The sequence below is a fragment of the Pseudomonas sp. PDM30 genome (genome assembly GCF_019218985.1).
Classification (GTDB): Bacteria; Pseudomonadota; Gammaproteobacteria; order Pseudomonadales; family Pseudomonadaceae; genus Aquipseudomonas; species Aquipseudomonas jessenii.
Genome location: NZ_JAHUWM010000005.1, coordinates 170,670 through 228,340, shown reverse-complemented (window position 1 = coordinate 228,340; position 57,671 = coordinate 170,670). Strand labels below are relative to the sequence as shown.

Genomic DNA, 57,671 nt, shown 5'->3' with positions numbered 1-57,671 from the left:
CGCCGTGCTGAACATATCGGAAGGCACCGTGAAGGTTCACAAGCACAATATTTACCAGCGCCTCGATATTTCCACGAACGCCGAGCTTTTTCGGCGGTTCATCAACTATCTGACGGGGCCACTCTGAAAAAACAGTGGTTGCTTCCCGATTGCGGACAAGGAGCTTTCAATGTGCATCCTGTACATGGCAGACCCGGCCGATGCGCAGAAGTGGCGTGATTGCCTGTCATCGATGGCGCCTGAACTGGAGTTCCGCGCATGGCCTGATGCAGGTAACCCGGCAGAGGTGCGTTACCTCCTGGCCTGGGAGCCTCTCCCCAAATTTGCTGATCAGTTTTGCAATCTTCGAGTCCTTTACGCTGCGGGGGCTGGCGTCGATCAGTTCGATCTGACCGGTTTGGCGGCAGGGGTCTCGCTCGTCCGACTGGTTGATGACTCGATGGCCGGCATCATGGCCGAGTATGTTTTGTTTGCCGTCCTTGCCCTGCATCGAGACATCCTCGCGTATCAGCAGGATCAACGCGAAGGACGCTGGCAACCCAGGCCAATCGTGCTTGCTTCGCAGCGGCGAGTTGGCGTCATGGGGCTTGGTAATCTGGGGCGAGCTGCGCTTGTTTGTCTTCAACCATTGGGATTTCAACTCAGTGGCTGGAATCGCTCCTTGAAGGATGTTCCTGGAGGGCGTTGTTATGTCGGACCTGGGCAACTGGGTGAGTTTTTAGCTTAGTGCGACATCGTTGTGAACATGTTGCCGCTGACCCCCGAAACAAAGGGCATGCTCAATGCTGCAACGCTAGCTCGACTGCCTCAGGGAGCGGGGCTGATCAACGTGGGGCGTGGTGCCCACCTGGTTGAGCAAGATCTGCTTGCAGCGCTCAATGAAGGTCGCGTGGGAGGCGCAGTGCTGGACGTCCTGGCACAGGAACCTGCGTCCCCGGGCAACCCTTTTTGGAAACACCCTCGAGTACTGTTGACCCCGCACATCGCGAGTGATGTGCAGATTGAAGGGGGTGTGGCAGTGATCGTCGAGAACCTTCAGAGAGAGCGAGAGGGTAGACCATTCTTGAATGAGGTTGATCGTTTCAAGGGTTATTAGAGTCCCGTTTTTCAAGGACAAACGCTACGGTTGGCCTGTTGCAATCGCTCCATATCTGCACGAAAACATTCACCCGAAGTCTCAAGCCCCCTGGTTCTTTTGAACCTGGGGGCTTTGTTATTCATCGGTCATGGATGATCGGGAGTTGCTTCGCCGCGGACCTAACGGATACCGGCACCCGCCATGGATTCTGGCACCCACTGCGCCGTCGATAGCGGCTCGATGTAGCGGATGCCGCCATGGGGGCCCACCACGCCATTGATGTTGTAGGTGCCTTTGGACAGGTCGTAAGTCATGAAAGGGGTGGCGTCCGGGACCTGCTGGTCGTAGCTCTGGCTGAAGAACGCGAAGGAGCCTCGGTATAGCTGGCCACTGGTGTCGTACTGATCGGAGGCCACCGCGGCCCAGGTGTCTTCATCCAGGTAGAAGCGGCGCTTCTGGTAGATGTGCTTCGCCCCCGGCTTGAGGTTGCCCTCCACGACGTAGACACGGTGCTTTTCCCAGCGTACGAAGTCCGGGGAAATGAAGTCAGGCGTGGTCAGCGACTTGGCAGCGCGAGCGTAGGTGAGTTTGTAAGTGTTGTAGGGCACGATCATTTCCTGCTTGCCCACCAGCGTCCAGTCGTACAGCTCGAGTGCACGAGCGGTACCGGGGTTGGGGGTGTCGTAGGCCAGGATCGAGATCTGTTTGACGCGGCGCTGGGCAGGCATGTACTGCCAGGCGCGGCCAGGGAACTCCGCCGGGTTGGTCGCGTTCTTGAGCATGATCGATTCGCCGGCTCGGCGCGCAGGTCCGGTATAGGACAGCTTCAACTGATAGTAGATGTCGGAGCTGTTGAACGGTTTCGACAGGTTCTCGTAGATCGGGAAGGAGACGAATGCCTCGCCGGTGACCGCCAGGCTCGGTACACCCGCCGTGTCGACGCTCCAGGAGTCGTACTTGGAGTGGATGTTGACGCCCTGGTAGCGCAGCAGGAAATTCCACATCGCTTCGGCGCCGGATTGCGGAATCGGGAAAGGCACCCCGGGCATCACATTGTCGATGGCGATCCCGCCGTTGAGGGACCTGGCGTTGGTGGCATTTCTGCGGCTGTTGTCCAGTACCGCCTGTGGGAGCGATGCCGTGCGGTGGGTCGGATAGACGTCGACGCGAAAGGCGGGGTAGCGCTTGGCCAACGCTACAGTGGTGGCGGTCAGCATGCCTTTGTAAGCGTCGACGTTCTTGCCGTTGATCACCAGCAACGGTCTTTCGCCCGCGAAGGGGTCCGGGCGCATACTGTCGCCGGTCTTGAAACCGGGCGGCGCAGTGGTCAGGCCACCGTTGTAGGGCGGAATGGAACCGTCGGCATTACCGGCCTTTTCGGCTCCCACCCACGTCAGGCTGGTGCCCAGCCGGGCGGCTTCCTGGCTCGATACATAGGCGTGGGCATCGATCGCCAGCGCCATGAGGGGTACGGCAGCCAGAAGACTTTTCACGAATTTCATATTGTTATTCTCCTGCCTGGCGTACCAGGCAACTCGTGACTCAGGCGCAGCAGTCGCTTACGTCGACTCATCACCAGAGACTTTTTCAGTACTGCCATTAGATAGCCCCCTTATCAGGGGCGCTTTTCATTCGACGACAGCCCCTTGGCTATTGATGACAGGCCCGGGCTGTCTCGGCGGGCATTCGATGGGACAGTGACTGTCACTTGTTTGTATTTTTCAGCGGAATCATTGGGTTACCGAATGGTCATAGCTATGTCTGAACACTGCCCGGACGAAGGTTTCGAGCAGCCATGACCCTTCCATACTTCCGACGTTTAGGACGTTCATATGAATCGCGCAGTAATCTTGATCGTGGCCATTTCCAGCGCCGTCTTGTTGGGAGGGTGCGGCCCGCACTGGGATGACGGAGAGCGGTACGGGCGATATCACGATCATGACCATCGACGTGGTTACGAGCAGAGAGGGGGACGATGATCGAGGTTATGACCGTGACTATGATCGTCGTGACTATGATCGCAGTGACTATGATCGCAGTGACTATGATCGCGATCACCGTCGCTACCGTGATCGCGATGACAACGACGACTGATAGGTTCAACGTCATTGAAATGCAGGGGGGCTAGTGGGGAGCTGCTGTGAATCCTGGCCCACCGCAGAGTTTGTGCCTGAGGCTGGAGAACAGAACATCGAACATCTCTTTCTTGCAGGCATCAAGCGGAATCGCTTCGAGTGATAGAAGCCAGAGATCCGATCCTTGCCCTGTCCCCGTCATGAATCCCGGAAGTTGAACAAGCCCTGGGTCAGATTCGGCAAATGCTTGCCACATAAGCGCGACACTTTGACCCGCTTGAGTCGCCGCCTTGAGCGCAGCCCAGGAGTCTACCCAGCTACCGGTCCGGGCGTCCTCCTTGAGATTACGGGTCATCCAGCTTGCCAGCATGCAGCCGTTCATGTCTTCAGACCACCCAACCCAGGTTGAGTGCTCCGGGTCCACACTGGGCCGAGGGGGGCTCGCGGCGCCATAAACCGCGAGTGACAATCTACCCAGGCAAAGCCCTGTCAAATACTCAGGCCTTGCCCTCAAAACGCCCAGGGCAATGTCAGCTTTACGTTGGGTCAGAGCGATTCCCGGGTCACGCACGCTCGAGACTTCAACGGTGACTTCGGCATGGGTCTGTTGAAAGCGCATGATTTCGGGGAGCAAGTCGCTGCCTAGTTCTGCTGCGACGGCAACACGAACATGCCCTTCCAGTGCGCCTTGATGCTTGACGAGTGTCGTTGACAACTGCGTGACATGTTTTTCGAGTTGCTTAGCACACTTCAAGACTTTAATGCCTACTTCAGTCGGATGATAACCGGATGCCGATTGTTTGAAGAGTGGACTGCCGATGCGTTTTTCCAGTGCTTCGACACGACGACCTACGGTTGTTCGATTAACCCCCAAAGCTTTTGCGCCTCCCAAATAGGAGCCAGCTTCAACGGCGGCGAGGAAATAACGTAGATCGTCCCAGTCCAGCATTCTCGATGCTCCTTTTTGTTCTAATAGTGTTGGATCGTGCAACCCGATCATCCCCCCTCAAATACGGTTTTTACTTGTACCTGATCAATATCAAGTTGAAGGGGTGGCAAGGCTGTGCATAAAAGCACATATGAGTGCAGCGATCAACCATCTGGAAAAACCCGTAACTCAAAGTGGCCTCATGGCGCGCGCGGCGTATACCTGTATTAAAGCAACTTGGCTGCGGAGTGCGAGAATGCACTGTTGCGTGCAAATTTGATCCTTTACACCGAGTTCTCGCACTACTAGTTTTCTTCATATTCATCTGTGTAGCAGCTGGCCTTGGATGTGAACTTCAATAGGGGAAGGAAGATGGTTGATTTTGCACGGATAATCTCGAAGTTGCCCGATCGGTATGCACGTGGCTGGCATTGTTTTGGGCTCGAAAGAAATATCAAGCGGGGCGAAATAACTTCTCTTGAGGCCTTTGGGACAGAACTGGTGGCGTTCCGTGGTGAGGACGGACAGATTCGGGTTTTCGATGCTTACTGCCCGCATATGGGGGCGAATCTGGCAAACGGAACCGTCAAGGGAAATACCTTGGAATGTCCCTTTCACTCATGGCAGTGGGGTGATGGCGGTTACTGCGAAAAGATTCCTTACTGCGAAAAAATCCCGCCTAAAGCGAGAATTCGGCAGTGGGAAAGCATGGTCGAAAACGAGCTTCTGTTTATCTGGCACGATCACGAAGGTCAGGGACCGATTGTTGAACAGAAAATTCCGGCACACAGATGTTGTATTGAAGATGGCTGGTCGGACTGGGCCGTTATCAGCAAGCCCGCGAATACCAACTGCCGGGAACTGATCGACAACCTTGCCGACGTGTATCACTTTGAACCTGTCCACGGCTCACCCGTTAGTAGCTACCTTAATGTTTCGCAAGGACATACATACTGCCAGATGCTGACGGGCGGAAATCAGTTGATTGGTACGGGCGACTCACTCCGTAGTATTGCCTATTATTATGGGCCATCCTATGTAATAGCGGACATGGAAGCCGAGATGTGGGGTTATAAGCTCGAATGCATCATGATGATCGGTAACGTCCCCATTAATCATGATCGCTTCATGATGCACTTCGGGATGAAAGTGAGGGCGCTGGAATGCTTGTCTTTTTCGGAGAATCAAAAGCTCATTGCTGAATACATTGCCAACGGGCAGGAAACTTTCTTTCAGGATCTACGTATCTGGGATAACAAAAAACGCGTGGACAATCCAATTCTCTGCGGCGGTGACGGGCCGGTATATCAGTTGCGCGAATGGTATGACCAGTTTTATCTGGACCGCGAGCAAGTACCTCACAAGTCCGTCGAGAAAAGAGTGTTTGTTTCTCGCGAAAGAGAGGATACGGCGCAATGGCTTTTGGATGTTCATGGTGTCGGGCTCGATGGCCAGGCAGTGAGCCAAAGGGAGGGGGTGCTGTCTGGTTCTGACGCATAGGGTGATGCGCAAAAAAAACAATAAAAGCCTGGAGATACAACCGTGAAAAAAGACTTTTTTTCAGAACGTTTTCCCAAAGGATGGTTTGGCGTGCTCTTTTCAAGTGAGCTTGCCGCAGGGGAAATAAAATCGTTCAAGTACTTCAATCGAGATTACGTGGCTTTTCGGGGTGAGAACGAGGAAGTAGCGATACTCGATGCGCATTGCCCTCACCTTGGAGCCCACCTTGGAGGCGGCAGTTGCGTAGGAAATACCATTCGCTGTCCCTTCCACGGGTGGCAGTTCGATCAGGAGGGAAAGTGCACTTCCATACCCTACTCGGAGCGTATTCCACCCAAGGCAAGGGAAGGCGCTCTGAAATGGCATCATGTACGCGAGCTCAACCAGATGATTCACCTCTGGTTCGATCCTGAAGGTGGCGAGCCCGAGTGGGAGGTTCCACGGTCAGCCGAAATGAGCGGGGAGGAGGGCTGGACACGTTGGTACTTCAAGCGCTGGAGGATCAAGACCCAGGGTAAGGAAATCATAGAAAACCTGGTAGATACTCCGCACTTCGCCATCGTTCACCAGTCGCCCATCGACAAGATCACCGTTGAGTACGACAAGCACATCGCGCGGCAGATCTCCTTGATTGGCCATCACCCCACACTAGGCAGTCAACTGGAGACGATGGCCACCTACTTTGGACCCGGCGTGATGCACGTTGAAATGCAGGGTACCCACGAAAGCCGCCAGGTTAACTTCCATACGCCGGTCGATCACGAGAGTCTGGACCTTTGCTACGGATTGAAGCTGCGCCATGATCGTGCGATTGAGGATATTGACGCCATTGCCGAGGAATACGCCGGGTTTGCCCATAAGGCGTTCTACGAGGACGTCGAAATCTGGGAGAACAAGGTTTATCGCGAGTCTCCGCTGTTGTGTCAGGCGGACGGACAACTGTTCGAATTGAGAAAGTGGTATCGACAGTTTTTTGTTGATGCGCCACCTCAAGCCAACATTGCCTGATGGCTGGGCCCATCCATAGACAGCAATACAAGAACGCCACTCGATAGAGTGGCGTTACTTTGTCTGGGCCGGTTGCTGCACCCCATAGGGAACCCGGATACTGTCGGCATGGCCTGCGTCGGCAACGACGATTGCCAAGCCGACATGGCAATAAGGGGCCAGTAAAAGGACAGCCCCCTTTTCCAGTACCAACCCACTAACCGGCAAATACGGATGAAGCATTTTTCAAGGGAGATACTCATGGCATCAGGGCAATGTCTTTGCGGGGCGGTACGTTTTTCCCTGGCGGTTGAACCCCGATTTTTCTATCGCTGCCATTGCACCCTGTGCCGCAAGCAAACCGGGGTTGGCCATAATCTTGCCACGCTGGTCAACGCTCGCGACTTCCGGTGGGAGGAAGGGCAAGGGACGATCACGGGGTGGCGCAAACCCAGCGGGTACAGAAATGACTTTTGCTCACGATGTGGCTCGACCGTGCCTAATGTTCTTCGCGAAACGCCTTACTACTGGATTCCGCTTGGACTTCTCGATGGCGAGTTGAGCATGGAGTGTGTTGGAGATTTCTGCACCGATGATGCTATGTCGTGGGATGAACAACGCTCGGCAAAAAGTCATTGCGCAGCCCCGGATTCACTGGGGTTTCTTCTGCATGAGTTGCAGGTCAATGCTTGACTCAGGCGCATGGTCGGCTTTGGGACCCGTTGACAGTTGGAAGGTGAACAACCACAGCACCAGGGCCGTCACACTGATCGAAGCGCCCAGCAAGCTGACGGCAACCCACCCCCATAGCGCATAAACCTGCGTCGCGGCGGCGGCACCCAGCGCGCTGCCCACCGAGTAAAAGCACATGTAGGCGCCGACCATGCGGCTATGGGCGTCGGGCCGTGCCGCGAAAATCAGGCTCTGGTTGGTGACGTGTACGGCCTGCACAGCGAAGTCGAGCAAGACCACTCCACAAACCAGCGCGATCAGTGACGACTGTGCAAAGGCGATGGGCAGCCAGGACAGCGTCAGGATCGCCAGCGAAATGCCGGTGACGCGTTGCCCCAAACCCTGGTCGGCCCAGCGCCCGGATCTTCTGGCCGCAAGGGCGCCGGCGACGCCCGCCAGGCCAAACAGGCCGATGACCGTGTGCGAAAGCGACAGTGGTGGGGCGCTCAACGGCAGCACCATGGATGTCCAAAGCACGGAAAAAGCGGCGAAGATCAACAAGGCCAGCAGGCCCCTGATGCGCAACACCGGTTCGGTCATGAACAGCGTGAAGAGCGAGCGGATGAGTGTCGGATAGGTGTATCGACTGCGTGGCGTCACTGCCGCAGGCAACACTTTCCAGAACACCGCTGCGAGGGTCAGCATCAATCCCGAGGAAACGAAATACACGGCGCGCCAGCCCGCCAGATCGGCGATCAGCCCGGAGGTGAAGCGCGCCAGAAGAATGCCCAGGACAATGCCACTGGTGACGGTTCCCACGGCCTGGCCACGTTGTGACGGCGTTGCCAGCGCGGCGGTGCAGGCCACCAGCACTTGAACCATCACGGCCAGCAAACCCACGGCGATCATGGCCCCCAACAGGGTCAGCCATTGCTGTGCGGCGCCGACTCCCGCCAGCGCAATCGCAGACAGCAGCATTTGCGTCAGAATCTGCCCTTTTCGGTTTAACAAGTCGCCCAGAGGGACGATGAACAGCAACCCCAGCGCGTAACCGACTTGAGTCGCCGTCACCACAAACCCGACCATTGATGGGGCAACATCAAGGCTGCGGGCCATTGAATCGAGTAAAGGTTGTGCGAAGTAGACGTTGGCGACGGCAAGCGCGCAGGTGACAGAAAATAGAAACGTGAGTTGCGCAGACAGCCCCGAAGCCTGCGCGAGGAAAGGATGGGTGGCTGAATCGGTATCTGCTTTCACGTGAGCCTCCGTGGCGCTAAACTGGTTTCAATTAGCAACTGGATTCATTGTTGTCGAATCAGGTTTCATATTGCAACCACATTGCTCAAGACCGGTCGACGGACTTGGCAGTCGTTATCCAAAAAGGTAAACACGATGGTCGTAGACCCTTCATCGCCAAGCAGCGAATGCCCGGTAGCACGAACACTGGAAGCTATCGGGGATCGGTGGTCATTCATGATCATTCGCGACGCGTTTGACGACATTCGCCGATTCAGCGAATTTCAAAAAAGCCTGGGGGTGGCCAGGAACATTCTGGCATCGCGCCTGAAGACGTTGGTTGAGGTCGGTGTATTCGACGTTCAACCGGCGTCGGATGGAAGTGCCTACAAGGAATACGTCCTGACGGAGAAAGGGCGTGAGATCTTTCCTGTGGTGGTCAGTATGAGGCAGTGGGGCGAACGGTTTCTGTTCACGGGGGACGAGACGCGTTCAGTGCTGTTGGACAATGAGTACGGCCAGTCCCTGATGCCGATTGAAGTTCGCTCCTCGAGCGGCCAAAAACTCGGACCGTCCGACTGCCACAGAGTGAGGGTGGTTGCCGGCGAGTCGTGAATCGAACGGTTGAGGGCGACTCAGTCGAGCAGCGATACCAGTCGCGGTTCGATTGACTGGTCAACCACTTCAAGCAACGCCAGGGTGACAGGCAACTTGAAGCGTCGGCGCCCGGCACTGCCGGGATTCAGGAATAGCCGTTCACCGCGCCAGTCGATGCACGGTTTGTGCGAATGACCGGTGATCACCAGCTTGATGCGGCTATCAAGATCGGCCGCCACGTCGGCGATGTCATGCACCAGCAGCACCGTCCAGCCGTTGAACTCCAGGTGCAGACAATCGGGCAACCCCCGCGCCCAGGATGCGTCCAGGTCAGTGTTGCCCCGCACCGCATCCACCGGCGCGATCGCGGCCAATTGGTCGAGGATCGCCTCGCTACCGATGTCACCCGCGTGAAGGATGCGATCACAGCCTTGCAGGGCGGCAATGGCTTCGGGGCGGAGCAAACCGTGGGTGTCGGAGATGACGCCGATTTTCATCGCGGGCGGCTCGAGATGCATTCTGCTTCCAGGCTCAAGCGGATGTCTCCTGTGCTGAGCATTGTTGAGCGAAGCAGTCAATTCAACCACATCGAAGCCGGGCCCGGGCGGTAAATGACATCGAAGGCGTAAACTCCGCTTTGGCGGCTGCTCATTGAAACCAGAGCGAGCACAGCCGCCACTTGCGATCAACTAACGTTCTTGTGGCTGGTCAGCAGCTCGCCTTACCTGGTTCAACAGGTGATCGACATCCTCGGCGGTGGTCGCGAACGAGGTGACAAAGCGAACGACATTCGGTCCCCAGCGGTCATGGTAGAACCCGAAGCCGGCCTTCAGCAGCGCATCGATCATTGCCGAGTCCAGCCGGCAGAACAGGATATTCGCCTCGGTACCGCCGAGCACCTCGACGCCACCCAGGCCATCAAGCCCTTGCGCCAGGCGCTGGGCGGCAGCGTTGGCCTTGCGCGCATTGCGCAGCCAGAGGTCGTCTGTCAGGTACGCATCGATCTGCGCCGACAGAAAACGCATCTTGGAAGAGAGATGGCCTGCACGCTTGCGGCGGTAATTCATCTCGGTGGCAAGGGAGGTGTTGAACAGGACGATGGCTTCCGCCGCCAGCACGCCGTTCTTGGTGGCACCGAACGACAGGGCATCCACGCCGGCCTTCCACGTCATCTCGGCCGGGGAGCAGCCAAGCGACACCAGGGCGTTGGCAAAGCGCGATCCATCCATATGCAATCCCAGGGAAGAGGACTTGCAGACGTCACCAATGGCTGCGATTTCATCCAGGGTGTAGATGCTGCCGACCTCAGTGGCCTGAGTGATGCTGACGCAGGCGGGCTGGGTTGTGTGTACGTCGCCGACTTTTTCGCGAGTGCGCTCGCGCAATCGGACGATATCCAGCTTGGCCGCCGGGCCGTCGACGGTCATCAGCTTCGCGCCGTTGGAAAAGAACTCGGGCGCGCCGCATTCATCGTTGTTGATATGGCTGGCCGGGTGGCAGTAGATGTTGCCCCAGGGTGGTGTCATCGCACTCAGGCACAGGGCGTTGGCGGCGGTGCCGGTGGGCACGAGAAAGACCTCCAAGTCGCGCTCGAAGATCTCGCAGAACTTGCGCTTGAGCTGTGCCGTCAACTCGTCGGTGCCATAGGGACCCGCCTGGCCCGAACTGTGTTTGACGAGGGCTTGTGCCACCTCCGGCGATGCACCGGCGATGTTGTCACTTGAAAAACCCAGCGCGGGCGGTCTGCTTGTTTCACCGTTCATCATCCAGTTCTCGGCTGCGCAGGCGAAGGTGTTTCGCCCGGATTGGCGCATCCTATGGAGGGGGACGGTTGTTGCGCTTGTAAAAAATTGACGCTCGCCGATGGTCGACGGCCTAAGTCCTGTAGCGCGATGGCGCGACGCCGAATGCCTGCCGAAAGGCGCGGTTGAAATGGCTTTGATCGTAGAAGCCGACGGCGTGGGCGACATCGATGATCGGTTGCGCGCTGCCAGACAGCAGGCCACACGCCCGTTCGAGACGCAGGCGAAGCAGCCATGCGTGGGGCGTCATGCCGATGGTCCGCTTGAACTGCTTGAGAAACGGGAAACGCCCCAGCCCACATAGTCCGGCGAGATCATCGAGGGTGATTCGCTCATCGATGTGGCTGAAACAATAGTCCCTGACGCGAGACCATTGCAGGGGTGATAGCGAGCCGGTAATCGTTTCGGGCTTGATTGCCCGTGACTGGCTCAACAGCTGTTCAAGGAGGGTGAACCATTGCGTCTGCACCGCGAGGCTGCCGGGGCCAACGGCCTGCTGCATCGCTTCGTGCAAACCGCGCAGGTTGCCGGCAAGCCCCGTGTCTTCGAGCAACACACCGGCCAATTCAAGCTCTTTCGGTTGACCGCTGATCTCCTCGGCCAGGCTCGCGACCAGCGCCTGGGATAGACGGAATGTCTTGAGCGTATAAGCGCCGCCGTCTTCGGATACACCGTCGTGGATTTCACCCGGCGGCATCAGGGCAACACTTCCCGGCCCCAAAAGAAACGACTCGCCTTTCGCTCGATGACGCTGGATGCCTTCGGTGACAAAACCAATGTGGAAATCGAGGTGGTAATGGCGATCGAAGCCGACATCCGCAAAACGTGCGGACCCCAGCACCAGGCCTGGTACTTCGGACACGTGATGGTACTTGGCTTGCTCAGTCATGAAACCCGTTCAACAATCGGCGAGGAGGGCGATAGACTCAAAGTTTAAGTGCGCAAGAGGTATAGATCCATGGGTTGCCAGCAATTGGCCTGAGGTCGTGCATGAGTCATTGAGTGTCAACCCAACTCGCTCGCCATGAGGATGTTGCGCAGCAAGTGACGACGGCTCATTTGTCCGCTGCGCAACGCCCGGTAGCCGTCCTAGCTTTGTGGTACCACTCGCGCTTCGTTTCCGGCACCCTCGACGTACACGTTCATGCCTTTTCTCAGCGTCGGGTTGATCGGCTGCGTTACCGAAACCAGTACGCCGCTCTGGGTGCGAACGATGATCTGCTGTGCGTCCACAGGCTGATCATATTTTTTCTTTTCGACGTAGTTGCCGCCTGCCGCCCCCGCGAGGGCACCGGCGACCATCGCCACATCCCGGCCGGTACCCTGGCCGATCAGGCTACCCAGGCCGAGACCGCCAATACCGCCCAAGATGGCACCGACGCCGCTATCGTGATTGGTCTGCATCTGGGTCTGTGTGATCTGCTCGATTTTCCCCGAGCGGATCTCCATCTCGCCAGCGCCTCCGCTCCCGGCTCCCACCGCGGCACAGCCGCCAAGCAACAGACCAAAAAGCGAAATCGTCAACCAGGAAGCGATTGTTTTCATCGTCGAACTCCATTTTCAGAGGAAGTGGATCATGCAAACGCATCCAATGACGTTAGACGAAAAAGTCCGGTTCATGCGCTTGTCTGGCTGTGCAAGGCGTTTGAGGTCGAGAAAGCGCGCCAGCGCACGACCAGGATGGCCACTGATCCGCCCATGCTCACGAAAAAGGCGGCAGGTGTACTGGTTGACTCCAGTCGCTCAGGACTCTTGCGCCAAACCTGCTACGGCCTGCAGGAGCCTGGGCATGTTTTCCAGGGCCTTTTTCCTGGCTTCAGTAAATCGGTTCAACACGGCAAGCTTTTCAGGATCCCCCTCCTGCAGGCTTCTCAGCACTGTCGGCAAAAGGTGCAGATGGCACTGCGCAAGCCAGTTGGACAACCCCGCGTGGCTCTTCCATTGCCGCTGATTGCCCAGATAAGCGGCCCACATCCTGACCCAGTCCACCGGTGAGCGTGGCAGCGGGACAAACCCACATAGTTGATTCATCTGCATCTGATCGTCGAGGTGGCTTTCCACGTATGCGATGACTGCGGCGCTGAACAGAATCTGATAACTGCTGACTGTCACCAGGTTGATGCGATTGCCATCAAACGCTTTCACGCTTCCCTCAGGAATAATCGGGACAGCGCTTGCGCTGCAGTCGATGTAAAGGGCGTCGGGATCTCCAGCGATGCTGCCCCTTTCGAGGGAGATACGGCTGGCTTCTATCGCGCACACCCGCCCCAGGCGCACTACATTGGTTATGCGCCGTAGCGCACGCAACTCAGCCTGTGAAATGGTCGCAGCACGGAAGGCGGTGGGTTCGACGGCTTGATCGATGCGCAGCAGTTCGCCGACACTTTCGAGCCTGAGGAACAGGTCCGGGATCGAATCTGCCGCACCTATTGCTTCGAACTGGTTCGCGAGGCTACCGATCGTTCGTACAACATTCTCCTGGCCGGGTTGAAAGTTGGCGCGATCCAACAGCCAGGGGGCGTTTGGAACGATCCATTGAATCCTGCCTGGTGCCACGCCATTCTGCAGCAGCCACAGACAGGCATCGATGCCGGTCTTTCCTCCCCCCACCACCACGTAACGCAAGTAAGGCTGTCCGATCTTTGGCAAGTCGTTGAGCGGTACGCACCGTATACCGGGCTCTATCCGGTAATGCGGAGGATGGGTCGAAGGAACGGCTGCCTGTGCAATAGTCGCATCCACCAGCTTCCTTCGGACCTGGACAGCATTACGTTCGCCGGTGAGCAGGGAAGTGATGCAATGACTATCGGTGCGATCACCTTCGTAGTTGTGCATCGGAAAATATCGCACCCGACCTGACGGCAAGAATCGATGATGCATAAGCTGATCGAAGTAACTGACAATCTCGGCGCCTGAGGCCAATTCATACAAGCCACCGCCCCATTCGGATTCGTCCTTCTGGCCGGAGCCCAACTCGCAGGAGTTAACGCCATAGAAGGCTGACGGCTGGTGCAAGCGGACGAACGAGTAGGCATCGTTCCAGTGTCCACCAGGTTGAGCGTGTCGATCCACCATCAGCACACTCGCATCCGACTGATCGAGCAATGTATCGACGAAGGCCATGGCTGTTGCCCCCGCGCCGATGACCAGATAATCCGTTGCCATGGTGGATGTGTTCATAGGTGCGCCCTGATGAAAGTTGAAAATACTCCTCCATCGAATCAGGCTAGTTGTTTTCGCTTGTCGCAAAAGAACAGTTGTTCCTTGCCGACATAGCCAACAGATTTAAAGACTCTCTAAATACCATGTCGACACTGGAAAGCGGTCAGCTGGTCACTGTGCTGGACGATTACATTGACCGCCAGGTCGTCCTCTGGATGCTGTGGCCAGCCAGCCGTTATGCCTCGCCCAAGTTGCGCGTGTTCATTGACTGCATGAGTGCGCACTAGCGCATCTGATCGTTTACGCCTGCAGGTTCAGTATCACCCTTGTCTGACCGGCATCAGGGCGAACCCGCTCCCGCAGGGTGTGGGCTTAACCCAAGGCTGTGAAATCGCTGGCGTGCAGCTCCTGGACGCCCACCAGTTGGATTTCGAACTCGGGGGTGGCGTCGGCGTTGACACTGCCCTGGAGAATGCCATTGGCAAAGCGCAGTTGACCGGTGGCGTTGGCAGGGTCAAAGGCATTGCTGCCGATGAAGGTGAAGGTGTCGACAGCGGTGGTCAGCGGGTTGGCGTCCAGGCCGGTGAAATCCAGAAGATCGCCCTCGGTGCTCTTGAAACCGTTGATCACATCGCGCAAAGCCCCGACGCCCATGTCCGACAGCGCACTGAACGCGAAGGTATCCGCGCCAGTGCCACCGATGAGGTTGTCGGTGCCTGTACCGCCGATCAGCCGGTCATCGCCCGAACCACCCACCAGCGAATCGTTGCCCGCACCACCGTTCAGAACGTTCGCGGCGCTGTTGCCCGAGAGACTGTCGGCGTAGGCGCTTCCCGTCAGGTTTTCGCAGAATTTCAAGGTATCGAGCCCGGAACCCGTGGTGTTTTGTTGCGCTGACGTCGAGAGGTTTACGGTAACGCCGGACAGGGCGCGCTCAAAAGACACCGTGTCATTGCCATCGCGTCCGTCCAGCACGTTGTTGCCGGCTCCGGCGAACAGCGTGTTGTCCAGCGCGTTGCCCGTGCCATTGGCGGCGCCAGTGCTATCGACATACAGATGTTCAACGTTATTGCTGAGGGTAAAGGCCGCCAGGCTGCTGTGCACACTGTCGACTCCTCCAGGCGCCGCACTGCTGTTGGTCTCGATCACGGTGTCATCGGCGTTGTCGACATGATAGGTGTCGTTGCCATCGCCGCCGCTCATGCTGTCGGCCCCTGCGGCACCGTCGAGTACGTTATTGGCGGCATTGCCGGTGATGAAATTGTGCCGCTCATTGCCGGTGCCGTTGATGTCCGACACGCCGGTGAGCACCAGGTTCTCGAGATTGGCGCCCAGGGTCCAACTGACCGAGGTCTGCACCGTATCGATCTGTGAGGTCGAGGTGCTGGTTTCCACCACGCGATCGAACGCGTTATCGACCACATAGACGTCGTTGCCATTGCCACCGGTCATGGTGTCGGCGCCCAGGCCGCCATCCAGCGTGTCGTTGCCCGAGCTGCCCGCCAGGGTATCCGCCTGGTCGGTACCGGAAATCATGTTCCGGGCGTTGTCGAAAATGTCCTGCACGCTGTTGTTGTCGTTGGGGTTGCCCTGGAAGCCAAGGTCATTGGCAATGTAGTCGGCCAGGCGCTGGCCGACGATCTCCGCCGACTCCTCGTGCAGGTGCCAGACGTCGTCGGGATACGCCAGCGGATCGACTTCGTGGCGCAAGGGGAGGTCGGTGTAGTCCACCGCCAGCTTGACGTCGGCGCGCTCGGCGGCGATGGCTTCCTGGGCTGCGCGTACATAACCACCCCCCTCGACGATGGAGGCAATTTTCTCCTCCGAATAACCACGGGCACGCGCTGCGTCCTGTTCGTAGTGACCGGTTTCCATCATGTACACGCTGAAGTTGCCGAACTGGGCATGCAGGTAATCAAACACCTTCAGGGTCGCGGCCTTGTACGCCGCTGCTGCCGCTGCTTTGTCCGTGGCTCTGGCGATCTCCTGGGCTGCTTCCTCGCCCTGGCCCCAAATGATGCCCATGGTGACGTTACTGATCGATTGCAGTTCGCTGAGCTGACCCCGCAGCAGCGTCACGGCGCGCAACAACGCGGCCCCGGGCTGGTTGGTGTCGGTCAGCCACCAGCACAACTCGAGTTCCCCGGCGCTCAGCGTCGACAGGCCGGTGACCGTGCTGCCGCCCACCGCGATGTCGATACCGTTGCCATCGGCATCGGTGAACTGGCTACGCACGTCATAGGGGGAGTAGCGGTCCAGGTCGTTGACCAGCATCGAGGTGCCGGACTGACCGTCGTCCTCCGTCATGCGCAGCAGGCGCGCATTGGATTGGCCGAGGGTGGGCAGATAGAGGATGTCCTGCCGGGTGCTCTCGCCGAACACGAAGTCGCTGGCGGTCAGGGTGTTGAGGTAGTTGCCGAAGAGCGCGATTTCAAAACGATTGCCATCGGCATCCGTTTCGGCGGACTTGATGTAGGTCTTGTCGCCGGCCGCGTTGAGGGTGATGTACAACGTGCCATTGCTGCCATCGCCGAGGCCGAGAAAGCCCAGGCCCGAAACATCGATCTTGTCGACGCCGGCGGTGAAGTCATAAATCGTGTCGGTGGCCGTGACACCGCCGCTGTCGTAGTCGCGGTAGCTGTCGAGCACGTTGGTGTAGCGGAAGGTGTCGGCACCGTCGCCGCCGTACAGTGAGTCGCGTCCGGCGCCGCCGTCGACGGTGTCGGCGCCAGTGCCGGCCTTGATCGTGTCGTTGCCACCGAGGCCAAGGATCAGGTCGGCACCCGCCGTGCCGTTGAGGGTTTCGGCATTGTTGGTGCCGGTGACGGTGTTGGCGGGCGCATCGGCCACCGCCAGGGCGAAGCTATCGCTGACCGATGCACCGGCCGGGTCCGTGGCTCTGACCAGCACGTTGTAATTACCGGACGCGGTGCTGGTCGGCGTGCCGGTGAAGGTCAGGTTGCTGGCATTGAAGCTCAGCCACGCGGGCAGGGCGCTGCCATCGGCCAGGGTGGCGGTGTAGCTGAGGCTGTCATTGTCCGGATCGGTGAAGCTGGTGGCCGGCACCACGTAGCTGAACACGGTGTTTTCGGTGGCGTTCTGATCCAGCAGCGGCGTGGTCAGCACCGGCGCCTGGTTGGTCGGTGACGATGTGGCGAAGATGAAATTGGCGTTGGTCAGCTTGTTGAGGTAGTTGCCGTCCAGTGCCACTTCGAAGCGGTTGCCATTGGCGTCGGCGGTCAGGGACTTGATGTAAGTCTTGGTGCCGGCACTGTTGAGCACCACGTACACGGTGTTGTTCTTGCCATCCCCCAGGCCGGTGAAACCCATGGCCGAGAGGTCGATCTTGTCGGCGGTGACATCGAAATCGGTGATCAGGTCACCAAGGTTGGCACCGCCGGTGTTGTAGTTACGGTAACTGTCCAGGCGACTGGAAAACACGAACGTGTCCGCCCCGGCACCGCCGGTGAGGGTGTCCATGCCGGCGCCGCCGTCGAGTTTGTCGTCGCCCGCGCCGCCACTGAGGCTGTCGTTGCCCGCCAGACCGAGCAGGGTGTCGGCCGAATCGCTGCCCAACAGCGAGTCGCTGCCGCTGGTGCCGGTGATCACCCGATTAAAGATGAAGTTATTGGCCGTCAGGGTGCTGGTCAGGTTGCCCGAGAGGATCAGCTCGAAACGATTGCCACTGGCGTCGGCGTCGTAGTCCTTGATGTAGGTGCGGTCGCTGCTGGCGCTGTAGCTGACCTGCAGGGTGCCACCACGGCCATTGCCCAGGCCTGTGAAGCCGAGGCCGGCGAGGTCGATCTTGTCCTGGGTGACGTCGAAGTCGGTGATGGTGTCATCAAAGCTTGTGGTCGCGTTGCGGTAACTGTCGGACTGAGCGGCGAAACGGAACGTATCGGCGCCGGTACCGCCGGTGAGTTTGTCGATGCCTGCTCCACCCACCAGAATGTCGCCACCGGCCCCGCCATTGAGGGTGTCGTTGCCGGCAACACCGTAGAAAATCTCGCTGGCGGCGCTGCCCAGCAGGGTGTCATTGCCAGCCGTACCTTGCACGGTGGTCATCGGCACCGTGGCGCTGACGTAGCTGCCGTCGCCATAGACCAGCGTGGCACCGTTGCTGGTGTGGCTGATGGTGTTGCCGATGATGGCGTTGCGATCAGTGCCGTCTTCATTGCGCTCTGCAACGCCATAGGTCGACAGGTTGCTGCCGGTGATGAGGTTGCCCTGGATGGTGTTATCGCTGCCGTTGAAGTACTTGCCGGATACGCCCAGGGTGTCGTCGTAGGACTGGATGATGATCTCCGGTACGGGGCTGCCCAGGGAATTGTTGTTGAGCGTGTTGTCGATGATCTTGACGTGGTTGCTGCCGTAGATGCGGACCCCGGCGCTGGCGTTGTCGTGGATGTCGACGCCACTGACGGTCACCTCGCTGGACAGTTTGATCAGCACCCCTTCGGCGCCGTTGCCGTACACCTCGCCACCGGTGATGGTGATGTTGCTGGGGGAGGGGATATCCTCGCTGCCGCGCTGCACCACGATGCCAGTGCCGCCGTTGTTGTAGGCAACGTTATTGGTGAGTGTGAAGTCGTGGGTGCTGGTAACGATGTTGAAACCGTGCCGGTCGTTGTCGTAGGCGACGTTGTTTTCGAAGGTGCTGTCGCTGAGGAAGTCGGCAACGAAACCGTCCAGGCCGTTGCCGTGGGACACGCTGTTGCTGATGACCATGTTCACGGTCTGCTCGTGGGGGTCGAAACCGTACCCGGAGCAATCCTTGATCTCGACGCTGTCGAGGGTGACGTTGGAGTCGTAGCCCGCTTCGCCTGGAATGTAGCCGTTGAACCAACCGTCGATCTTGCCCGTGGTGTTGTCACGGTTGCCGTCGATGGTGAGGTTGCTGACGCCAAAGTCGTGGGTTTGCTCGCCATAGGCGGAGCGGATGACTCCGGTGATCTTGGTGTCGGAGCCGTCAGCCACCTTGACGGTGGTTGCGCCCATGCCGTCGCCGTACAGGTAGACGTTGCTCTTGAGCATCAGGCAGCCGTCGGAGGGTTCCTCACCTCCCGAAACGATGTAAGTTCCGGTCGGCATGTACACCTGCCCCCCGCCTGCAGCGGCCGCCGCGTCAATTGCATTTTGTATCGCCGCCGTATCGTCAGTGATGCCATCTCCCTTGGCGCCAAAATTTTGTACATTAAAAATCATGAGTTTATCTCCGTATCAGGCGAAAACCTCGGCAGATGCCAATATTCCATCGGCAGCTACCGTGTTATGACCCAACGGAGCGCAAAAGTTGTGACCGCATATCGGGGAAGCGTCAAAAAACAGATCAAACTGATTAGCGGTTATGAAATGTTTCGGGGAAATAACGGTTTGTTGACGACCGCTCAGGTAGCGAGTCCGCAGTGGACCGGGTGGCTCGCGCAGCGGATGGCGCTGAAAAAAAGCTTAAAAGACCGAGACCTTGTATAGGGTTCCGCCTGGCAGCCGAAGGGGCCGCCAGGTGAACGCTTTGGAGAGTCGAGTGGAGTCAGGCCCGAAGCCTTACATCGTCAGCTGCTGAAGGCTGCAGCAACGAGAACAGGTTCTTGGGATCTTGCAGCTCCGGCACCAGTTGGATGTCGCTGCCAATGTTGAGCGTTCTTGCAACATCCAGCACATAGCGCAAGGCGGAGTAGTCTTCGATGGCGAAGCCGACCGAGTCGAACAAGGTGACTTCCTCGGCATGCTGGCGACCTTGGGTCTGACCATTGATGACTTTCCAGAATTCGATCACCGGTGAGTCGGCGGGCATCTGCTGAATTTCGCCTTCAATGCGGCTTTGTGGTTCGTACTCAACCATGACTCGCGCACGCTCCACGATGTCTCGGTGCAGTTCGGTCTTGCCGGGGCAGTCGCCGCCCACTGCGTTGAGGTGCATCCCGGGCTCGATCATCTCAGGGGTTAGAATCGTTGCGTAGGCCTTGTCGGCCGTGACCGTGGTCACGATATCGGCCCCACGTACGGCTTCCGCGACGGTTTTGGCAACGGTCACCTGTATGGCGGGGTAGGCCCGCAGGTTGGCTACCAGCTTCGCCGTCGCGGCAGGATCGATGTCGTAGAGACTGATTTCAGTAATGCCGAGCAATGTATGAAATGCCAGGGCCTGGAATTCGCTCTGTGAGCCGTTGCCAATAAGTGCCATTCGGCGACTGTCCGGTCGGGCGAGGTAACGGGCGGCGAGTGCAGAAGTGGCAGCGGTGCGAATGGCGGTAGTCAGCGTCATTTCACTCAGCAAAACAGGCTTGCCGGTATCGACGTCTCCCAGCGCACCAAACGCCATGACCGTCAGCATGCCATTGTGCGTGTTCTTCGGATGCCCGTTGACATACTTGAAGGCATAGAGCGAGGCATCAGACACCGGCATAAGCTCGATGACGCCCTCGGGTGAGTGGTTCGCCAGGCGCGCGCACTTTTCGAAATCCGGCCAGCGTACGTAGTCTTGACGGATGTACTCGGCCATTTCGATCAGGCAACGAGGCAAGCCTTTTTCCTGGACGAGACGGCTCAGATCATTGACGTCAATGTAACGGGTCATATTGGGTTCCTTTGGGCGTTTTATGGTGTGCCGGTCTGGACTGCCTATCGCTTCGGCGGCTGAGACTCAGGAGGCGGTCCATGTGTTTGCAACGGACCTATTGTCGAGGCAATGGAGAGAAGATTTCGGCCAATACTGACCCTGGACACAGCGAGAGAAGTCGAAAAACACAGAGCGCACAGCGGAATCGGCCGGGTGACAGTGACCACTCGCATCTCGCTCTCACGACTCAAGCGCGATGTACTTCACGAAGCATCGTCATGCAGGTAAAGAAGGCCTCAAAGACAAGCACATGTCTTGTGGCGCTCCCTTTTATGTGGGGACACAGCGGACGACAGAATCGGCTGTGAAAGCCCTTCGTTCAGCACAGGCACGCTGTTTGAACGTGGGGTTACGACACCAGCACCCTCCCGGCAATTGGCATTCTGACGGTCCATTTCAAGCGCTTGTTGATCGCTGTCCGAGATGGAGTGCAACTCCGACGACTGGCACCTTCCAGTCGAAAACAACAACAAAAACGGCTGCGGTGAAGACCGCATCGACTCTCTGCCCCTGTCAAAAAAGTGTGGTCCGACGCAAGCGCCGGATCGCTATAAATCCAAATAATCCGGGACTCTAGAAAATGAACATCAAATGGCTGACTTTGCCGGCACTCGCGTTGCTTTGCTGCACCACGGGCGCCAGTGCCAAGGAGTGGAAGGAGCTGCGATTTGGCGTCAACCCAAGCTACCCACCCTTTGAATCCACCACGGCCGATGGCGGGGTTCAGGGCTTCGGCGTGGACCTGGGCAATGCGATATGTGCCGAGCTGAAGCTGACCTGCGTGTGGGTCAGCAATGATTTCGACGGGCTGATTCCGGGGCTCAAGGCCGGTAAGTTCGATGCCATCGAATCTTCGATGACCGTTACCGACGCGCGCAAAAAACAGATCGACTTTACCGATCTCCTGTACGCAGGACCGACCGCCATCGTCACCCGCAAAGACTCCGGACTGCTGCCTACCGCCGAATCGCTGCGCGGAAAAACCATCGGTTACATGCAGGGCACGATTCAGGAAACCTACGCCAAGGCCAAACTGGGGCCGGGCGGGGTGAAGCTGCGGGCCTATCAGAATCAGGATCAGGTCTATGCCGACCTGGTATTTGGCCGTCTCGATGCGTCGATCCAGGACAAGCTGCAAGCGCAGATGAGTTTCCTGACCTCGCCACAAGGGGCGGACTTCCAAAACAGCGAAGGCATCAGCGACCCGTTGGTGCCGTCGGAAATCGCCATTGGTGTGCGCAAGGACAACGAAGAACTCAAAGGCATGCTCAACGCCGCCATCAAGGCCCTGCACGACAAGGGCATCTACGCGCAGATCCAGCAGAAACACTTCGGTGATCTGGACCTCTACAACAACTGATCCTCGTGCCCCGGTCGTTGTATCGCAGCGACTGGGGCGCATCAAGACAGGTGACTGGCGTGAACTCCTTCCTGAATATTCTGGGGCTCGATCTTTCGGCCCTGCAAGGCTATGGCCCTTTGTTGCTGCACGGCACCTGGGTCACCCTCAAATTGTCGGCACTCGCGCTTCTGGTGAGCATGGCGCTGGGGCTGCTCGGCGCGGCGGCCAAACTGTCGCCGCTGAAGCTGTTGAATCTCCCGGCGACCTTTTACACGACACTGATCCGTGGCGTGCCCGACCTGGTGTTGATGCTGCTGATTTTCTACAGCCTGCAAGGCTGGCTCAGCGCCCTGACCGAGGCCATGGGCTGGCCCTACATGGAAATCGACCCATTCGTGGCCGGCATCATCACCCTCGGTTTTATCTACGGGGCGTATTTCACCGAGACCTTTCGCGGGGCGATTCTGAGTGTGCCGCGCGGTCAACAGGAAGCCGCGGCGTGCTTTGGCCTGAGCCGTTGGCAGCGCTTTCGTTTCGTGGTGTTCCCGCAAATGATGCGTTTTGCCTTGCCGAGCCTTGGCAACAATTGGCTGGTGCTGCTCAAGGCCACGGCTCTGGTATCGATCATCGGTTTGTCGGACCTGGTCAAAGTCGCGCAGGAGGCCGGTAAAAGTACGTTCAATATGCTTGATTTCCTGCTGCTGGCCGCCGCGCTTTACCTGCTGATCACCAGCGCTTCGAACTACGTTTTGCGTGTGCTGGAACGGCGCTACAACCAGGGTGTACGGGGGATGGCGCGATGATCGAGTTGATTGCCGAATACTGGAAACCCTTTCTGTTCAGCGATGGCGAGACCCTCACCGGGTTGGCGATGACCCTGTGGCTGCTGGTGGCGAGTATTGCCATGGGGTTTTTCCTGTCATTGCCCCTGGCGATCTTGCGCGTCTCGCGCTGGGGTGTCTTGCGTTGGCCGGTTCAGCTGTTTACCTACATCTTTCGCGGCACGCCGTTGTATATCCAGTTGCTGATTTGCTACAGCGGGATCTACGGCATTGCGGTGGTTCGTTCGCAGCCATTGCTCGAAGCGTTTTTCCGCGACGCCATGAATTGCACCTTGCTGGCGTTTACGCTCAACACCTGCGCCTACACTGTGGAAATTTTCGCCGGAGCGATCCGCAGCATTCCCTACGGTGAAATCGAAGCGGCCCATGCCTATGGCCTCAGTGGCTGGCGCCTGTATCTGCAATTGATCCTGCCTTCGGCGCTGCGCCGCGCGCTGCCGTACTACAGCAACGAAGTGATCCTGATGCTGCACGCGACTTCGGTGGCGTTCACCGCAACCATCCCGGACATCCTGAAAATCGCCCGGGACGCCAACGCCGCGACTTTCATGACGTTTCAGGCTTTCGGTATCGCCGGCCTGCTGTACCTCATGCTGTCGTTCGGGCTGGTCGGTGCGTTCCGCCTGGCTGAGAAACGCTGGCTGAGCTTTCTAGGCCCGACCCACTGACTTCCATTCTTTATCCAGAGCGGCGCCGATAAGTGTGCCGCTTCAGGAGTATTCGCATGTACAAACTCACGGTTGAAAATCTGTATAAACGTTTTGGTGACAACGAAGTACTCAAGGGCGTCTCGTTAAACGCGAGGGCAGGGGACGTGGTGAGCATGATCGGCGCCAGCGGTTCGGGCAAAAGCACCATGCTGCGCTGCATCAACTTTCTGGAGCGGGCGGACGAAGGCGCCATTGCTCTGGATGGCGAGCGAGTCCTCACCCGCCAGGGCGTCGGCGGCATGCGCGTTGCCAATCCGAAGCAGTTGCAGCGCTTGCGCACGCGACTGGCGATGGTGTTCCAGCATTTCAACCTGTGGAGCCACCTGACCGTGCTGGAGAACATCGTGCTGGCGCCGTGTCGAGTCCTGGGCATGAATCGCAAGGCCGCCGAAGAGAGCGCTCGGGCGTATCTGGACAAAGTCGGCCTGCCGCAACGGGTGGCCGATCAGTACCCGGCGTTTCTGTCCGGCGGGCAGCAACAGCGGGTGGCGATTGCCCGTGCCCTGGCGGTGGAACCGGAAATCCTGTTGTTCGACGAGCCAACCTCGGCGCTCGACCCGGAACTGGTGGGTGAAGTCCTGAAGGTCATTCAGGCACTGGCCGAAGAGGGCCGGACCATGTTGATGGTGACCCACGAAATGGGCTTTGCCCGGCAGGTCTCCAGCCAGGTGTTGTTCCTGCATCAGGGGCGGGTCGAAGAGCAGGGTGATGCTACGATACTCGACCGGCCAACCAGCGAACGTTTGCAGCAATTTCTATCGGGTCGTTTGAAGTGAGGCAAGGCGTACATGGCGGATATCCGCGATCTGTCGATCGTGCTTGATCGTATCGATCAGGCAATCATTGAAGTGTTGCGCCACGAAGGGCGCATCACCTATCAAAAGCTGTCCGAGCGCGTACACCTGACCCCCAGGCCGTGTCTGGAACGGGTGCGCAAGCTGGAACAGCTCGGGGTCATTCGCGGTTATGGTGCGATTCTCGATGAGAAGAAACTGACGCCGGGCTTGTCGTTGCTGGTGCTGGTGGCGTTGTCGAACCAGAGCGGACGCGCGGCGCAAAAGGCCTTCGAGGCCAAGGTCCGTGCTTGTCCTCAGGTGCTGGAATGTCGCCTGATCAGTGGCGCGTTCGACTACAGCCTGCGCATGCGCTGCCGTGATATGGAGCATTACCGGGTGTTGACCGAAGTCTGGTTTGACGACCCGGATTTGCACATCGACAAACTGGTCAGCCACCCGGAACTGGCGATGGTCAAGACCACGATGGAGTAAGCGTCAAACGGATAAAAACGGTGGGAGCGGGCTTGCTCGCGAAGGCGGTGTGTCAGTCGACATTGATGTTGGATGACCCTGCGCCTTCGCGAGCAAGCCCGCTCCCACATTTGCTTTGTGTTGTTCACCGAATCGGCTGAAGGGGTCAGAATCTTCAGCCGTTTTCATCAGCGCAACAGCTGTTATCAACCGGGTTTTTCCCACCTCGAAACAGACAATGAGCCTCTCTCGACCCTCATTGAGTCTGTGCCCATGCAAACCACCAATACGGTTTTAATGATTCGCCCGACACGTTTCTCCTTCAATCAGGACACGGCGGCGAACAACCGCTTCCAGCGTCCGGCAACCGTTGCTGAAGACGTTCAACTCAAGGCCCTTGCCGAGTTCGATGGCTATGTCGCCGCGTTGCGTCGGCACGGCGTTGAAGTCCTGGTGCATAACGATCGCGAAGCGCCCCATACCCCGGACTCGATCTTCCCCAACAACTGGTGGAGCAGCCACCCGGATGGCACCTTGGTGCTGTATCCGATGCAGGGCCACAACCGACGACTGGAGCGGGACAAAGGTGTACTCGACGGGCTGCTGGGCGAATACCGGGTCGAGCAGTTGCTAGACCTGTCCAGCCTCGAAGAGCAGGAGGTTTTCCTGGAGGGCACCGGCAGCATGGTCCTGGATCGGCAACAGCGGATTTGCTACGCCGGGTATTCCACACGCACCCACGCCCAGGCCCTGGATCAGTTGGTCACCCATTTGGGCTATGAACTCTGTGCGTTCAACGCGGTGGATCGCCAGGGCGTGGCGATTTATCACACCAACGTCATGATGAGTGTCGGCACCCGCCTGGCGGTGGCTTGCCTGGCGTCCTTGCCCCATTCGGGCGAACGTGCGGCGCTGCGCGAACGGCTCGAAACCAGCGGCAAACAGGTCATCGCCTTGAACTGGGAGCAATTGGAGTCCTTTGCCGGCAACATGCTGGAAGTGCACAACGCAGAGGGCGAGCCGCTGCTGGTGATGTCGCGCACAGCCTGGCAATCACTGGACGCCAATCAGCGTCGCTTGATCGAAGCTCACACCACGCCGTTGCCGGTGAACATCGACACCATCGAGCGCATCGGTGGCGGCAGCGCGCGCTGCATGTTGGCCGAGGTATTCCTGCCCAGGCAGGGTGGCAGTGCCTGCCTTGCAACCATCAGCGGCTTGGATCGCTAACCGAAAACGGTGTCGAACCACGTCATGTTCCTGCATCAGGGCCGGATGGAGGAGCTGGGGGCGCCGAGCGCTGTGCTGGAACAGCCCCGTAGCGAGCGGTTGAAACAGTTTTTGTCGGGTAGTCTGAAGTAACCTGTCGCGCCCAGTGTGCGGGAAGTGTTTTTTGGGGATGTCGGGGCCGCGGTCCGACGAAGAAACCGCGGCGGCCGATCAATCAGGCGGCGGGGAGCAGGCCTTTCTGTTTGGCGACATGAGTCGCCAGTGCGTCCATCAAGTCCGGGGACAGGCAGTCATAGGGCTCCAGGCCGATCGAGCGCAGGCGCTCACGGATGGCCTTCATTTGCGCTGGCGGTGTGCCGGTTTCGATGATGGACGACACGAACGCCGCGAAGCTCGGCGCAGCCCATCCACGTTGGGGAGAGAGCTCGGTGTGGACGAAGTCCAGACCATAAAATGCATGGTCTTTGTTCTCGATGCGCCCGAAGAGATGGGCGTGGCACTGCTTGCAGGCGTGCCGCTGAATGGTGGCGGTTTCGTCGACAATTGCCAGTTTTTCACCGTGGGCAGTGACGCTGACCTTATCCCGAGGTACTACGGCAATGACAGCGAATATCGCGTTTTGCGGTTTCCAGCATTTGCTGCAGCCGCACGCGTGGTTATGCAGGGTTTGTGCGTCGATCTTGACCTCGACCTTGTCGGTCGCACACAGGCATTGCAGGGTGCCTCCTGTGAAATTCGCAGCGGCAGGCTGGATACCATTGTCCAGTGCAGGGTGAAGTTTCAAGGTGTTCACGTTGGCTTCTCCGTTTCAGGGTGTCAGACGAAAGTGCCTGGGGTCGTGCACCTCATCGCATCCTGGAACATCTTCGGCAACAGGGTGCGACCCTCGACGCCTTTGGATTTATCGACCCGAAGATCGCCTGGGCCAAGCGACCACGGGGAGAAAGAGTGGCTGTCGCCTCCGGTATCCCAGAGAAAATCATAGTTCAAAGACGCCCTGGAAACCGGGTAGCAAGCGGTTTCTTATTGCTCGTGGATTCCCACTGATCCAGCGTCGATATTGCTTCAGACACATCGCAGGGTGAGCACGAAAACTTAATGTCTGAAGCATCGATGGCAAATCTACAAATCAGTTCGCGAGAATTCAAAGAGTTGGTTCAGAGAGCTAGAGCTGTGGGACTCAGAACTGAGGCGGGGATCTGCTTTAATACAGCATTTAACATAATATACATTACACGTAATACGATATGGCCAGATTGGCCCAGACTCACACAGATCTTGAAGCAAGGAACCACCTCATCCTCGCGTCAGCCTTTCGATCAACGCCCAATGCTCAGGAAACTGCTGACCGAGCTTTTGCCGGTCACCCATTTCCATATCTGCGAATTCAAAGCCTGGCGTAACCGCTTCACTGATCAAGCCGAATCCTGCTGCGCCGTGCATCACCTGCGAAGCTTTCCAGATGCCACCGGGCACATGCAGTTGCAAGCATTGTCCGGCGAGAACGTCGTGACCCATCACAATGGTTTTCAATGTGCCGTCCGGAAAAATCAGCGTGTACTGAATCGGATCGCCCAGATGATAGTAATGAACGATGTCTGACCGGTTCAGATGGAAATGACCTATTGGAGCGTCCTGGGTCAGCAGATAGAAAATCGACGTCATGCAATGCCGTTGGCCAGCAGACGTCAGAATCGTGTTCTGGTCGTCCGACTGGTAGGTTCTGCGAAAGAAACCACCTTCGATATGGGGCTCAAGGTCCAGGGATTTGATCAGCTCTGCAATTTTCGTGGTGCTTGGATTCATTTTGTCTCCCTGCCTTTAAATCGCAACTTTATTGGCATAATCGAAGCATTTGCCAACATAACTCGACTAAATAGTGCTTTAGTCGAGTTAGTCTTCATACTGATCCTGCCCCCCTCCAGTGTCTGACCTGTTGTGTATCACAGTGTATCGGCGTGACACCTCGATACACAGACTTTCATCCGGACTGCAATTGGACACAGGCCAGATACGTTGTCGCGCTTGAATGCTCGTAAGGTTTGAAGGGGTTCGGACGGAACCCCTGACCCACGGCTGGTAATGGAGACATCCCATGAAGATGGCACTGCGCAACAGCAAATCCGGCAAGACTCGCCGCCACCTGGTCGGTCCTTCGATCCTCGCGCTGACGCTGTTCGGTGTGCTCGGTGCGGCCCACGCGCAAACGGCCGCCACCGCGCAGCCAGCCGTGGCCCCTGCCGGTACCACCCAGGTGGCGCCCTCGCCCTTCGGCCCGCTCAAGCATGTCAACGCCGGGCTGCTGGACGTGGCGTACGCAGAAACAGGCCCGGCCAACGGGCCGGTAGTGATCCTGCTGCATGGCTGGCCGTACGACATTCATAGCTATGATGAGGTTGCGCCGTTGCTGGCCGCCAAGGGTTATCGGGTGCTGATGCCCTATGCCCGGGGTTATGGTGATACGCATTTCCTGTCCGACAAAACCCTGCGCAATGGCCAACCGGCTGCACTGGCCAGTGATGTCATCGACTTCATGGATGCCCTGAAGATCAAGCAAGCGGTGCTCGGTGGTTACGACTGGGGTGCGCGTTCGGCCGGCATTGTCTCGGCACTGTGGCCGGAACGGGTCAAGGCGCTGGTTTCGGTCAGCGGTTATCTGATCGGCAACCAGGCGGCCGGCAAGAACCCGCTGCCGCCCAAGGCGGAATTGCAGTGGTGGTATCAGTTCTACTTCGCCACTGACCGTGGTCGCGCCGGTTACGAGAAGAACACCCATGACTTCGCCAAGCTGATCTGGCAACTGGCCTCGCCGAAATGGGCGTTCGATGACGCCACCTTCGACCGCAGTGCCAAGGCGCTGGATAACCCCGACCATGTCGACATCACTGTGTTCAACTACCGCTGGCGCCTGGGCCTGGTCCAGGGCGAAAGTCGGTACGAAGCGTTGGAGCAGAAACTGGCCACGGCGCCGTCCATCAGCGTGCCGACCATCACCCTTGAAGGCGATGCCAACGGCGCACCGCACCCGGCGCCTGAAGACTATGCCAAGCGCTTCACCGGCAAATACGAGTTCCGGTTGATCAATGGTGGCATCGGCCACAATCTGCCGCAGGAAGATCCGCAGGCGTTCGCCAAGGCGGTGATTGATGCCGATCATCTTTGAGGTCGATCTGAGGCCCTCGCGCCTGTGCTGAACAGCACTGGGGTAAAGGATGAGCTATCTTGAGAGCGAATCACCTGCATTCGGTGACTGCTGACAAGTAAGGACGCTTCATGAATCGTTTACCCCGGTGCCATGCCCTCCTCGCCTTGACTTTCGCCAGTACGGTCACAGCCGCAGCCCTGTTGAGTGCACCGGGTTACGCAGCGCAAGCCACTGTTGCCGCTCCGGTCACCAGCCCTGTCTCAGGCCCTGTCGCCGGCACCAAAGTAACCGAACCGTATGTGCGCATGATGGCGCGCGAGGCGTATTTCTGGGCTTGGCCGATGGCCAACATCTTCAATCGTCGCCAGGCCTTCAAGAACTTGCCGGAACCCGGCTTGATGGGCGGCATCGTACCCGTGGCCCCGATCAATCGGCTGTCGATGCTCAGCGACTACATCGACCCGGCCGAGCGGCTGGTGGCCTGTCCGAACCAGGACGTGGTGTACGGCGCCGGCAGCATCGCCCTGGACATTGAGCCGGTGGTGCTGCAAGTGCCGGACTTCGACGGCCGTTTCTGGGTGTATCAGGTGGTGGACCTGCGTTCGGACAGCTTCGCCGAAATGGGCAAAATGTATAACACCCAACCGGGTTTCTACCTGTTGGTCGGCCCGGACTGGAACGGCAAGGTGCCGCCCGGCATCAAGCGGGTGTACCGGGCGCGCACGAACACCGGGTTCGTGATCCCTCGGGTATTCCAGGACGACACCGCCGCCGACCGCCAGGCCGTGCAGCCGGCTTTGTCGGGCATCGACATGTACCCGCTGTCGCAATACGACGGCAAAATGAAGAAGCGCAACTGGGCCAGGCTGCCGAAATTCCCGGCCCAGGCTTCTGAAGGCAATGCCGAAACCAGGTGGGTGGTGCCGGAGAAGTTCTTCGATGAGCTGCCGGCCCTGCTCAAGGACGCCAAGCCATTGCCGGGGGAAGAAGCCCGCTACGCGCAAATGGCCACCCTTGCGGCCATCGCCAAGGCCGACCCGCAACTTCGCGCTGCGATGATCGACGAGGCGAAAAAGGCCGACAGCGAAGTGATCGACCCGCTGTTGCAGTTCCGCAACTACGGTCTGCAATTGCCCAATCACTGGAGCACCGTGAGCAACGGTGCAGCGTTCGGCACCGACTATTTCACCCGTACCGCCGTCGCGCGTTCGAACATATTCGTGAACCAGCAGAAAGAGACCAAATACTTCTACCAGGACCTGGATGAGAACGGCCTGCGCCTCAACGGCCGGTACGGCTACAGCGTCACGTTCGCCAAAGGCAAGCTGCCGCCAGTCAGGGGGTTCTGGTCGCTGACGCTGTACAACGAACAGCACTTCTTCTCGCCTAATGAGCTCAAGCGTTACTCCATCGGCACCAAGAACAAATCCCTGCAAACCAATCCTGACGGCTCGCTGACCATTTACGTGCAAAGTGAATCACCGGGCAAGGACAAGGAAAGCAACTGGCTGCCCTCGCCCAAAGGTGCCGAATTCTCGCTGTACATCCGCGCCTACTGGCCGCAAGCCGATGTCCTCGACGGCGACTGGACCCCACCGGCGGTGGTGAAAACCAAATGAACAGGACCTGAAAAAATGAGCGCCCGGGTGGCGCTCATTTCATTTTGGCGGCATGGAAACCCCCTAAACCCTGTTGGAGCGAGCCTGCTCGCGATGGCGGAGTGTCAGCCGATATCAATGTTGGACGTGCCGGCTTCATCGCGAGCAAGCTCGCTCCCACAGGTTTCAGTGACGCCCGCAAATGCTTGTCACACCACAAAACAAGGTGGGAGCGAGCTTGCTCGCGATGGTGGAGTGTCAGCCGGTATCAATGCTGGACGTGCCGACCTTATCGCGATCAAGCTCGCTCCCACAGGTTTCAGTGGCGCCCACAAATGCTTGTCACACCACAAAACAAGGGTGGGAGCGAGCTTGCTCGCGATGGCGGAGTGTCAGCCGGCATCAATGCTGGATGTGCCGACCTTATCGCGAGCAAGCTCGCTCCCACAGGTTTCAGTGGCGCCCACAAATGCTTGTCACACCACAAAACAAGGGTGGGAGCGAGCTTGCTCGCGATGGCGGAGTGTCAGCCGATATCAATGCTGGATGTGCCGGTCTCATCGCGAGCAAGCTCGCTCCCACAGGACGCGACGGCTAGCTTCGCGCTCCGCCCGTTTACGCCAAGACACGACTTTTGCTACGAGTAATGGATTTCACTCAAGTCGATCGACACCAGCAACGCCTCCTTGTTGACCTGCCCATCGATTTTGCGTCGATAGGCTAGCCGCTTGCCCGGCATGCGCAATCCGTCGGCCTCAACGTAGTCACCAACCAGTTGGGCAGCGGGCATGCCGCCGCTCACATCGACGTTGTAGTCGTGGCGGCGCAGCAGAAAGTCATCGCCGAAATAGAAGTCCTGGATGGTGCTGTGGGTTGCGATGCTGTCGGGAAAGTGCACCCGCAAATGCCGCCAGAGTTCGGCCCCCTCTTGCAGGGGTTCGATTTCCTCGCAGGTTACTCCCGGCAAGGTGAACAGGAAGGGCATGGTCAGGTAGGACCACATCGCATAGCCGTTGAAGTAGGCCCGGTGCAACGGGTCCCACGCCGTGTGTTCCCCATGGCCCTTGAAGGATGCCCGGGGCGCATGGCGCTCGGCAATCACCTTGCCCGCGGTGTTTTCGATGGCGATTCGGTTCGGCGTATAGGCCGTGAATTGCTCCGGTGCGCCGAAGGGTTTCACCGAGGCTCTTTGTTCATGCAGCCACGCGGTCATCTGGCGTGGCGCGCTGTCCTGGGTCAACCCTTTCATGCCCCAGAGCGAGCCGCCGGTGACGATCGTGGCGCAGACCTTATTGAAACTGTTCCAGCGCACCAGGCCGCCATGGGCGGCAAGCACCTGGTCCAGCAGTTCTCGATCCTGTGCAGACATGATTGCGTCCCCTCCTCGGCCGGCAGCGCTTGCCTCATTACCAGAATAATCGATAGCCGGCCGCTTGCAGGGCCGTGCCGATGGACAGCCCAATTGGGGTTCTAGCGCACTTTGCGCACCAGGCATCAAAGACAGCACACCGATTCAATATTCCCGACCCGATCTACGTAACCATGACCACCTCACTCCCCCCCGTAAGGACAGTGTCATGGCCATTGCAAAGGCAGAACCTGGCATAACCCTGCCCCTTTGGTGACCCATTGATGATCCTTTCCCTGCAAGACTTCAGGGCGCCTGTTGCCCTGTTTTTCTGCCTGCTGGCCAACCACGCACCGGCCGAGGAATCGGTGCAAGGCGCAGAAGGATTTTTCGAGGGCTCGACCCTTGGCGTGCTCAGTCGAAACTTTTATCTGAACAGCGACTATCGATCCCCCTCACCGACCGGGAAAAACTACAAAGCCGAATGGGCTCAAGGTTTTATCAGCGCTTTTGAATCCGGTTTCACACCGGGCACAGTTGGTTTCGGTCTCGATGCCCATGCCTTTGTTGGATTGAAACTCGACGGTGGCAAAGGCCATTCCGGAACCGGTCTGCTGCCCGTGGGCAGTGACGGTCGTAGCGAAAGCAATTACTCCAGCGGTGGCGGCGCGATCAAGCTCAAGGCATCGAACACCACCCTGGCGTTTGGCGAAATGGAGGTCGAATCCCCGGTGTTCGATACCGCGGACAAACGCCTGCAGCCGGAGTACGCCACAGGTTTTCTGCTCAACAGCCGCGAAATCGACGGCATGAACCTGCAAGCCGGTCACTTCACGGCATTCAAGAATCAGGACAGTGCTTCAGGCAAGGGCAACTTTTTCGGTTATGGCGCCAATACCGAGGCCGGCGGCATTTCATTTGTCGGCGCTGATCTGTTTACCCAAAGCCCGGTTGGCGGCGCCCTGTATGCCTCGGATCTGACCGACACCTGGCATCAGTACTACGGCAACCTGCACTTCAAGCAGTCCGGGGTGTTCCTCGACGCCAACCTCTATCACACCAGGGACACTGGTCAGGCGCTGGCCGGCGCCATCGACAACACGGCGTACAGCCTGTCCGGTAAATACGCGCTGGGCGCCCATGGTTTCACCCTGGCGTATCAGAAAGTCGACGGTGATACGCCATTCGATTTCGTCGGTGGCGATTCCATCTACCTGGCCAACTCGATCAAGTACGCCGACTTCAACGGCGCCCACGAACGCTCCTGGCAGGTTCGTTACGACCTGGACCTGACTGCCTTCGGGATACCCGGCCTGAAGTTCATGACCCGCTACGTCACCGGTGACCAGATCGACGGCACCCATGCACCACAAGGCGGGGCCTACAACCCGTTCGACCCGGTGACCGGCGCCTACGTGCCGCAACAAGGTGCCGGGGGCAGACACTGGGAGCGCGACATCGACCTGCACTACGTCGTGCAGGCCGGGACGGCCAAGGGTTTGTCGCTGCAACTGTCCCATGTGTCGCACCGGGCGAACGCGGCCCAGGCCGGCGATGACATCGACCGGGTGTACGTGGTCATCCAGTACCCGTTGAACTTCGGACCGTTCTGAGCGGAAAGTGGCGGAAGGCAGCCGGAGTCGAACCTGCCCGGGAACGGATGCCGTCCCCAACCGGGTTTGAAGCCCGGCCGCGCCACCGGGCGCGATTGCCTTCCTTGAATGATTGCCTTTGAATCAAAGCTCATTTCGCTGGGCCAGCGCACTGTCCAGGCGAATCTGCCGACGATCACCAAAGCGCCGGGTCAGGCCGACACGGTCAAAATACTCCAGTATCTGAATGCTGCGCTTGCGCCCCAGGCCCACCGCATCACGAAACGCCGTCACCTGAATCACCGGGTTGGCGTCCGCCAGTTGCAACAGCATAGCCGCCAATCGGCGAATCATGCTGTCGGTGTAAAACAGGTCGCGTACCACCTGGTGCATCAAGCCCAGGCGCGCCATTTTGCGTAGCAATGCACGGACGGTTGCTTCGTCATGTCCCAGGTTGCGCACCCAGGGCGGGTCGAATCCGGCCTGTTCGAATTGCGGCTGCAATTGTAGCCACAGGGTTTCGTCCTCTTCGCTCAAGCGCACCTGATGTTCGGGCAGGTGCAACCACGGGCCGCTGCTGGCGATGTCGCCGCTGGTCAACAACTCGTCGAGCAGGCTGATAAACGTTGGGCGTTCCAGTGTGCTGCCGATGAATCGACGCAAGCGATCCCGGTCCGGCCCCATTTGATCCGGTTCGAGTTGATGGAAATGCGCGAGCTGATCCACTAAGGGCGCTTTCAACGATTCCCAGCGACTTGCACTGAACAGCAATGGGCCTTGACGGGTATCGATCAGGCGCACATCAGCGGGCAACACCCAACTGCTGCGCGGTCGGTTGAACTGCCGCTCCAGGCGCTGCGGATCGAGTCCGGTGTCGCTGTGGGCCAGCAACGCCGGCAAAACATCTTCCAACCCGGCACTGTTCGCCAGCGCACTCAGTTGCGCCAGACGTTCGGGGCTGCGGCGTTGCCGATCAGGGGCAAACGGATCGAGCACCCGACCGCCACCCAGGGTTCGTTGGGCACTCTGGTCACGCAGGATCAGCGGATCACCCTTCACTGCATGCACCGCTGTGTTGAGCAGCAGTTGCGCAAACATCCGTCCACCGGGCGCCAGGCTGGTGCCTTCCAGCAAGGCGACGTGCCCGGTCACGTCCTGGGTGCCGAGGTGCACGTGCACCGGTTGAAAGTGTTCGAAAGCCCGGGGTTCGCCGGCCAGCAGTTGCATGTCGATGTCCAGGCGCCGGGTAGGCGCGTACAAGCTCTCGGCCAGCAACCAGTGGCCGCGATGGATGTGTTCCAGAGCCAGCCGTTCGGCACTCAGGTTCAAGGCCACGCGCTGGCCGGCGAAAGCGTGGTCGGCAGCCTGGTTTTGCGCGTGCAGGCCGCGAATGCGCACCGGTTTGCCCTGTGGTCCCAACAGCAGGGTATCGCCCACCGCAACCTGGCCGGACAGCGCCGTGCCGGTCACCACGATACCGGCCCCGGCCACGCTGAAAGCCCGATCGATCGCCAGGCGAAAACCGCCTTCGGTGCTGCGCTGCTGTACTTCACGCTGGGCTTGCAGCAATTGTTGGCGCAGGGTTTCGATGCCCTCGCCGGTCACGCTCGACAGCGCAATCAGCGGCGCATCGGCATACGCTCCGGGCGCCAGCAAGGTACGGACCTGCTCACGCACGATCTGCACCCGGGCGCTGTCGACCCGGTCGCACTTACTGATCGCCACCAGTGCCCGAGGGATGCCCAGCAACTGGACAATCGCCAGGTGCTCGCAGGTCTGCGGCATCACCCCGTCATCGGCGGCCACCACCAGCAACACCAGATCGATGCCCTGCGCTCCGGCCAGCATGTTGTGGGTGAAGCGCTCATGGCCGGGAACGTCGATGAACCCGGTCAGCTGCGCATCCGCCTCCAGCTCGGCATACAGGTAGCCAAGGTCGATGGTCATGCCGCGCTCACGCTCTTCGCGGCGCCGGTCACCCGCCTGACCGGTCAGCGCCTGGAGCAGCGCTGTCTTGCCATGGTCGATATGCCCTGCGGTGCCGACAATCACCCTGCCCGGCCCTCCACGTGTAACTGTTCGAGTTGCGCCAGCCATGCCGGCTCGTCGTCCAGTTGCCGCAGGTCCAGCCACAGGGCGTCATCGTCGATGCGCCCCAGGACCGCAATCGGCAAGTCGCGAAAGGCTTCTTCCAGCGTCAACAGCGAGCGCCCGCGCAAGCGCTTGGACGTCAGTGGGCGCAGACACAGCGCTGCGCTGGCCAGCCTCGCCACCGGTTGGCTGCCGCTGCCGATCATGCCCAGTGCCGGCATGGCACTGACGCTCCAGCCGTCACCCAGCACTTGGGCAAGCGCCGGCCGCAAACGCTCGGCCTGGGCGAGAATCTCGGCCTGTGGCCGGGTCAACAGGCGCAGGCTCGGCAAACGCTCGGCCAGTCGGTCCGGGTTTCGGTACAAACCCAGCACCGCTTCCAGGGCCGCCAGGGTCATTTTGTCGACCCGCAGTGCCCGCTTGAGCGGGTTTTTCTTGATCCTGGCGATCAATTCCTTGCGGCCGACAATCAACCCGGCCTGTGGTCCGCCGAGCAGTTTGTCGCCACTGAAGGTGACGATGTCCGCGCCATCGAGCAGGGCCTCGCGCACCGTCGGCTCTGCCGGCAAACCCCAGCGGGTCAAGTCCAGCAGACTGCCGCTGCCGAGATCTTCGAGCAATGGCAGTCCATGTTGGTGGGCAATTTGCGCCAGTTCAGCCGTCGCCACACTCGTGGTGAAGCCTTGAATGCTGTAGTTGCTTGCATGCACGCGCATGATCAAGCCGCTGCGCGGGCCGATGGCAGTCTCGTAGTCGCGGGCATGGGTGCGGTTGGTAGTGCCGACCTCAACCAGCTTCACCCCGGCGCGGGCCATGATGTCGGGAATGCGGAAGGCACCGCCGATTTCAATGAGTTCGCCCCGGGAAATAATCCCTTCCTTGCGTGCACCCAGGCTGTTGAGGGTCAAGAGCACCGCTGCGGCATTGTTGTTGACCACGGTCACCGCTTCGGCGCCGGTCAATTCGCGGATCAAGCCTTCGATCAGGTCGTCGCGATCTCCGCGCTTGCCGCTGCGCAGGTCGAACTCGAGGTTGAGTGGATAGCGCGCGGCCATTTGCACCGCTTCAATCGCTTCCTTGGGCAACAACGCCCGGCCGAGATTGGTGTGCAAGACCGTGCCGGTGAGGTTGAACACCCGACGCACATGGCTGCGATGCTCGGTTGCCAATCGCTCGCCGACCCTGCCCGCCAGCACGTCGGCGCTGACTTCCACAGGTTCGAGCAAACCCTGCCGTACGCCTTCGCGCAGTTCCTCCAGCAATAGCCGCAAGGCACCCAGCAAGGCGTCGCGTCCATAGCGCTCGGCCAACGGCCGGCACGCGGGGTGACGCAACAAACTGTCGATGGAAGGTAGACGCAGGGGTTGGCTGGCACTGCGTGCAGACATCTGGCGCTCCTGAAAACGAATGGCCCTCGCGCCAGAGTGTAGACGCTGCGGTCATTCGTCTCCCGGCGCCAGCAACAGATTGGGTGCCAGACGCTGATAACCGTCCTGGGTCAGGCGCATGTCGAGCATCAGGCTGGACAGGTCTGCCGACAACGCTTCGGCGTCCGCATCGTTCTCCAGATAGAGCAACTTCAGATAACTGTTGCAACCGGGACAGACTTCGGCGCGCAACGGCGCCTGGTTGGCGGCATGGCGATCATCTTCAAGGCTGAGGTATTCCAGGCCCTTGCTCTGTTCGCAATACACGCATTTGACCCGCACCACATGCCACTCGCAGGCACACAGCGAGCAGACCAGATAACGCAAGCCGTTGTGCTTGCCGCGATGACGGATAACCCCGGCCATGGCCGGCGAGCCACAGGCCGGGCACTGGCTGAGGCTGTCGCCGGGAGTTAGCGCGAGGTTCGGCGTACTCAACAGCCAGTGGCTCCAGGCTGTTTGAAGCGCCGCACCGAGAAACGGCACCAGCGCCGCCGGCACCAGCGAATACTGGCCACTGACCAGCGCCACCGCCCAGGCGCGACGTTGCCCGGCACCGACCAGGCGCAAGGTGTCCACGGCATCGGCCACGGCGGATTGTGACGGTGCGCTATAGCACTGCAGCAAGGCATCGAGGTAAGGCTGCCAATCGTCTTCGCGCGCCAGGCTGTCGGCCGCGAACGGCGGCAAGCCGTGTTGCTGGCACAACTCGATGCGTTGTCGGTCAAGGGGGTCGCTTGGCGGCGGGTCGTCCAGCACCTGTTGCTGCACCCGGCACAACCCGGCGATCAGGCGCAGGTAATCGGCCATCGGGTGCCCTTCGGCCAGCGTTTCCAGGCGCTGGCCACGCAGGCTGAACAGGTTATGCGGTGGCATGTACAGAAACGGCGGCGAACTGGCCGCCGCTTCGATTTCTCCGGGTTCAAGGATGGTTGGCAAATGTCAGCCCTTTTTGGTGATCGGTCGTTTGGGCGCTTCGTCGCGGGTCTCATCTTGAGTCACTTGGCGATACCAGAGTTCGTGGTGTTTCCTGGCCCAGCCGCGGCTGACCCTGCCGTGCAACATGGCGCTGACCGAGCCCTTGATCCAGATGCCGGCATAGATATGCACGATGATGCTCAGGATCAGCACGAAACCGGCCAGCGCATGCAGCAACATCGCCCAGCGTATCGTGGTGATGCCGAAATACTCGCTGAAGTACGCACGCCAGATCACCAGCCCGCTGAACAACAGCACCAGCATGCACAGCAGTAAAGTCCAGAACAGCAGCTTCTGCCCGGGGTTGTATTTGCCGATGGGCGGGACGCCCTCCTCTTCATTTTTCATCACCCGGTCGATGCACCTTAGCCACAGGCGATCATTGGCGATGAAGTAGTTGGCGCGCCAGAAGCGAAACACCAGGCCGAGGAACAGCACGAACATCAGCACGCCCATGAACGGGTGCAGGATGCGCGTCCATGGTCCGCCGCCGAACAGGTTGCTCAGCCAGAACAGCGCCGGGTGGAACAGCGCCAGCCCGGACAATCCGGCCATGAGGAACAGAATCGCCACCAGCCAGTGATTGGTGCGCTGGTTGCTGGTGTAGCGCAGGATCGTCTTGTCGCTCATGGCCTGCCCTCCCCTCGAGGATCGAAGGTGTGCACCGATGGATCGACTTCGTGCACGGCGTTGTCCGGCGGCTCCGGATGTTCATCCTCTTCGACGATTTGCGGACCGACGCGCACGTAGTGGAAGAACCCGGCCAGCACCGCCGCGCCCATGGCCAACAGTGCCAGGGGTTTGCTGATGCCCTTCCACAGCCCTACCAACGGACTGATCGCCGGGTGATCGGGCAAGCCGGCGTACAGTCTTGGCGTATCGGCGTGGTGCAACACGTACATCACGTGGGTACCGCCAACGCCCTCGGGGTCGTACAGGCCGGCGTTTTCAAAACCCCGGCTCTTGAGGTCGACGATACGCTCGGCCGCATGTTCCTTCATGTCGTCCTTGGAGCCGAACACGATGGCACCGGTCGGGCAGGTTTTCACGCAGGCCGGCTCCAGCCCTACCGCCACCCGGTCCGAGCACAAGGTGCATTTGTAGGCCTTGTGATCCTTTTGCGAGATCCGTGGAATGTTGAACGGACACCCGGTGATGCAATAGCCGCAACCGATGCAATGATCCTGATCGAAATCGACGATGCCATTGGCGTGCTTGATGATCGCCCCCGGGCTGGGGCATGCCGCCAGGCAACCGGGCTCGGCGCAGTGCATGCAGCCATCCTTGCGGATCAGCCATTCCAGGTTACCGGCGTCGGTCTCGTGCTCGGTGAAGCGCATCAATGTCCAGGTTTCTGCGGTGAGATCCTGAGGATTGTCGTAGGTGCCATGGTTATGGCCGACCTCGTCACGCAATTCGTTCCATTCCGAGCAGGCGACCTGACAGGCCTTGCAGCCGATGCATTTGGTGGTGTCGATCAGCTTGGCGACTTCCTCCATGCCGCGCACCGAGGGCGCAGGTGTGGTGGTGGCCGAGCGGGCAATGATGTCTTGGCTGGCCATTTAGACTTTCTCCACGTTGACCAGGAATGACTTGGATTCCGGGGTCTGGGTGTTGGTCAGGTAACCGTGGCGCGTAAGGCCGGTGAACCCCCAGTGCAACGGAATGCCGATCTGGTGCACCACCTGATTGTTGACCTGCAGCGGACGAATCCGCTTGGTCACCACCGCCACCGCTTCGATGAAGCCACGCTTGCTGCTGACCCGCACCCGGTCGCCGGCGACGATGCCTTTTTCCTTGGCCAGCACTTCGCCGATTTCCACGAACTGCTCCGGTTGGGTAATCGAGTTGAGCTTGCAATGCTTGCTCCAGAAGTGGAAATGCTCGGTCAGCCGGTAACTGGTCGCGGCGTACGGGTAATCCTTGGCCACGCCGAGGGAATCCCACACCGAATCGAAGATCCGCGCCGCCGGGTTGCTGGTGGCTTTCTTGTTTTGCGGGTGCAGCGGATTGATGCCGATCGGCGTCTCGAACGGCTCGTAGTGCTCGGGGAACGGGCCTTCGTTCATCTTGTCGACGGCGAAGAATCGCGCCACGCCCTCGGGGTTCATGATGAACGGATTCATCCCCGCTTCCGGCGGCACGTCGGCCTTGTAGTCCGGCACATCGGTGCCGGCCCAGGTTTTGCCATTCCACCACACCAGGCGTTTTTTCGGATCCCACGGCTTGCCTTGCAGGTCCGCCGAGGCGCGGTTGTAAAGGATCCGCCGGTTGGCCGGCCAGGCCCAGGCCCAGCCTTGATGCTGGTGCATGCCGAACGGATCGTTGTTGTCGCGCCGCGCCATCTGGTTGCCCAGTTCAGTCCAGCTGCCACAGAAAATCCAGCAACCGGACGCCGTGCTGCCATCGTCCTTGAGCTGGCCGAACCCGGCCAGTTGCGCATTGGCCTTGATCGCCGCGCCCGTCGCGTCGGTGAAGTCCGTGGTGGCGGAGCCGTTGATTTCCTTGGCCAGTTCTTCCGGCGAAGGTTCCTCGGGGATCTTGTACGGCCACGACAGTTTGAGCATCGGGTCGGGGTATTTGCCGCCATTGGCCTGATAACGCTGACGCAGACGTATGAACAGCTCGCTCATGATGCGGATATCGGTCTGCGCTTCACCCGGTCCGTCGGCGCCCTTCCAGTGCCATTGCAGCCAGCGACTGCTGTTGACCAGCGAACCGTCCTCTTCGGCAAAGCAGGTGGTGGGCAGGCGAATGACTTCGGTCTGGATGTCGGCGCTGTTCACGTCGTTGTACGGCCCGACCTTTTGCCAGAACTCCGAGGTCTCGGTGGCCAGCGGATCCATCACCACCAGCCATTTCAGCTTGGCCAGCGCCGCCATCACCCGGTTCTTGTCGGGCAATGCGGCAATGGGGTTGAAACCCTGGCACATGTAGCCGTTGACCTTGCCCTGCCCCATCAGGTCGAACACCTTGAGGATGTCGTATTGGGGAATGTCCAGTTTCGGCAGGTAGTCGTAGGCCCAGTTGTTCTCGGCCGTGGCGTTGGCGCCGTACCAGGCTTTCATCAGGCTGACGTGGAATTTGCCGTAGTTCTGCCAGTAGGACAGTTGCCCCGGACGCAACGGCTTTTGCGTGCGCTTGACGATGTAGGCGTTGTAGTCCTGTTCGGCATCGCCGGGTAGCGTGAGGTAGCCCGGCAGTGAGTTGGACAACAGGCCCAGATCGGTCAGCCCCTGGATGTTGGAGTGCCCGCGCAAGGCGTTCACGCCGCCGCCCGGCATGCCGACGTTGCCCAGCAGCAGTTGCACCATCGCCGCGCTGCGAATCATCTGCGCGCCAATCGAGTGCTGGGTCCAGCCCAGCGCATAGAGGATGGTCATGGTCTTGCCCGGTGTCGAGCAAGTGGCGATTTCCTCCCAGATTTTTTGCATGGCATCGACGGGCATGCCACAGATCTGGCTCGCCAGTTCTTTGCTGTAGCGGCTGTAATGCTGCTTCATCAACTGATAGACGCAGCGTGGGTCCTGCAGGGTCGGGTCGACCTTGGCAAAACCGTCTTCACCGAGTTCATAGCCCCAGCCGGACTTGTCGGTGTAAAGGCGCTTGGCCGCGTCGTAGCCGCTGAAGATCCCGTCTTCGAAGCCATACCCGGCTTTGACGATGAACGACACGTCGGTGTAGTTGCGCACGTATTCGTGCTGGATCTTGTCTTCGGTCAGCAGGTAATTGATCAGCCCGCCCATGAAGGCAATGTCGGTGCCGGTGCGGATCGGCGCGTAATAGTCGGCCACCGAGGCGGTCCGGGTAAAACGCGGGTCGACCACGATCAGCCGCGCCTTGTTGTGAGCCTTGGCTTCGGTCACCCATTTGAAGCCGCACGGATGCGCTTCTGCTGCGTTGCCGCCCATCACCAGGACCAGATTCGCGTTGGCGATATCGGTCCAGGTATTGGTCATGGCACCACGGCCGTACGTCGGGGCAAGACTTGCCACCGTCGGGCCGTGTCAGACACGCGCCTGGTTATCGAACCCCAGCATGCCGAGACTGCGCACCACCTTGTGGGTGATATAGCCGGCTTCGTTGGACGCCGCCGATGCCGCGAGGAAACCGGTAGTCAGCCAGCGGTTCACCGTTTGACCCTCGGCGTTCTTCTCGATGAAATTGGCGTCGCGGTCGGCCTTCATCAGGTCAGCGACGCGATCGAGCGCTTCATCCCAGGAGACGCGGGTCCATTCGGTGCTGCCGGGTTTGCGCACCTGCGGGTATTGCAGGCGGCCGGGGCTGTGAATGAAGTCCAGCAGGCCTGCGCCTTTAGGGCAAAGGGTGCCGCGGTTGACCGGGTGGTCGGCGTCACCTTCGATGTGGATGATGTTTTGCGCGACATTCTTCGCCGTATCGCCTTGGCTGTACATGATCAAGCCGCAACCGACCGAGCAATACGGGCAGGTGTTGCGGGTTTCATGGGTGTGGGCGAGCTTGAAGTGACGCACCTGTTCGGCAAAGGCAAGCGTCGGGGCCATGCCCAACGCACCCAGGCTAGAGCCTGCAAGGCCGATGCCGGCGACCTTGAAGAACTGACGACGGCTGAGATCCATCGTGCACTCCTGATCAGGTGGAACCCGGTACATGGCCGGGCTTTTTCGAACAACCACGGTCGCGGCAGTCTGGCTGCCGACACTACAAACTGTAGTCAATGCTGTCGAATTCACCATGACAGCCGACCGTCGGCCCTCCAGACACTACCCACTGTAGGAGCGAGCTTGCTCGCGATGGTGTATCAGCTGAGTGAGTGTCGACTGACACTCCATCGCGAGCAAGCTCGCTCCTACAGGGGGTTGGCGCTTATCATGGCGCCATAACCAACCTGCCGTTACGAGACCCCGCATGACTTTCGATTTTGATCAGGTGTTCGACCGCCACAACACCGGCAGCACCAAGTGGAGCCGCTACCCCGCCGATGTGTTGCCGATGTGGGTCGCCGACATGGATTTCGCCGCGCCGCCGATGATCATCCAGGCCCTGCAAAAACGACTGGAACACCCGATGGTCGGCTACAGCGTGGCCCAGGATGACCTGCGCGAGGCAATCGTTGCCGACCTCTGGAACAAGTACGCCTGGCGCGTCGAGCCCCAGGAGCTGATTTTCCTGCCGGGCGTCGAGTCCGGCTTCAACATGGCACTGAAGGCACTGGTGCAGGCGCCACAGAATGTTGTTGTGCAGGTGCCGAACTACCCACCGCTGCGTCATGCGCCCGGGCATTGGGGGCTGAACAAGGTCGAACTGAATTTCGATGCGCAAGCCGACGGCACCTACACCACGCCGCTGGATACCCTGAGCCAATCGCTGCAAGGTGGTGGCGCACTGCTGCTGAGCAACCCGCATAACCCGCTGGGCAAGGCCTTCCCCCGGGCAGAGCTGCAAGCCATTGCCGACATTTGCCTTGAGCATGATGCCTGGATCATTTCCGACGAGATCCACGCCGAGTTGTGCTTCGACGGCCGCCAGCACATTCCGATGGCGACCCTGAGCCCGAAGGTCGCCCAGCGCACCATCACCTTGATGTCGGCGAGCAAGGCCTACAACATCGCCGGCCTGAAGACCTCCTTCATGATCATCCAGGACCGCCACCTGCGCGAGAAGGTCAACCACGCCCGTTGCGGCATGGTCGACAGCGTCAATCCGCTGGGCATGGAAGCCACCCGCGTCGCCTACAGCGAAGCCGCGCCATGGCTCGCCGAGCTGAAGGTCTACCTGCAAGGCAACCGGGATTACCTGGCCGAGGCCGTACACACCCGCCTGCCGGGCATCACCATGAACCTGCCGCAAAGCACCTACCTGGCGTGGCTCGACTGCACGGCACTGGGGCTGGACGACCCGCAGCAGTTTTTCCTCGAACAGGCCAAGGTGGGTTTGAGCGCCGGCCTGGACTTCGGCAATGGCTGCAAACAGTTCGTGCGCCTGAACTTCGGCTGCCCACGGTCGCTGCTGGAGGAAGGCATTGCGCGGATGGAGCGCAGTTTGCGCCATCTCAAGGCCTGACCCGCCCCTCTAGCCATACCTATTCCCTTGTGAGAGTGAGCCTGCTCGCGATGGCGTCCTGTCAGTCGGCAATGTGTTGCCTGACACGGCGCTATCGCGAGCAGTCTCACTCCTGCAGGTAATAATTGAACCGATGCAGCCCTTCAATGCTCAACAGCCTATAGCCCTGCACTGACGGTTGTTTCGGGATCTAAGCCATGAGTTTCGTTGCCTGGGTGGCGGTGTTGGGCGCGGTGTTGCTGACCCTGGCACTGACTTCGTCGTACCTGCGCTGGATGCCGGTCACCACTTCGGCGGTGTGCCTGGCCCTGGGCATCGCCATCGGGCCGGCTGGCCTGGGTATGCTCAGGCTGGATATCAAGGAGGCGGCGTTCTGGATCGAGCACCTGACGGAAGTCGCGGTGCTGTTTTCATTGTTTGTCTGCGGGCTCAAGCTGCGACCTCCTCTTCGTGATCGCCGATGGCGAGTGGCGTTCGTCCTGGCGGGACCGGTGATGGTGCTGACCATTGTCGGCGTCTGCCTGCTGCTGCATTTCGCTTTCGGACTGGCGTGGGGGCCGTCGCTGCTGATCGGGGCGATACTGGCTCCGACCGATCCGGTCCTGGCCTCGCTGGTTCAGGTCAATGACGCCAAGGATGATGATCCGGTGCGGTTCGGGCTCTCGGGCGAGGCGGGACTGAACGACGGAATCGCTTTTCCGTTCGTGATTCTGGGACTGTTGTTTTTGCAGCAAAACGGCAGCTTTGGCAGCGGTCTGGATGACTGGTTTTTCAAGCGCCTGTTGTGGGGCGTGCCCGCCGGACTGCTGACCGGTTACTGGATGGGGCGCGGTATTGGTCACCTGACGTTGTTCATGCGCATCAAGAATGCCGATAGCACGTTTTCCCCCAATGACTACCTTGCCCTGGCCTTGATCGCACTGGCTTACGTCGTGGCCGAAACCATCGGCGGCTACGGGTTCCTCTCGGTGTTTGCCGCCGGCCTGGGCTTGCGCCGGGCCGAGGTCAGGACAAGCAGTGACGCCCACACACCGGCCGAACACCTGGTTCAAGCGGTGGTCGGTCATCAGCATGTCGAACCCGAGGCGGCCGTGCTCGGCAATGTGGAGCACCTGGAAGACACGCAAGTCGCCGCCGGGATCATGATGGGCGACATGCTGTCGTTCGGCAGCCTGGTGGAACGGGCCATGGAAGTTTTTCTGGTCACCTTGCTCGGTATTGTGCTGATCGCGCACTGGGACTGGCGGGCGTTGCTGGTCGCGTTGGTGCTGTTCGGGATGATTCGCCCGCTGACGGTCTGGCTGATGCCATGGGGTTCGCTGCTCAATGGCCCGCAACGCTGGTTGATTGGCTGGTTCGGAATTCGCGGCATCGGGAGTTTCTACTACCTTTTCTATGCCTTGAACCACGGTCTGCTGCCCTCAGTGGCAACGGTGTGTGCCGACCTGACGCTCTCGGTGGTCGCCCTGAGCATTCTGGTCCACGGCATCAGCACCCAGCCGATGCTTGCCCGCTATGAACGGCATAACCGCCGCGTCACTTCATCGCCAAGGCAATGACTTCCACCAGGTTGAGCTGGGTAAAGGGTTTCGACAAACGAGGTAGACGCGCGGCAATGCCTTCCAGGCGTTCGGCAAAACCGGTGGCGAGGATGATCGGCACGCTCGGTCGCATGAGCCTGATGGCGTTGGCCAGTTGCGCGCCACTCATCTGTGGCATGGCCATGTCGGTGATCACCAGATCGATACCCGGTTCACTGCCGAACAGCTCCAGCGCCCTGGCTCCGGAAGGCGCACTGATGACCCGGTGCCCGAGGTCCTCGAGCAGCAGACTGGTGCTGGTCAACACCAGACTGTCATCGTCCACCACCAGTACGCACAGGCGGGGCACTTCCACGGTCTGCGTTTGCGCTACAGGCTCAGCCACCGAACCCCGGGTGGCAACCGGCAACCACAACTCGGCCGTCGTACCCTGATCCTTGTTGCTTTTGAGGATGAAGCGCCCACCCAATTGCTCGATAAAACCGTGGACCATCGATAACCCCAGGCCCGTACCTTTACCGACGCCCTTGGTGGTAAAAAAGGGGTCCATCGCCGAGGCCAGCGTGGTTTCATCCATGCCCTCGCCGGTATCGGCAATGTTCAGGCAGACATAACGCCCCGCGGCCAGGGATGAGGCGCCGCCGGTGACCTCCTCGGTCCTGGCACTGAAGATGATGGTCCCGCCGTGGGGCATGGCGTCGCGGGCGTTGGTCGCCAGGTTCAGTACGGCCAGTTCCAGTTGATTGATGTCCGCCATCACCGGTTCAAGATCCCCGGGAAAGCGTGTTTCGACTTTCACCGAAGGCCCCAGGGAGCTGCGCAATAGCCCGGAAATGCCTTCCACCAACGCCGGTATCCGCACAGGTACCGACTTGAGCTCCTGGCGTCGGGCAAACGCCAGCATGCGCTGGGTCAGGGATACACCGCGCAAGGCACCTTGGGTGGCGTTGTCGATCAGGCGGGTTATTTTGGGGTCATCCGTCACCCGTTTGCGCACGATTTCCAGATTGCCGAGGATCACCGTCAGCAGGTTGTTGAAGTCGTGGGCGATCCCGCCGCTGAGCTGGCCGATGGCCTGCATTTTCTGCGCCTGGAACAAGGCCTCACGGGTTTGCTCCAGCGCCTGCTGCGCCTGGGTGACTTCAGTGATGTCCCGGGTGATCTTGGCAAAACCGAGCAATGTGCCGGTGTCGCCCCAGATCGGGTCGACGATGACATGGGCGAGGAACCGCGTACCATCCTTGCGCATCCTCCAGCCCTTGTTTTCAAAGCGCCCTTCACGAACGGCGATATCCAGCGTCCGTTGTGGCTCGCGGGCATCGCGATCCTCCGGGGTGTAGAACATCGAAAAATGCTGGCCAATGACCTCTTCCGGCAAGTAACCCTTGATGCGCTGGGCGCCGGGGTTCCAGTTGCTCACCCGGCCGTCCGGGGAAAGCATGTAGATCGCATAGTCGGTAACGCTCTGCACCAGCAGGCGAAACTGCTGCTCGCTTTGCTTGAGGACTTCCTCGGCCATTTTGCGATCGGTCAGGTCCCGGGTGATCTTGGCGAATCCGAGCAACGTGCCCGACGGGTCGAAGATCGGATCAATGACCACATGGCACCAGAAATGTGTGCCGTCCTTGCGCACCCGCCAGCCTTCGCCCTCGAAACGCCCTTCACGAATCGCCGTGTCCAGTGCCCGCTGGGGCAAGCCGGCACGGCGATCGTCATCGGTGTAGAAGCGCGAGAAATGCTGACCGAGGATCTCGGCTTCCTCGTAGCCCTTGAAACGCCTGGCGCCGGCGTTCCAGCTGGTAATGATGCCGTCGGGATCAATCATGTAGATCGCATAGTCGATCACTGCATCGATCAACAGGCGAAAGCGATTGTCCTCAACGGTACTCGGCCTGTTTCGATCCTCGCTCATTGAGTTCTCGCGTCATGATTGTTTTTCTGGAGTATGAGACAAACTGCCAATTTGGAAAGCCATGACCCCGGCAGTTTGCTTCATAGCCTGCAATCCCGGCTTAGCGATACACGTATTTGGTGATATAGGAGTAAAGGTCGTTGTAGACGAAACCGGGAACCTGTTTGTCATATTTGCTGGTTTTAAGCAGCTGCAGATGACATTCCATGACCATCTCGTCACGCTCCTCCATCGAATAGACGGACCTTCTGAGGATAGTGTCATAGGCGCTGTACGCATATGGCTGCAACGTTGAAACTTCGTTCAGATTCCCATTTGAGTCCAGGGTATAGGTGCTGTGAGCACGCAGTACCCGTTCGCTCAGCGTGCCCAGACCGCGCTCGTACAAGAAGATTTGCGAGCCACTCACTGTCTTTGCGATGAACTCGAACGCAACGAGAACCGCAGGGGCGTTACTGATGCTCGACTCGAGTCTCGAATAGCTGACAAACCGTTCCATCTCCTGCTTTTCCAGGCTGGAGAATGCTCTTTTGATGCTGGACAGATGGGCGAACGCGTGATTGCAGCCCACGACATGGACTTCGAGTTGATAACCGGGTACAAATTTTGCCAATCCGGCAAAACCGATGTCATCGAACGAGCACTCCATGATGATGTTGCATCTTTGAGAAAGCGCGTTGGCGAAGATTTTCTCACCGAGCTCCCTGGCAAACGCTTCTGTATGTTCGTAGGCGTGCAAAACGCCGAGCTTGATCATGTCGGCGTAATGCGGGTGTTTTTTTCGATATTCAGGCAGGTACAGTCGAATGTAGTTCCCGTAATTCCCGGATGGCAGCAAGCTTTTTTCCAACAAGTAAGTCTTGCCCGAGCCCTCCACTCCGGCGGTGATCAGCAACTTTGGGATCGCTTCAGCAGTTTTGCCGACGAAGAGCGCAGGGAAGATTTCGTCGAACGCCTTGATCACGTCGTCTGAGGAATAGTTGTATTTCGGTGCTTCTGACATACCTTGATTTCCTTATCAAAGAATTGGGTTGTGATATCTAGCCTTTCCAATAAAGCGTGCTGGCGCTGATTGTTCAATTCTTTGTTTTAATCAAGGTATGTATTTGTTTTTAAAGGTAAAGACTCCTACGGCGCAGAGCGAAAAATCGTTGGCGCAATCGACCACCAGCGCGGCAGTAATTGCCTGACCTTGTGCTCGCCAAAACGGTCGTCGATCAACATCACCACCCCTTGATCCTGTTGCGTACGGATGACCCGTCCAGCGGCCTGAACCACTTTCTGTACGCCGGGATAAAGGTAGGTGTAATCGTAGCCAGCGCCGAAAATCGCAGCCATGCGCTGTTTCAACTGCTCGTTGACCGGGTTCAGTTGTGCCAGCCCCAGGGTGGCGATGAACGCACCGATCAGCCGTGCGCCGGGCAAATCGATGCCTTCGCCGAACGCACCGCCGAGCACTGCAAAGCCGACGCCCTCGCCGTCTTCGGTGAACCTGTCGAGAAAGTCCTGGCGTTGTGCCTCGCCCATGCCACGGGATTGCGACCACAGTTTGATCCGCGGGTGCCGCTCGGCCAGCAACTGCGCCACCTGCTGCAAATAATCGAAACTGCTGAAAAACGCCAGGTAATTGCCGGGGCGTTTGCAGAACTGCCTGGCGATCAAGTCCACGATCGGTTCGAGAGAGGACTGGCGATGTACGAACCGCGTGGAGATCTGGTCGACGATGTGCACTTGCAGTTGATCGGCGTGAAACGGCGACTCGACGTCGATGCACACCGTGTCCTGCGGCGCTCCCAGTAAATCGGCGTAATAGTGCCGGGGGCTGAGGGTCGCGGAAAACAGCACCGTGCTACGCGCGGCGGTCAGGCGCGGGCGGATGAAGCCGGCGGGGACTACATTGCGCAGGCACAGTTGCGAGAGGTTGCGCTGGCGCTCGAGGTCGCGCTTGCTGATGTCGAACAGGAACTGCTCATCGAACAGTTCGGCGACCCGGCAAAAGTGCAGCATCTCGAAGTAAAATCCCTGCAGTGCGCTGTCCAGGCCTTGAGGGTGATCGTTGAGGTAGTCACCGATGTTGGCGCTGCACGATGACAGCGCCTGCAGGAGCTTTTCCGGCGCCTTGTCATAGGCCTGATAGGCGCCGGTTTGCGCGTTATGCAGGGCATTCCACTCGCGGTTGACCCGTTGCATGGGTTTTTTCAGCGCTTCGGGCGCGGTTTTGCGCACGCCGTTGAAGGTCGCCTGGTCGAGGCTGGCGCTGTACATCTGGCGGCCGCGTTCCACCAGGTTGTGGGCTTCGTCGACCAGCACCGCGACCTTCCAGTTGTTGGCCTGGGCCAGACCGAACAGCAACGCGCTGAAATCGAAATAATAGTTGTAGTCGGCAACCACCACGTCGGCCCAACGCGCCATTTCCTGGCTCAGGTAATACGGGCAGACATCGTGCGCCAGGGCGACCTCGCGCAAGGCGCTCTGGTTCAACAGGCTCAGTTGACTGGCCGCCTGCCGTGCGGCGGGCAGGCGATCGTAGAACCCCCGGGCCAGTGGGCAGGACTCGCCGTGGCAGGCTTTGTCCGGATGTTCGCAGGCCTTGTCCCGGGCGATCATCTCCAGCACCCGCAACGGCGGCGCATCGGCGCTGGCAAGCATCACATGCGCGGCGTCCAGGGCCAGTTGCCGTCCCGGGGTTTTCGCCGTAAGGAAGAACACCTTGTCCAGTTGCTGCGGCGCCAGCGCCTTGAGCATGGGGAACAAGGTGCCCAGGGTCTTGCCGATGCCCGTGGGCGCCTGGGCCATCAGGCAGCGCCCCGTGCTGACGGCCTTGAACACCGACTCGGCCAGATGACGCTGCCCCGGTCGAAAACCGGCATGGGGAAAGGCCAGGCCCTGCGCAGCCAGATTGCGCCCTTCTCGATGGGCGACTTCCTGTTCGGCCCATTGCAGGAACCGCGCGCAATGCCGTTCGAAGAACTGTTGCAACTCGATGGCATCGAAAGACTCGACCAGGCGGGTCTCCTTTTCACTGACGATGTCGAAATACACCAGTGCCAGACTGATCCGCGAAAGGTCCAGTTTCCGACACATCAACCAGCCGTAGATCCTGGCCTGGGCCCAATGCAATTGGCGGTGGTTGGCCGGTTGTTTGCTCAAGTCGCCGCGGTAGGTCTTTACCTCCTCCAGGCAGTTTTGCTCGGGGTCATAGCCATCCGCCCTGCCCTTGACCGTCAAGGTTTGGTACTGGCCCTCAAGGGCAATTTCGCTTTGGTAACCCTCGCTGCGCCGCGAGGCCACCGTACGGTGCCCGACGATACCTTCCAGCGCGGTCGGTGACGGTGTGAAGCGCAGGTCGAGGTCGCCGGTCTTGGCGGTGAACTCGCACAGCGCCCGCACCGCAATGCTGTAGCTCAATCGCCCTGCTCCGCCCATTGCACGTAGCACACGGCGATGGGCATCTGGTGCTCATGACAGAACTCCAGCCAGCGCAACTGGTTGTCCTGCAGGCGATCGCCCGGGCCCTTGACCTCGATCATGCGGTAGGTCTTTTGCTGCGGCCAGAACTGGATCAGGTCCGGCATGCCGGCGCGATTGGCCTTGATGTCCAGCAAGAGGCGGTTGAACCAGTGCTTGAGGTGCTCGGCCGGGAGGCAATCGAGGGCTTGCTCCAGCAACTCTTCGCTGAGCACGCTCCAGAACACGAACGGCGACTGCACGCCCCACTTGGCGGCATAACGTTCGCGCATGGTCTGCCGGTAGCGCCCGTCGTCGAGTTCGGCCAGGCAAGCCTGAAACAGTTCGGCCCGGCGGACATGGAAGTCTTCGCTGAGCAAATCCACCGGCCCGCGCTGGAACGGGTGAAAAAACGCCCCCGGCAAAGGCGCGAAGATCACGGGCCAACACAGCAGGCCAAATAATGAATTGACCAGGCTGTTTTCCACGTAGTGCACCGGCGCCGAATCTTGCGCCAGATGCGCCTGAACATAGAACTCGACCGATAATGCCGGGTCTGTCCTGGGCAATTGCAGGTCCAGGCGCTGCATTTCCCGAGGCGCTGCCCGCTTGATGGGCGGCCCGCCGAGCTTGCGCCGCAGACGTGGCAGGACGCGGAGCAACTGTTGGTGTTCCGCGGCGCTTTGCGGTGCCTGTTCAGCCTGCACGGCCAGGTCCATCGCCTGTTCAAACTGGCCGCTGCGTTCCAGTACGCGAATGAGCCGCGCACGCGCGCCGGGAAAAGCGCATTCGCGGTACAGGTTCAGGGCCATGGAGAAATCGGCGATGCGTTCGCAGTACTGGGCCATCTGGAACAGCAGCTTGCCGCGCCGGCGTTGCAACCACGGATTGTCCAGCGCCAGGCCCTTGATCCGCTCGGCCACCTCTTCCAGCGCTTCACCGGCCTCGAATTGTTGCTGGTATGCGTGCAGGAGGACGCAGGCATCCACGTCTTCGCGGCTGCGCAAGCCACGGGACTCGGCACAGAATTCGACTTTTTCGTAGGTGTAGATACCGAGGTCGGCCAATACGAACTCCGACCAGTCCTGATACAGGTTGCCGAAAAACATCAGGCGCAGGCGATCGCACAATTGCATGATGGTCAGGCTGAACAGACGCTCGTCCAGGCTCGGACACCAGTCGTTGAAGCTTTGCACCTGGGGAAACTGCTCGCACAGCGCCGGCAACCAATCGGCTTTCCTGCCTTTGGGTTGATCGATGACAGCGGCAAAGGTCTGGAGGATTTCTGCCTTGAGCAACACCTCGAACAGTTCGTCGATGGCGATGGGCATTTGCCCTTCGACCCAACCCAGCTCGAGCAGCGGGCCGGCGGCGGTGCCGATATCGCCGATTTCGTCGTAATGCAGCTTGCTCGCCCTGAAATGAACGCCTTTGCGCATCACCATTCTGACCAGCAGCGCCTGCGATTCACGGGGCAACCGCTTAAACTCATGTGTGAAGCGCTGCTCTTCGACGCTCAACAAATCGCTTGAGCGCTGCTCAAGCCAATCAAGCACTTGCATGAAGTTGTTCAAGTAGTAGAACGGATCGTCGAGGGGATTTGCAGTCACAGGGAAATGGGCCATGGCGAGCGAATACTGGTTATGCGTACAGATACCAGTTCCGCCCTGCGCGGCGCAATCGGAAAAGGATAAATGGCGGCGCTGTACGGTATTTTTTCCGGGCAGTAGAACTTTCTGCCCCCGGGCGGCACCAACCGCCAGAGAGAAACGGTGACAGCCTCGAGCTGATGGTGCTGCTTCAAAACGTACGGGAGGTGATTATGGACATCAAGACATTGGGCTTGCCCCTGGCTGCAGCGGCCCTGCTGGCGCTGGCCGGTTGCTCGACGCCAACGGTGGTGACGCTGCAGAACGGCACCCAGTATTTGACCAAGGACATGCCGGAAACCAAGACAAAGGATGGCTTCTTCGAGTTCGAAGATATTTCCGGGGCGAAAGTGAAAGTCAAGGCTGATGAAGTGGCCACGATTCGCAGGGAAGACTGAATTTCGCGTTATCGTTCATCGCGGGAAAGCCCGCTCCCACAGGGTATGCGCCAACCTTGCGGGAGTGGGCCTGGTCCGGGCGGCGCTCCGACGAAGAGGCCCTTACCGGCGCCAACTCACCATCAGGCGATCACAAACCCCGCACCCGACAAACTGTCCAGCCCGACCCCGACCAATGTCACTGAATCATTGCCAAACGTCAGCACGGTATCCTGCCCCACCACGGTGGCATGGTCCCGGAAGTCGTCGGCCGGCGTAACACCCTGTACCCCGAGAAACACCAGTTTGTCGTTCGACTGATAGCCCAACACCCGGTCGTGGCCAAACGCGCCGTTGAACAGGAACGTATCGATCCCGCCCCCCGATTCCAGCAGGTCGTTGCCGGCCCCGCCGATCAAGACGTCGTTGCCCTTGCCTGCGATCAAATGATCGTTGCCGTCGAGACCGAACAACCAATCGCCGACCGCCTGCGCCTTGAGCGTATCGTTCCCCATGCCCCCCTTTATCGACGACTCGTACCGGGTCAGCTGGTTGCCGTCCGCCAGCCCGTTTGCGGTGACGCTGTGGGTCACGTCATCCTTGACCAGCCCCCATAAAAAGCCCGGCTCCTTGCTCATGATGCTGCCGATGTCACGGGTGATACTGATGCCGCCATTGGCATCGCGGATGTACAGGTTGCCGGCGCCGTCGTTGGCAAAGTCGAAGTTTTTCACCGACTGCTGCAAGTCGAGCACGTTGTGCCCGTTGCCGCCCAAAAGGACGTTGTAGCCACCGGCATCACGGAAGGTGTCGTTGCCGTCGCGGCCTTCCAGATAGTCGTTGCCCTTGCCGCCCTGGATCAGGTCGTTGCCGTCACTGCCGATAATGAAAGTGCTGCCTTTGTGGATGTCGGCATTGCGGTTCAGGTCCTGGACCCAGGTGTTGGCCCGCGCCGGGTCCGAGAGGTTGGCAACAACAATGGTCGAGTCTTTGCTGGTGAGGTCGTAGAACCGTGACTCCAGCACCCGGGTCATGCCGTCGCCATAACCGGTCGGCAAGTGGGAAATCCAGGTCGGAATGTTGAGGATGGAAAACGGCAGTAGATTCCATGCGGTCGACGCGTAGTGGTCATTGAAGCTGACAATGTTGTTGGTGGCCGAGGCTTGATCGGCATCGTGCACACCGACCGATGCCAGGTTGAACGCCGAACCGTCCAGCGCGCGGAACACTGGATCGTTTTCATAGCCGACGTTCAGCACTTTGTCGCTGCTGCCTTGAGTTGGCGAGGCGTAGGCAATGTAGTTGGAATCCTGGAAGAAACCGCCCCATTTTTCGCGGCTCAAATCCGCCAGGCTATTGACTGCCAGCCCGCCGAGACTGTGACCACTGACCAGCACGTCATTACCGGACAACCCGTTGGCCCGGGCAAACGCCGCGACGTCGGCGAGCAGCTTGCCGAACGCTTCACCCACATAGTTTTTCGCGTAATCCTGTGGACCCAATGCCGCCAACAGGTCATTGATGACATCGCCGATGGAGTCACTGATCTGGCTTTCACGAGGGCCACTGGTGCCGCGAAAGGCGATGCCGATTTCCGTGAGGTGCCCTTGGGCGTCGTATTTACCGAGGATTTCCACCTGGGCGCTGGTATAGCCGGCCTTTTCACCGAAGAAGGTTCCCCGTGCATCGACTTTGCCGTCATAACCCAGCTGCGCGGCGGTGATGGGTGTCCAACCGGCTTTCTGTACCGCGTCCAGTGCGGCCTTTTCCGAATCGGGGTTCCAGGGGATACCGGGAATCACCCCTTGGGAGTCGGTGCCGCCAATCAGCGCGGTCACCAACGTTGCCGGCAGGCCCACGCCGAAACCGTTGTGCTGGTAACCGGTGGCAAAGCCGTTGTCGAGGTTGTGATAGGAGTACAGCGTGATTGCCATCGCGTCGGTGAACAACGCTTTGGCGTCTTCTGTACCAAGGTTCTTGTAGTCGTACACACCCATGGGTATTGCCTCTCTCTTTGTTGGAATTGTCAGAGATAGCTCACAGCCGGGACACCTCGATCGCGAGATGCCCGGAGCCTCCAGTGCTGTTACAAAAATCTGTCAGGCAAACACAAAACCGGAAGTCGACAGGTTATCCAGCCCCACCCCGACCAGGGTCACGGAAAAGTCGCCAACCTTCAGCACCGTGTCTTGACCGGCCTGGGAGACATGCTGTCGGTAGTCATAGCCCTGCCCCGCGTCTTCAACGCCCATGAACACCAGGGTGTCACTGCCCTGGTAGCCATTGATCGCATCAAATCCGAAAGCGCCGCTGAACAGGAAGGTATTGCTGCCGTCCCCGGTGGAATGCATCACGTCGTTGCCGTTGCCGCCGACGAAGGTCACGTGGCCCTTGTCGCTGCGCAATACGTCATCGCCGCCGTTGCCGAACAGCCAGTCGCCCTGGGCGTCGGCCAACAGCGTATTACCGAGGGCATCGCCGTTGAGCGAATGACTGTAGCGGGTCAGTTCGTTGCCGTTAAGCAGGCCGTTGCCGGTGACGGTCCAGGTGATGTCCCTGGTGCTCCACCATGATCCGGACTCCTGGCTCACCAGCGCGCCGATGTCCCGGGTCATGCTGATGCCGCCATAGGCGTCACGCACGAACAGCGTGCCATCGCCATCGTTGGCGAAGCTGAAGTTCTGCAGTGGCTTGAGCAGTTCGAACGTGTTGTTGCCCTTGCCGCCCAAAAGTATGTTGAAGCCGCCGTCGTCGCGGAAACGGTCGTTGCCGTCCCGGCCTTCGATGAAGTCATTGCCGGCGCCGCCCTTGAGCCAATCGGCGCTGTCGGTGCCGATGATAAACGTGCTGCCCGTGTGCGGCTCGCCACTGCGCCCGAGGTCCTCGACCCAGGTGGCGCCGCGAGACGACGCCGACAGGTTGGAGACGATCAGGGTCGAATCCTTCCCGGTCAGGTCATAGAAGGCAGAGTCGATCACCCGGTTCAGTCCGTCGGCGTAACCCGGCGATCCATGGGCCGACCAGTTCAGCGGGTTGAGAATGCTGAAGGGCACCAGGTTCTGCGCGGTGGAGGCGTACTGGTCATTGAAGTTGACAACGTTGTTGGTCGCTGAATCCTGATGACCATCGTGCTTGCCCAGTGAGCCACTGCTGAAGGTAGTGCCGTCGAGCACCCGAAACACCGGGTCGTTCTCATAACCGATGTTGAGCACATTGTTGCCGGTGGCGCTTTGGGTTGGCGAAGCGAAGGCGATGTAGTTGGCTTCCTTGAAGAAACCGCCCCAGTCATTGCCACTCAACTCCGCCAGGCTGTTGACCCCCAAACCGCCAAGACTATGCCCGCTGACCACAACGTCCCTGGCACTCAGGCCGTGGGCGATGGCGAATGCAGCGACGCTCTTGAGCAGGCTGTCGAAAGCGTTTTTCGCGTAGTTGCTCGCATAATCCACCGGACCGACTGCGGCCAACAGGTTGTTTTTCATGTCGCCGAAGGTGTCGCTGTACCCCAGGCCACCGGTGCCACGGAAGGCGATGCCCAGGCCGATCAGGTTCCCGGCCCCGTCGTATTTACCGAGGATTTCGGCTTCGGCGCTGGTGAAGCCGTCCTTCTCGCCATAGAAGGTACCTTGGGTGCCAACCTTGCCCTGATAGCCCAAGGCCGAGGCACCAATTGGCGCCCAGGCGGTCGCCGGGAGTGGCTGGCCGGTAGGCGTATACGCGTACAGCGCCAGCGCGATCGCGTCGGAGTACAACGCCTTGCCGGCCTCACTGCCGGCATTTTTGTAATCAAACAGTCCCATTTTCTTGCTTCCTTTGCGTCAAATCAGAACTGCCAGTCCAGGGTCAGGCCCACACCATGGTCTTTTTCCCGGGAGCCGAGCAGTCCGTTGTAGTCCAGGTTCAAGCGGGTATCGCGTCCCAGCGCCCAGCCGGCCCGGGCACCGACCACCGCGGCATTGCGGTCCATGGACACGCTTTGCACGCTGAACGCGGTGTTGCCATTGACGAAGGCCAGGTGGTCTTCGGAACGGGTGTTGCCCAGGTTGTGCTGCCAGCCGAGCGTGCCGGACAGTTCCAGTTGTTGCTGATCGGACAGCGCAATGGCTTTGCTCGCCCGCAGGCCAAGGGTCGAGAGCACCGCGTCGCGGTTGTTTTCACCGCCCTTGAGTGCGGCGGCGTCACCTTTTTCGCTGAAGCTGTCGCTGTTCAGGTGCACGTAAGCCAGGTTGACGAACGGCTCCAGTGCCAGCGGTTGCAGGTCCAGGCGATACGCCGCTTCGGTGAACAGTTGCGCGGTGGTCGCATCGCGTTTGGATTTCTGCTTGCCGCTGACGTCACCGAATTGCAGGTCGCGTTTGACGTCGATGCGATGCCAGCTGTAAGCACCGCCGACGCTCAGGCGCAGCGCGTCGATTTCGTGGCCCAGGTAGGCGCCCAAGTGGTAGCTGTCGACCGATGCCGACGAGTGCGTGCCATCGCCCATGCTCAACGAGCTGT

The 57,671-nt window shown here is 59.5% G+C and carries 44 protein-coding genes, 1 tRNA gene and 3 pseudogenes (2 of these 48 cut by a window edge); 21 read left to right on the top strand and 27 right to left on the bottom strand.

Annotated elements, in window-relative coordinates:
* Nucleotides 1-127, top strand: the 3' end of a protein-coding gene (locus tag KW840_RS14505) for a LuxR C-terminal-related transcriptional regulator (RefSeq protein WP_154946424.1). It extends 677 nt beyond the left edge of the window; only the last 127 of its 804 coding nucleotides appear in the window; its start codon lies off the left edge, out of view; it ends in the stop codon at nucleotides 125-127.
* 42 nt (nucleotides 128-169) lie between these two features.
* A pseudogene (locus KW840_RS14500) lies at nucleotides 170-1,096 on the top strand (2-hydroxyacid dehydrogenase).
* A gap of 161 nt (nucleotides 1,097-1,257) precedes the next feature.
* Here the strand turns inward: KW840_RS14500 and KW840_RS14495 are convergent.
* The gene (locus tag KW840_RS14495) at nucleotides 1,258-2,580 is read right to left on the bottom strand and encodes a DUF1329 domain-containing protein (protein ID WP_218495872.1); all 1,323 of its coding nucleotides are present in this window, start codon (nucleotides 2,578-2,580) and stop codon (nucleotides 1,258-1,260) included.
* 330 nt (nucleotides 2,581-2,910) lie between these two features.
* Between KW840_RS14495 and KW840_RS28500 the strand changes: the two are divergent.
* A pseudogene (locus KW840_RS28500) lies at nucleotides 2,911-3,172 on the top strand (hypothetical protein).
* A gap of 30 nt (nucleotides 3,173-3,202) precedes the next feature.
* Here the strand turns inward: KW840_RS28500 and KW840_RS14490 are convergent.
* Entirely contained in the window at nucleotides 3,203-4,102 is a 900-nt protein-coding gene (locus KW840_RS14490; protein WP_218495870.1) for a LysR family transcriptional regulator, read from the bottom strand.
* Nucleotides 4,103-4,453: 351 nt separating this feature from the next.
* On the opposite strand from KW840_RS14490, the gene KW840_RS14485 reads away from it, so the two are divergent.
* The 3 genes from KW840_RS14485 (at nucleotide 4,454) to KW840_RS14475 (ending at nucleotide 7,261) form a co-directional block, all read left to right on the top strand.
* Nucleotides 4,454-5,581: a Rieske 2Fe-2S domain-containing protein gene (locus tag KW840_RS14485; RefSeq protein ID WP_218495867.1), complete on the top strand. Its 1,128-nt coding sequence runs from the start codon at nucleotides 4,454-4,456 to the stop codon at nucleotides 5,579-5,581.
* A gap of 42 nt (nucleotides 5,582-5,623) precedes the next feature.
* Nucleotides 5,624-6,589, top strand: coding sequence for a Rieske 2Fe-2S domain-containing protein (locus KW840_RS29010; protein ID WP_218495863.1), 966 nt, complete (start codon nucleotides 5,624-5,626; stop codon nucleotides 6,587-6,589).
* Nucleotides 6,590-6,829: 240 nt separating this feature from the next.
* Entirely contained in the window at nucleotides 6,830-7,261 is a 432-nt protein-coding gene (locus tag KW840_RS14475) for a GFA family protein (RefSeq protein ID WP_218495859.1), read from the top strand.
* Here KW840_RS14475 and KW840_RS14470 read toward each other — a convergent pair.
* Nucleotides 7,220-8,497, bottom strand: coding sequence for an MFS transporter (locus tag KW840_RS14470; RefSeq protein WP_371318466.1), 1,278 nt, complete (start codon nucleotides 8,495-8,497; stop codon nucleotides 7,220-7,222). The genes KW840_RS14475 and KW840_RS14470 overlap by 42 nt on opposite strands.
* A 135-nt stretch (nucleotides 8,498-8,632) precedes the next feature.
* Here KW840_RS14470 and KW840_RS14465 point away from each other — a divergent pair, with 135 nt between their 5' ends.
* Entirely contained in the window at nucleotides 8,633-9,091 is a 459-nt protein-coding gene (locus KW840_RS14465; RefSeq protein ID WP_218495856.1) for a helix-turn-helix domain-containing protein, read from the top strand.
* A gap of 20 nt (nucleotides 9,092-9,111) precedes the next feature.
* Here the strand turns inward: KW840_RS14465 and KW840_RS14460 are convergent, their stop codons facing one another.
* The 5 genes from KW840_RS14460 to KW840_RS14440 all read right to left on the bottom strand — a co-directional run bounded on the left by KW840_RS14460 (nucleotide 9,112) and on the right by KW840_RS14440 (nucleotide 14,055).
* A complete protein-coding gene (locus tag KW840_RS14460; protein ID WP_218496077.1) occupies nucleotides 9,112-9,570 on the bottom strand; it encodes a metallophosphoesterase family protein in 459 nt (152 codons plus the stop codon).
* 192 nt (nucleotides 9,571-9,762) lie between these two features.
* Nucleotides 9,763-10,839 carry a low specificity L-threonine aldolase gene (locus tag KW840_RS14455; protein WP_256353327.1) on the bottom strand — a complete coding sequence of 359 codons (1,077 nt, stop codon included), beginning with the start codon at nucleotides 10,837-10,839 and terminating at the stop codon, nucleotides 9,763-9,765.
* Between the two features lie 109 nt (nucleotides 10,840-10,948).
* Nucleotides 10,949-11,764, bottom strand: a complete 816-nt coding sequence (locus KW840_RS14450; RefSeq protein ID WP_218495854.1) for an AraC family transcriptional regulator — start codon at nucleotides 11,762-11,764, stop codon at nucleotides 10,949-10,951.
* A 200-nt stretch (nucleotides 11,765-11,964) separates the two neighbouring features.
* A complete protein-coding gene (locus KW840_RS14445) occupies nucleotides 11,965-12,420 on the bottom strand; it encodes a glycine zipper 2TM domain-containing protein (RefSeq protein ID WP_150813167.1) in 456 nt (151 codons plus the stop codon).
* A gap of 198 nt (nucleotides 12,421-12,618) precedes the next feature.
* A complete protein-coding gene (locus KW840_RS14440) occupies nucleotides 12,619-14,055 on the bottom strand; it encodes an FAD/NAD(P)-binding protein (RefSeq protein ID WP_218495851.1) in 1,437 nt (478 codons plus the stop codon).
* A gap of 125 nt (nucleotides 14,056-14,180) precedes the next feature.
* Between KW840_RS14440 and KW840_RS14435 the strand changes: the two genes are divergently transcribed.
* Nucleotides 14,181-14,324, top strand: a complete 144-nt coding sequence (locus KW840_RS14435) for a hypothetical protein (protein WP_371318465.1) — start codon at nucleotides 14,181-14,183, stop codon at nucleotides 14,322-14,324.
* 85 nt (nucleotides 14,325-14,409) lie between these two features.
* On the opposite strand, the gene KW840_RS14430 is transcribed toward KW840_RS14435, so the two are convergent.
* On the bottom strand, nucleotides 14,410-19,242 hold the full coding sequence (locus tag KW840_RS14430) for a M10 family metallopeptidase C-terminal domain-containing protein (protein ID WP_218495849.1): 4,833 nt from the start codon (nucleotides 19,240-19,242) through the stop codon (nucleotides 14,410-14,412).
* A 325-nt stretch (nucleotides 19,243-19,567) separates the two neighbouring features.
* Nucleotides 19,568-20,614 (bottom strand): ornithine cyclodeaminase, encoded by a 1,047-nt coding sequence (locus KW840_RS14425; RefSeq protein ID WP_218495846.1) that lies wholly within the window; start codon nucleotides 20,612-20,614, stop codon nucleotides 19,568-19,570.
* A gap of 622 nt (nucleotides 20,615-21,236) precedes the next feature.
* Here KW840_RS14425 and KW840_RS14420 point away from each other — a divergent pair.
* From KW840_RS14420 to KW840_RS28485, 7 genes and pseudogenes are all read left to right on the top strand, one after another.
* Nucleotides 21,237-22,016 (top strand): transporter substrate-binding domain-containing protein, encoded by a 780-nt coding sequence (locus KW840_RS14420; RefSeq protein ID WP_218495844.1) that lies wholly within the window; start codon nucleotides 21,237-21,239, stop codon nucleotides 22,014-22,016.
* Nucleotides 22,017-22,075: 59 nt separating this feature from the next.
* Nucleotides 22,076-22,801 (top strand): ABC transporter permease, encoded by a 726-nt coding sequence (locus KW840_RS14415; RefSeq protein WP_102669631.1) that lies wholly within the window; start codon nucleotides 22,076-22,078, stop codon nucleotides 22,799-22,801.
* Complete coding sequence (locus KW840_RS14410) at nucleotides 22,798-23,508, top strand: ABC transporter permease (protein ID WP_218495842.1); 711 nt, start codon at nucleotides 22,798-22,800, stop codon at nucleotides 23,506-23,508. Before KW840_RS14415 ends, KW840_RS14410 begins: the two co-directional genes overlap by 4 nt.
* A gap of 56 nt (nucleotides 23,509-23,564) precedes the next feature.
* Nucleotides 23,565-24,326, top strand: coding sequence for an ABC transporter ATP-binding protein (locus KW840_RS14405; protein ID WP_218495840.1), 762 nt, complete (start codon nucleotides 23,565-23,567; stop codon nucleotides 24,324-24,326).
* A gap of 12 nt (nucleotides 24,327-24,338) precedes the next feature.
* Nucleotides 24,339-24,818, top strand: coding sequence for an Lrp/AsnC family transcriptional regulator (locus KW840_RS14400; RefSeq protein ID WP_007974731.1), 480 nt, complete (start codon nucleotides 24,339-24,341; stop codon nucleotides 24,816-24,818).
* 252 nt (nucleotides 24,819-25,070) lie between these two features.
* Nucleotides 25,071-26,027, top strand: coding sequence for a citrulline utilization hydrolase CtlX (ctlX, locus tag KW840_RS14395; protein WP_218495834.1), 957 nt, complete (start codon nucleotides 25,071-25,073; stop codon nucleotides 26,025-26,027).
* Between the two features lie 3 nt (nucleotides 26,028-26,030).
* Nucleotides 26,031-26,159 (top strand): annotated as a pseudogene (locus tag KW840_RS28485) (histidine/lysine/arginine/ornithine ABC transporter ATP-binding protein); the annotation flags it as partial.
* Nucleotides 26,160-26,241: 82 nt separating this feature from the next.
* On the opposite strand, the gene gfa reads toward KW840_RS28485, so the two are convergent.
* Nucleotides 26,242-26,820, bottom strand: a complete 579-nt coding sequence (gene gfa / locus KW840_RS14390) for an S-(hydroxymethyl)glutathione synthase (RefSeq protein WP_150813155.1) — start codon at nucleotides 26,818-26,820, stop codon at nucleotides 26,242-26,244.
* A 503-nt stretch (nucleotides 26,821-27,323) separates the two neighbouring features.
* Complete coding sequence (locus KW840_RS14385; RefSeq protein ID WP_218495831.1) at nucleotides 27,324-27,833, bottom strand: cupin domain-containing protein; 510 nt, start codon at nucleotides 27,831-27,833, stop codon at nucleotides 27,324-27,326.
* 289 nt (nucleotides 27,834-28,122) lie between these two features.
* On the opposite strand from KW840_RS14385, the gene KW840_RS14380 reads away from it, so the two are divergent.
* Together KW840_RS14380 and KW840_RS14375 are read left to right on the top strand one after the other, a co-directional pair.
* Nucleotides 28,123-29,190 (top strand): alpha/beta fold hydrolase, encoded by a 1,068-nt coding sequence (locus KW840_RS14380; protein ID WP_218495829.1) that lies wholly within the window; start codon nucleotides 28,123-28,125, stop codon nucleotides 29,188-29,190.
* A gap of 110 nt (nucleotides 29,191-29,300) precedes the next feature.
* Nucleotides 29,301-30,791: a DUF1254 domain-containing protein gene (locus KW840_RS14375; RefSeq protein WP_218495827.1), complete on the top strand. Its 1,491-nt coding sequence runs from the start codon at nucleotides 29,301-29,303 to the stop codon at nucleotides 30,789-30,791.
* A 616-nt stretch (nucleotides 30,792-31,407) separates the two neighbouring features.
* Here KW840_RS14375 and KW840_RS14370 read toward each other — a convergent pair.
* The gene (locus KW840_RS14370; protein WP_218495825.1) at nucleotides 31,408-32,139 is read right to left on the bottom strand and encodes a hypothetical protein; all 732 of its coding nucleotides are present in this window, start codon (nucleotides 32,137-32,139) and stop codon (nucleotides 31,408-31,410) included.
* A 263-nt stretch (nucleotides 32,140-32,402) separates the two neighbouring features.
* Here KW840_RS14370 and KW840_RS14365 point away from each other — a divergent pair, with 263 nt between their 5' ends.
* A complete protein-coding gene (locus tag KW840_RS14365) occupies nucleotides 32,403-33,731 on the top strand; it encodes an OprD family porin (RefSeq protein ID WP_218495822.1) in 1,329 nt (442 codons plus the stop codon).
* Between the two features lie 8 nt (nucleotides 33,732-33,739).
* Here KW840_RS14365 and KW840_RS14360 read toward each other — a convergent pair.
* The 7 genes from KW840_RS14360 to fdnG form a co-directional block, all read right to left on the bottom strand.
* Nucleotides 33,740-33,835, bottom strand: a tRNA-Sec gene (locus KW840_RS14360).
* 19 nt (nucleotides 33,836-33,854) lie between these two features.
* Nucleotides 33,855-35,762, bottom strand: a complete 1,908-nt coding sequence (gene selB / locus KW840_RS14355; protein WP_218495820.1) for a selenocysteine-specific translation elongation factor — start codon at nucleotides 35,760-35,762, stop codon at nucleotides 33,855-33,857.
* Entirely contained in the window at nucleotides 35,759-37,189 is a 1,431-nt protein-coding gene (gene selA, locus KW840_RS14350) for an L-seryl-tRNA(Sec) selenium transferase (protein ID WP_218495818.1), read from the bottom strand. Before selA ends, selB begins: the two co-directional genes overlap by 4 nt.
* A 51-nt stretch (nucleotides 37,190-37,240) precedes the next feature.
* Nucleotides 37,241-38,167 carry a formate dehydrogenase accessory protein FdhE gene (gene fdhE / locus KW840_RS14345; protein ID WP_057714813.1) on the bottom strand — a complete coding sequence of 309 codons (927 nt, stop codon included), beginning with the start codon at nucleotides 38,165-38,167 and terminating at the stop codon, nucleotides 37,241-37,243.
* A gap of 3 nt (nucleotides 38,168-38,170) precedes the next feature.
* On the bottom strand, nucleotides 38,171-38,836 hold the full coding sequence (locus KW840_RS14340; protein ID WP_218495815.1) for a formate dehydrogenase subunit gamma: 666 nt from the start codon (nucleotides 38,834-38,836) through the stop codon (nucleotides 38,171-38,173).
* Complete coding sequence (fdxH, locus tag KW840_RS14335) at nucleotides 38,833-39,768, bottom strand: formate dehydrogenase subunit beta (RefSeq protein ID WP_057714811.1); 936 nt, start codon at nucleotides 39,766-39,768, stop codon at nucleotides 38,833-38,835. Before fdxH ends, KW840_RS14340 begins: the two co-directional genes overlap by 4 nt.
* A complete protein-coding gene (fdnG, locus tag KW840_RS14330) occupies nucleotides 39,769-42,804 on the bottom strand; it encodes a formate dehydrogenase-N subunit alpha (RefSeq protein WP_218495813.1) in 3,036 nt (1,011 codons plus the stop codon).
* Nucleotides 42,805-43,093: 289 nt separating this feature from the next.
* Here fdnG and KW840_RS14325 point away from each other — a divergent pair, with 289 nt between their 5' ends.
* Complete coding sequence (locus tag KW840_RS14325; RefSeq protein ID WP_218495811.1) at nucleotides 43,094-44,248, top strand: MalY/PatB family protein; 1,155 nt, start codon at nucleotides 43,094-43,096, stop codon at nucleotides 44,246-44,248.
* A gap of 197 nt (nucleotides 44,249-44,445) precedes the next feature.
* The gene (locus KW840_RS14320) at nucleotides 44,446-45,807 is read left to right on the top strand and encodes a sodium:proton antiporter (protein ID WP_218495806.1); all 1,362 of its coding nucleotides are present in this window, start codon (nucleotides 44,446-44,448) and stop codon (nucleotides 45,805-45,807) included.
* Here KW840_RS14320 and KW840_RS14315 read toward each other — a convergent pair.
* From KW840_RS14315 to KW840_RS14300, 4 genes are all read right to left on the bottom strand, one after another.
* Nucleotides 45,785-47,701, bottom strand: coding sequence for a PAS domain-containing sensor histidine kinase (locus KW840_RS14315; RefSeq protein WP_218495805.1), 1,917 nt, complete (start codon nucleotides 47,699-47,701; stop codon nucleotides 45,785-45,787). The genes KW840_RS14320 and KW840_RS14315 overlap by 23 nt on opposite strands.
* A gap of 100 nt (nucleotides 47,702-47,801) precedes the next feature.
* Nucleotides 47,802-48,704, bottom strand: a complete 903-nt coding sequence (locus KW840_RS14310; RefSeq protein WP_218495803.1) for a zeta toxin family protein — start codon at nucleotides 48,702-48,704, stop codon at nucleotides 47,802-47,804.
* 125 nt (nucleotides 48,705-48,829) lie between these two features.
* Entirely contained in the window at nucleotides 48,830-51,109 is a 2,280-nt protein-coding gene (locus tag KW840_RS14305) for an ATP-dependent DNA helicase (RefSeq protein ID WP_218495801.1), read from the bottom strand.
* Entirely contained in the window at nucleotides 51,106-52,773 is a 1,668-nt protein-coding gene (locus KW840_RS14300) for a VRR-NUC domain-containing protein (protein ID WP_218495791.1), read from the bottom strand. The genes KW840_RS14305 and KW840_RS14300 overlap by 4 nt, the downstream gene beginning before the upstream one ends.
* A gap of 197 nt (nucleotides 52,774-52,970) precedes the next feature.
* Between KW840_RS14300 and KW840_RS14295 the strand changes: the two genes are divergently transcribed.
* The gene (locus KW840_RS14295) at nucleotides 52,971-53,195 is read left to right on the top strand and encodes a YgdI/YgdR family lipoprotein (protein WP_218495789.1); all 225 of its coding nucleotides are present in this window, start codon (nucleotides 52,971-52,973) and stop codon (nucleotides 53,193-53,195) included.
* Nucleotides 53,196-53,317: 122 nt separating this feature from the next.
* Here KW840_RS14295 and KW840_RS14290 read toward each other — a convergent pair whose 3' ends face one another.
* The 3 genes from KW840_RS14290 to KW840_RS14280 form a co-directional block, all read right to left on the bottom strand.
* A complete protein-coding gene (locus tag KW840_RS14290; protein WP_218495786.1) occupies nucleotides 53,318-55,171 on the bottom strand; it encodes a polyurethanase in 1,854 nt (617 codons plus the stop codon).
* A 102-nt stretch (nucleotides 55,172-55,273) separates the two neighbouring features.
* Nucleotides 55,274-56,974 (bottom strand): polyurethanase, encoded by a 1,701-nt coding sequence (locus KW840_RS14285; protein ID WP_218495784.1) that lies wholly within the window; start codon nucleotides 56,972-56,974, stop codon nucleotides 55,274-55,276.
* Between the two features lie 23 nt (nucleotides 56,975-56,997).
* Nucleotides 56,998-57,671, bottom strand: partial view of an autotransporter serine protease gene (locus KW840_RS14280; RefSeq protein ID WP_218495782.1) — the end only. Its footprint extends 2,374 nt past the window's final position; the window shows 674 of its 3,048 coding nt (coding positions 2,375-3,048); the start codon falls outside the window, past its right edge; its stop codon occupies nucleotides 56,998-57,000.

Excerpts from the sequence above, each read along its gene's own strand:
- KW840_RS14435 (WP_371318465.1), top strand. The coding sequence starts at position 14,181 with ATGTCGACACTGGAAAGCGGTCAGCTGGTCACTGTGCTGGACGATTAC.
- selA (WP_218495818.1), bottom strand. The coding sequence starts at position 37,189 with ATGTCTGCACGCAGTGCCAGCCAACCCCTGCGTCTACCTTCCATCGAC.
- KW840_RS14410 (WP_218495842.1), top strand. The coding sequence starts at position 22,798 with ATGATCGAGTTGATTGCCGAATACTGGAAACCCTTTCTGTTCAGCGAT.
- KW840_RS14425 (WP_218495846.1), bottom strand. The coding sequence starts at position 20,614 with ATGACCCGTTACATTGACGTCAATGATCTGAGCCGTCTCGTCCAGGAA.
- KW840_RS14365 (WP_218495822.1), top strand. The coding sequence starts at position 32,403 with ATGATCCTTTCCCTGCAAGACTTCAGGGCGCCTGTTGCCCTGTTTTTC.
- KW840_RS14300 (WP_218495791.1), bottom strand. The coding sequence starts at position 52,773 with ATGGCCCATTTCCCTGTGACTGCAAATCCCCTCGACGATCCGTTCTAC.
- fdxH (WP_057714811.1), bottom strand. The coding sequence starts at position 39,768 with ATGGCCAGCCAAGACATCATTGCCCGCTCGGCCACCACCACACCTGCG.
- KW840_RS14290 (WP_218495786.1), bottom strand. The coding sequence starts at position 55,171 with ATGGGTGTGTACGACTACAAGAACCTTGGTACAGAAGACGCCAAAGCG.
- KW840_RS14310 (WP_218495803.1), bottom strand. The coding sequence starts at position 48,704 with ATGTCAGAAGCACCGAAATACAACTATTCCTCAGACGACGTGATCAAG.
- KW840_RS14450 (WP_218495854.1), bottom strand. The coding sequence starts at position 11,764 with ATGACTGAGCAAGCCAAGTACCATCACGTGTCCGAAGTACCAGGCCTG.
- KW840_RS14430 (WP_218495849.1), bottom strand. The coding sequence starts at position 19,242 with ATGATTTTTAATGTACAAAATTTTGGCGCCAAGGGAGATGGCATCACT.
- KW840_RS14320 (WP_218495806.1), top strand. The coding sequence starts at position 44,446 with ATGAGTTTCGTTGCCTGGGTGGCGGTGTTGGGCGCGGTGTTGCTGACC.
- KW840_RS14340 (WP_218495815.1), bottom strand. The coding sequence starts at position 38,836 with ATGAGCGACAAGACGATCCTGCGCTACACCAGCAACCAGCGCACCAAT.
- KW840_RS14440 (WP_218495851.1), bottom strand. The coding sequence starts at position 14,055 with ATGAACACATCCACCATGGCAACGGATTATCTGGTCATCGGCGCGGGG.
- KW840_RS14285 (WP_218495784.1), bottom strand. The coding sequence starts at position 56,974 with ATGGGACTGTTTGATTACAAAAATGCCGGCAGTGAGGCCGGCAAGGCG.
- KW840_RS14325 (WP_218495811.1), top strand. The coding sequence starts at position 43,094 with ATGACTTTCGATTTTGATCAGGTGTTCGACCGCCACAACACCGGCAGC.
- KW840_RS14400 (WP_007974731.1), top strand. The coding sequence starts at position 24,339 with ATGGCGGATATCCGCGATCTGTCGATCGTGCTTGATCGTATCGATCAG.
- KW840_RS14495 (WP_218495872.1), bottom strand. The coding sequence starts at position 2,580 with ATGAAATTCGTGAAAAGTCTTCTGGCTGCCGTACCCCTCATGGCGCTG.
- KW840_RS14385 (WP_218495831.1), bottom strand. The coding sequence starts at position 27,833 with ATGAATCCAAGCACCACGAAAATTGCAGAGCTGATCAAATCCCTGGAC.
- KW840_RS14490 (WP_218495870.1), bottom strand. The coding sequence starts at position 4,102 with ATGCTGGACTGGGACGATCTACGTTATTTCCTCGCCGCCGTTGAAGCT.
- KW840_RS14460 (WP_218496077.1), bottom strand. The coding sequence starts at position 9,570 with ATGAAAATCGGCGTCATCTCCGACACCCACGGTTTGCTCCGCCCCGAA.
- KW840_RS14475 (WP_218495859.1), top strand. The coding sequence starts at position 6,830 with ATGGCATCAGGGCAATGTCTTTGCGGGGCGGTACGTTTTTCCCTGGCG.
- KW840_RS14445 (WP_150813167.1), bottom strand. The coding sequence starts at position 12,420 with ATGAAAACAATCGCTTCCTGGTTGACGATTTCGCTTTTTGGTCTGTTG.
- KW840_RS14455 (WP_256353327.1), bottom strand. The coding sequence starts at position 10,839 with ATGATGAACGGTGAAACAAGCAGACCGCCCGCGCTGGGTTTTTCAAGT.
- KW840_RS14405 (WP_218495840.1), top strand. The coding sequence starts at position 23,565 with ATGTACAAACTCACGGTTGAAAATCTGTATAAACGTTTTGGTGACAAC.
- KW840_RS14370 (WP_218495825.1), bottom strand. The coding sequence starts at position 32,139 with ATGTCTGCACAGGATCGAGAACTGCTGGACCAGGTGCTTGCCGCCCAT.
- KW840_RS14295 (WP_218495789.1), top strand. The coding sequence starts at position 52,971 with ATGGACATCAAGACATTGGGCTTGCCCCTGGCTGCAGCGGCCCTGCTG.
- ctlX (WP_218495834.1), top strand. The coding sequence starts at position 25,071 with ATGCAAACCACCAATACGGTTTTAATGATTCGCCCGACACGTTTCTCC.
- KW840_RS14380 (WP_218495829.1), top strand. The coding sequence starts at position 28,123 with ATGAAGATGGCACTGCGCAACAGCAAATCCGGCAAGACTCGCCGCCAC.
- KW840_RS14375 (WP_218495827.1), top strand. The coding sequence starts at position 29,301 with ATGAATCGTTTACCCCGGTGCCATGCCCTCCTCGCCTTGACTTTCGCC.
- KW840_RS14315 (WP_218495805.1), bottom strand. The coding sequence starts at position 47,701 with ATGAGCGAGGATCGAAACAGGCCGAGTACCGTTGAGGACAATCGCTTT.
- KW840_RS14465 (WP_218495856.1), top strand. The coding sequence starts at position 8,633 with ATGGTCGTAGACCCTTCATCGCCAAGCAGCGAATGCCCGGTAGCACGA.
- KW840_RS14420 (WP_218495844.1), top strand. The coding sequence starts at position 21,237 with ATGAACATCAAATGGCTGACTTTGCCGGCACTCGCGTTGCTTTGCTGC.
- KW840_RS14485 (WP_218495867.1), top strand. The coding sequence starts at position 4,454 with ATGGTTGATTTTGCACGGATAATCTCGAAGTTGCCCGATCGGTATGCA.